Raw genomic sequence first — 55,712 nt, forward strand, 5'->3', positions numbered from 1 at the left:
CACGGGTCCAGGCCATTAGACTTCCTCCCCTGCCGCTGCGGGCACCGCGGCTTCCGGGCGCTTGCGGGTGGTTCTCTGCTCGATGTGTTTCACCGGGTTCGGCACGTGCACGATACGCTGCACGAAGATGCCGGGCGTATGAATGCAGTCGGGATCGATCTCTCCCGCCTCGACCATATGCTCGACTTCCGCAATGGTAACCTTCGCGGCCGTCGCCATCATGGGGTTAAAGTTGCGCGCGGTCTTGCGGTAGACGAGGTTGCCTTCTGTGTCGCCCTTCCAGGCATGGACCACGGCGATATCGGCGAAAAGGCCCCGCTCCATCACGTACGTCTCACCGTCGAACTCGCGGACTTCCTTGCCTTCGGCGATCAAGGTGCCCACGCCGGTTTTGGTGAAGAAGGCCGGAATTCCGGCTCCGCCTGCCCGGATACGCTCCGCCAGCGTGCCCTGCGGATTGAATTCCAGCTCCAGCTCGCCCGAAAGGTATTGCTGGGCGAAGAGCTTGTTCTCACCCACATAGGACGAGATCATCTTGCGGATCTGGCGGGTCTCCAGGAGCCGGCCGAGGCCGACGCCATCCACGCCCGCGTTGTTGGAAACGAAGGTCAGATCCTTCGCGCCGGATTCCCGGATCGCCTCGATCAAAGCCTCGGGAATACCGCAAAGGCCGAAGCCTCCGGCCATGATGGTCATGCCGTCCTTGACAAGCTCGGCCATGGCCGAGCGGGCGTCCTTGTAAACTTTATCCATCGAACCCCTCTTTGGGCCTCATTTCACGTCCGCCTCGGGCGGTTGTGCGACACCCTGCAACCTAGCCTCAATTTAGACAATCCCTTCGTATGGATATAAGGATGATCCCAGGCAGCATTTGCGTTGCTGCCGAACTCCTCCCGGCCGCCGAATTTTCCCTGGCCGCGGGATCAAAGGTTCGATTGCATTTTATGTCCCGTCGCGTCGTTTTTCTCATTGCCCTGGCCGTGCTTGTGCTGCTGGGCGCAGCCTCAGCCCCCTGGACCCTTACGCCGGGAGGTCTTTCGGCTGCCGTCACCGAGCACCTGCGCGACCGTTACGGCTTGGAGCTTGCGGTCGGCGGCCGCAGCACTTTCGCGCTGCTGCCGACGCCCCGAGTGAAATTCGAAGGCGTGACGCTCTCCGTTCCGACACAGTCGCTCAAGGCGGACAAGGCCACCTTGCGCGGTGAGCTGCGCATTCTTCCTCTCCTGTTCGGGCGGATCGAACTCGGCGAAGTCGCCTTGAGCGACGCGAGCGTTACGGCATCGGCCAACGCTTTGCGCAGTCTTGACTGGAGCGGCTTCTTCAAGGACCGGGAAAACGAGACCTATGCGCGGCGCCTGGTGATCGCGACCTCGTCGGTCCAATGGTCCGACCTTCCCGAGGCGGAGCTTCGCGACGTCAATATCCTTGTCAATTGGAGCGACGCCGAGGACCCGCTTTATGCCGTCGGATCGGCCGTTTGGCGCGGAGAGAAGGTCATGGTCGACCAAGTCTCCTTCGATCCGCTGCGCCTTGCCTCCAACGAGCTGAGCCCGTTGGCTCTCAGCCTGTCCGCGGGGTTCGGACGGATTGCCTTTCAGGGCGAAGCTCAATTCGGCGCCGACCCTCGGTTCACGGGTCAGAGCCTTATCAGCACGACCTCCTTACGTGACTTCGTGCGGTGGAGCGGCCTGAGCCTTCCGTTCGGTCCGCTCACGCAGGCCATTTCCATCGAGGGCGATCTGTCCATCAACCGGCGCCGCATTTCCTGGCCGTCGGTTGCCGTTACGCTGGGCGCGGACAAGCTGGACGGTACCCTGTCCGTTCGCCTGGACATGGATCGTCCCGTGATCGCCGGGACCCTGGCGGCAGGCGCAATCAACCTTTCGGACTTCGTCCAACCGCTGACCCAGACCCGCGCGGGATCCGGCGCCTGGAGCGATGAGCTCATCAATCTGTCACAAGTCACCGGCAGCGACCTCGATCTGAGACTCTCGGCCAGCAAAGCGCAGCTCGGACGCGTACGTCTCGGCGACATGGCGGCGAGCATCCTTGTCCGTCCCGGACGGATCGAAGCCTCGCTCGGCCGGGCGGACTTTCATGACGGCACCCTCAAGGGCCGGCTGGCGCTGATCGCCCAGGAAAGCAGCATAGACGTCAAAAGCCAGGGCGTCTTCGACGGCGTGAACATCGCGACATTCCTGAGCGATATCGGCCAGCCCCGTTGGATCACGGGCATTGCTCAAGGGCAGTTTGCCTTCGAAGGCTCAGGGGCCACCCCGGCGGAGGTGATGCGCCAATCCCAAGGGCGCTCGTCCGTGACGGTCAAACAGGGCGAGCTGGTCGGCATAGCCCTCAACGATGCTCTGAAACGGGCAGAGAAGCGGCCCCTTTCGGCCTCTCTTTCCTGGAAGGGCGGGCGCACGCCCTTTGATCAGGCCCAGGCCCAGCTGACCGTCAATGACGGTGTGGGTGAGCTTGTGGAGGCCCGCCTCAATGCGCCTTCGGTATCGACCAGCCTCCACGGACGGGTCTCGTTGGCGGAGCGGTCCCTGCAGGTGAAGGCGGAGGTCTCGCCGATGACCCCGAGCCCGAGCCTGGCACCGGCCCTCGTGTTCGACGTCTCGGGCGGCTGGGACGATATCGCCATCACTCCGGAGGCGCGCTCTCTCATCGAGCGATCGGGCGCCGCCCGGCCCCTGTTCAGGCCCGAGGCGCCGCTTGCAACGGCTCAATGAGCGTTACGCTGAGAACGCAAGGTTGAACGTTTGCTGAGAAAGGTCGCGGTCGCGACGCCGACGGCCACGATGCCGATCAGAATGGCGGAGGCCGCATTGACCTCGGGCGACAGACCGAGGCGCACCTGGCTGTAGATCTTGATCGGCAGCGTCGTCGCACCGGGCCCTGCGTTGAAGCTGGCGATCACGAGATCGTCCATCGAAAGCGTGAAGGCGAGCAGGAATCCGGCCACGATGGACGGCGCGATCAGGGGCAGCGTCACCGAGAAGAAGGTACGCAGCGGCGGCGCGCCAAGGTCCATGGCCGCTTCCTCGAGAGACCGATCGAAACTCATGAGCCGCGCCTGAACGACAACCGTCACGAAGCACATGGTCAGGGTCGTGTGCGCAAGCGTGATCGTCCAAAACCCGCGGTCCAGCCCGATCGCCACGAAGAACAGCAGCAGCGATAACCCGGTGATCACTTCCGGCATGACCATCGGCGCATAGACCATCCCGGTGAACAAGGTTCGGCCCGGGAACCGGCCATAGCGGGTCAGGGCAAGGGCCGCGAGCGTGCCGAGAACCGTGGAGAGGGCAGCCGACAGCAAGGCAATCCGCAACGTCACCCACGCGGCTTCCATGAGCGCCTCGTTGCGGAACAGGGCCACGTACCACTGGGTCGAGAACCCGCCCCAGACGGTCACGAGGCGCGATGCGTTGAACGAATAGACGATCAGAAGGAGAATCGGCAGGTACAGGAACGCGAAGCCCAGGACCAGCGACGTGATGTTGAAGAGACTGAGGCGCCGCGTCATGACCGTGTCTCCAGCCTTCTGGCCTCCACGTCCCGATAGATCACGATGGGCACCACGAGAAGGATCAGGAGCAGGATCGCGACGGCCGAAGCCAGCGGCCAATCCCGGTTCGAGAAGAACTCGCTCCACAACTGACGGCCGATCATCAGTGTTTCGGATCCTCCCAGCAGGTCGGGGATCACGAATTCTCCCACGGCTGGAATGAAGCACAGGAGCGAGCCCGCAACCACGCCCGGCATGGCGAGTGGCACCGTGATGGTCCAGAACGCACGCCATGGCGGACAGCCGAGATCGAGCGCCGCCTCGATCAGCGTGTCGTCCATTTTCTCGAGCGTCGCGTAGAGCGGAAGCACCATGAAGGGCAGATAGGCGTAGACGATACCGATATAGACGGCCGCCTCGGTGTTGAGAATCGCCAGCGGCTTGCCGATGAGCCCCATTCCCGTCAGAACCTGCGTCAGCAATCCCTCAGGCTTGAGGATGGCGATCCAGGCGTAGATGCGGATCAGGAAACTCGTCCAGAACGGCAGGATGACGAGCGCGACGAGCAAAGGGCGGCGACGGGCCGGCGCCCGAGCCATCGCGTAGGCAACGGGAAAGCCGACGAGCAGCAGCAGGACGGTGGATATGGCGGCGATCCGTACGGAGGAAAGCGTCGCCCTCAGATAAAGGTCATCGCCGATCAGCGTCTCGAAATTCTCCAGGTCGAGCTGGCTCAGGAAACCCAGAATATCACCCCACTCGAAGACCGGCCTATAAGGCGGCTGAGCCACCGCGGGATCCGACAGGCTGATCTTGAGGACAATGAGAAAAGGCACGAGAAACAGGAGGCCGAGCCATAGATACGGCACCGCCGGGACCAGGGCCGAGGCGAACCTCTTGGAAACGGAACGGGCAAGCATCGCGCCTATTCCGCCAGAATGACCGCCGCATCCGGCGCGAACGTGACGTAGACCTGCTCGTCCCAATCGATGGGGCTCTCGACGAAGCGGGAACGGTTCGCCCGCGTGACGCGAATGATGGCGCCGGAACCGAGCTTGACCCGGTAAACGGTCCAATCGCCCAGATAACCGATGTCCCAGACCTCGCCGGTGAGGACGTTGACGGCGTCGGGTCCGGGCGGATCTCTCTGGATCACCATCTTCTCGGGCCTGACGGCGATCGCCACCGCCTGGTTTTCGTGGAGCACCTCATCGGGATCGTCGATGGTCAGCGGTGTTGCGGCGCCGCTGGACCGAACGCGCCACAATCCTTGTTCCTGGCCGAGAACGTGCCCCTCGAGGATGTTCACGTCGCCGACGAACTCGGCGATGAAGCGGGTCTTGGGCTGCTCGTAGATCTCGCCGGGGGTCGCGACCTGGACGATGCGCCCGTGATCCATGACGGCGATGCGGTCGGCCATGGTCATGGCCTCTTCCTGGTCGTGGGTCACGACGATAAAGGTCATGCCCAGCTCGTGCTGGATATCCATCAGCTCGAACTGCGTTTCTTCCCGCAGCTTCTTGTCGAGGGCGCCGAGCGGCTCGTCGAGAAGCAGCACTTTCGGGCGCTTGGCGAGCGCCCGTGCGAGCGCCACCCGTTGGCGCTGCCCGCCGGAGAGCTGGCTCGGCGAACGCTTGGCGAGCTTTTCCAGCTGCACGAGGCGCAGCATTTCCTCGACGCGCGCCGCGATTTCGCCTTTCGGCAGACGATCCTGCTTCAGGCCGAAGGCAATGTTCCGCTCCACGCTCATATGCGGAAAGAGCGCATAGGATTGGAACATCATGTTCACGGGCCGCCGATAGGGCGGCACGCCGGCCAGGCTCTTTCCGGCAAGCGTGATGCGGCCGGCCGTCGGTTCCTCGAAACCGGCGATCATTCGCATCAACGTGGTCTTGCCGCATCCGGACGGGCCCAGGAGGCAGAAGAATTCCCTCTCGAAGATGTCGACGGACAGGTTGTCGACGGCGACCGAATCGCCAAAGCGCTTGGTGACGTTCTCGGCCCGGATCAGCGGCGTAGCGCTCGGGTCCGACCAGGGTGCGAAGGAGCGGCGCACGGCGCCCACGGAAGCGGACTTGAGAGGAGGAGGCAAGATCGTGGAAAACCCGGCTTAAAACAAAGGAGAACCGAGGGCGCAACCTAGGATGAATGGCGGGGAAGAACAACAGGATAACGCACGGTTCAAAATCCGCTTCCTCAAGGATTTTCGCCCCGAAAGGAATGAGTTATAAGCGAAGCATGAACGATACAGAGTTTCTTATCCGCCTCGGCGGCATCCAGCCTGACCGCATGACCCCGGATGTCCTAAGGGAACATGTGGCTTATCTGCATCGGCTGCATGCGGCCGGACAGCTGTTGTTCTGCGGTCCCTGCGAAGACGGGACCGCCATCATTGGTCTTCGCTGCTCCGGACGGGACGAAGCGCAGCGGATCGCAGACGACGATCCCATCGCCGAGGCGGCCGTCTTTACAGAGCGGACCGTCGTGTCGATCAGGCTGGGAACGCCCGAAAACAACTTCCTCTTGAGACCGTAGGCGCTTCCGCGGATGCGGGCGGAGAAGGGCTTCGCTTCCCCGCCCGGAATATCGGCCCCGCGATCGGCGCGGCATCATCCCGTCAATGCTTGGTCGTGTCCTGATCACCGTTGATGGCGATACGGCGCACCTGCGACGTTGCCTGAGCCGACTTGGGCATGGTCACCGTCAGGAGGCCATTCCGGAACGTGGCGTCCACCTTGTCCGATTCGACGTCCCAGGCGATGGGCAGCCGGCGTTCGAAGCGGCCGTAGTAACGCTCGCTGAACGCCCTCCCCTTGTCCTCGACCTCTGACTTGCGCTCACCCCGGATGACCAGGATGCCGTCGTTCATCAGAACCTCGACGTCCTTTTCCTCAAGCCCGGGAAGTTCGGCCGTTACCCTCACGTCCTTGTCGGTTTCCACCACCTCCATGCTCGGCCAGCTGGCCATGCGTGGCAGTCCCCCGGCCGGACGCGCGTCGAAACCGCGAAAGACATCGTCGAACAGCCGATTCATCTCGCGGTGGAGCGTCATGAAGGGGTCGTCTTCCTCGCGGAAATGGCTTGAGCCGACGTTTTGACGACCCCAAGGAATGAGATCACGCATATTCATGATATCCTCCATTGTCGCTTTCAGAGCGGTTCGACCGGACGCCGCTGCTTCAGCGCCCGGTCCTTCTCCGGCACTCCCTAAGCCGCTTGGCTGTGTTCGATGGTCTTCTGACCGTCGCTGATCGCAATGGGAATTCGGCGGGGCTTCATGGCCTCCGGCACTTCGCGAACGAGGTCGATGGTCAGCAAGCCATTTTCCAGGTTCGCCCCAACGATCTTCACATAATCGGCGAGACTGAAGGTCAGCTTGAAATTGCGGGTCGCGATGCCCCGATACAGGTACTGAATGTCCCCACCCGGTTCGGGTTTGTGGCCCGATACGGTCAGGGTGTTTTCCTGCTGGACGAGTTCGATCTCGCCAGGAGAGTAACCCGCAACCGCCATGATGATCCGATAGCGGTCATCGCCGCTTTTCTCGACATTGTAGGGTGGCCAGTTCGACGCGGCATCCGGTGTCCGGTCGAGCATGTCGAAAAGGCGGTCGAAGCCTACGGTCGAGCGGTAAAGAGGAGAAAAGTCTAAGTTTCCCATCGCCATATCCTCCTATGAGCAACATGACATGAGAGCGCCGGACACCACCGGCGCCCGATGGCCAGGCGATCAGCCCTGGCAAATCGTTAGATGGGTGAAAATCCAAGGCCGTTCAAGGGGAAGGGATACGACAATGGGCCCGCCTCGCCGGCAGGCCCATGAATTTCGGGACGGACAGAGATTTCAGCAGAACGCGGCTTTGAAAGCCGTCAGTGTCCCCCGCCTCCGCTGGCAGGCGCGGCCCGCGGCTTCTTGATGAAGGGCAGAGCCAGAAGAAGCGCCAGAAACAGGAATGTCAGGAGGTAGAAGATGTCCGCAAAGGACATGACCATCGCCTGCTGACGCACCATCCTCGACATGGTCTTCATGGCCGCCGCACCTGCATCCGAACCGAGGCTCTGATAGCTGTGCGTCATGGCATCCAGCGTCTCCACGGCCGTGGACCGGGCCCAGTTGACGCTGTCGTGCAGCCGCTGGAGATGCAGGTCGAGCCGGTTGTTGAGGATGGTGTTGATCAGCGCAAGTCCGACGGCGCCGCCGAGATTGCGCGTCAGGTTATACAGGCCCGATGCGTTCTTGATGCGGTCCGGCGGCAGGGTCCCGAGCGCGATGTTGTTGATCGGCACCATGCAGATCATCAGGCCGACGCCGCGCAGGATCTGCGGCACGAACAACTCCCAGAAATCCCAGTCTTTCGTCAGTCCGGTGATCAGCCAAGTGCCCAGGGCAAAGGAGCTGAAGCCGATGGCCATCATGATCCGCGGGTCGAGTACCCGGGACATGCGTCCGGCAATCGGCGCCGTCATGAACATGAAGGCTCCGGACACGAACATGGTCTCGCCGATCTGCAGGGACGAGTAACCTCTCACGCGTCCCAGATACAGCGGATAGAGGTATGTCAGCCCATAGAGACCGATGCCCATCACGAAGCTGAAGGACGATCCCGCGAGGAAGTTGCCGTCCTTGAAGGCGCGCAGATCCACGATGGGCTGCTTTGCCGTGAAAGCCCGGTAGAAGAACCCGATGGCCCCGACAGCGCAGACGACCGCCAGAATGGCAACGGCTTCATCCTGGAACCAGTCGTTGTTCGGCCCCTCCTCGAGCACGTATTCCAAGGCTCCGAGAAAGGCGGCCATGAAGCCCAGGCCTGCCCAGTCGAAGGACTTGAGGAGGTCGAAATTCGGCTCGTCGAAATCGACCAGAAGGTAGGTCGAGACCGTCACGAAGATGCCGGGGATGATGTTCACGAGGAACAGCCAGTGCCACGAGAACAGCTCCGTCAGATAGCCGCCGATCGTCGGCCCCACGGTCGGCGCGAGCGTTGCGACGAGGCCGATGATGGGTGAGATGACCGGGCGCTTCTCCGGCGGGAAGATCGTGAAGGCCGATGCGAAGACGGTGGGGATCATGCCGCCGCCGATAAAGCCCTGAAGGGCGCGCCAGATGATCATTTCGTTGATGGACGACGACGTGGCGCACATGAAACTCATGAGCGTGAACCCGCCCGAGGCGATCACGAACATCCAGCGGGTGGAGAGCACGCGGGACAGGGTGCCCGAGAGGGGAATCATGATCACTTCGGCGATCAGATAGCTCGTCTGCACCCAGGATATTTCATCCGAGGACGCGGATAGGCCGGCCTGGATTTCCGCAAGCGACGCCGACACGATCTGGATGTCCAGGATCGCCATGAACATGCCGAAGACCATGCAGAAAAACGCAAAGGTCCGACGCCGGTCGAGCGACGCCGGTTTTGCGGCGGGCATGGGGCCCGAAGGCATAGGGCCCGAAGGCTTGCCGGCGACAGCTGCAGAAGCGGCCATGGAATGTCTCGTTTCGCGGATGAGTTAGCGCTGAGCCGTCTGGCTCGGCGCGTGGTCACGCGTATCGACGTTCACGACGACCGACAGGCCGGGACGCAGCATGCCCTTTCGAGCGGCTTCGTCGCTGACGGTGATGCGCACGGGAACGCGCTGCACGATCTTGGTGAAATTGCCGGTAGCGTTCTCAGGCGGCAAAAGGCTGAAGACGGAGCCGGAAGCCGGCGAGACGCTCTCGACCGTGCCGACGATGTCCGTATCCGGGAACGCGTCGACTTCCACATGCACCTTCTGGCCCGGCTTCAGGTCCGCAAGCTGCGTTTCCTTGAAGTTCGCGTCCACGTGAACGCTGGTCAGGGGCACGAGAGCCGCAAGCCGTGCACCCGGCTGAACGAAGGTGCCGACCTCGACGGCCTTGTTGCCGACAACGCCGTCCACCGGTGAGCGGATCTCCGTGAAGGAAAGGTCCCGCTCCGCCTTCTCGACGGCCGTCTGCTGCTCGGCAACGGCACGCTGCGCCTCCTCCCGCTGAGCGGACAGAACATCCACATTGGCTTGTGCAAGCGCGAGCGCCGCCTCGGCGCTGCGCACGTTCGCAATCGTCCGATCGCGCTCGGCCTTCGCAGTTTCGAACGTGGCCTTGCTGGCGTAATTGGACTGGGCAAGCTGCTGCTGACGGGCAAAGTCGCCCGCGGCGCGCTCGGCATCAGCCTGCGCGGCCGCGACCTGCGCCCTCGCCTGCTCCACCGAGGCCTTTGCCGCTTCGATCTGGCGGCCGATGCGCGAGACCGCACTCTGCTGCGTGGCCAGCTTGTCCTGAGCGGACTGAAGGGCCAGGCGGTAGTCGCCGTCATCGATCTTGGCGATCAGGTCGCCGGCCTTGACGCTCTGGTTGTTCGTGACCGCGACCGACTGGATGTAGCCCGAGATCTTGGCGGACATGATGGTGATATCGGCCTGGACATAGGCGTCATCGGTCGACACCATGAAACGGCCTGTCTTCCACCAGTTGAATCCCTCGTAACCTCCAAAGCCGAGGGCTGCGAGCAGGATCGCCAGAATGATCGGCTTCTTCCCGGGGCCCCGCTTAGCCTTCCCTTTGGTCACCGGCGGGGAAGCGGCGGTATCGCCCTGCGGGGCGGAAGCGGCCGGAGCAGCCTTTTCGACCAGTGGAGACGGTTCCTCACCCTTGGAACGGGTATCCTCGTCACGATATGCCATGATATACCAAACCTTCGGAGAAGAGAGTGGCGGCCCCCTTGCCGCGGCGCTGCGCGCACTGGAAACTCTCTTCAGAGACAACTATATGGATTGACTGAACGGTTCGGTCAATGGCATGGCGGCAATGGGAGGTGACAAAACGCACATGAACAGTCTCGATATCGCGCCGGAGCATCCCGCCCTTGACGATGGGATCGACAGCGCCAAGCGCCGCCAGATCCTGGAAGGGGCCCGTCAGGTATTCCTGGCTGAAGGCTTCGACGGCGCCAGCATGGGAGAAATCGCCAAGGCCGCGGGGGTCTCCAAAGGGACCCTGTACGTGTATTTCAGCAGCAAAGAGGCTCTGTTCGAGGCCCTGACCGTCGAGGAAAAACGGGGACTGGCCGAGGTCATGTTTCGGATCGATGCCGATGACCCGGATGTGCGGAACGTTCTGACCCAGCTTGGCACGAGCTACCTGAGCCATATGGGCAATCCGGAACACATCTCGTCCGTGCGCATGGTGATCGGCGCCGCCAACAAGCTGCCCCAGCTTGGACAGGTGTTCTACGAGGCAGGCCCCTGCCGGGGCATCGCACGCCTCAAAAGCTATTTCGACCACCAAGTCGAGGCAGGACGCCTGGATATCGAAGATACCTCGATCGCCGCGCAGCACTTTCTGGATCTGTGCCAGTCGGGGGTGATGCGCCGCCTGCTTTTCGCGGTCGGCACCCGTCCCACGGAGGAAGAAATCAAGAAGAACGTCGCCAACGCGTTGAGGGTCTTCTTTGCGGCCTATGGTCCGAAGACCGGCGCATCACGAAGCTGACCCTTCGGCCTGGGACGCGAGGCGCTACGCATCCTCCCGCAGGGCTTCGGCGACGCGCGCCTTGAGCACCTCCGGCTGCCGCAGGATCAGAGCACCGCGGGTGCGCTCGATCAGCCCCTCCTGAGACATCATAGTGAATTCCCGGGTCACCTGCTCGCGCCGGCAACCAATGCGGGCGGCCATGATATGGTGGAACGGCGGGGGTGTGATGACCCGCTCCCCGTTGTGGTCGGAGCGCGGAATCGAGAGACGCAGAAGCTCGGAATAAAGCCGGTGCCGAAGGTCGAGAACCGTCTGCTCCACGAACCGGGCGTTGAGCTCGCGGATGCGCGAAGCCATCAGGCAGAACAGCCTTTCCGCAACCTTGACGTTCGAGAAAATCAGCTCCCGGAAAACGGCCGCCGGCATGACGCAGGCTTCACCCTTGGTCAGGGCCGTCACGTTCGCGGAGCGCTTGATGCCGTCCAGGGCGGCCAGCTCCCCGAACAACTCTCCGGGCTTCATCTCATCGAGAATGACTTCCTTGCCGGAGGCCGTCCGCATGAGAACGCGAACCTCGCCGGAAAGCAGGAAGTAAACATCCGTCGAGAGATCGTCGAAATCGACCAGGATTTCTTCGGGGTCGAACCGACGCCAGTTCGCTCGGCTTTCATAGGTCGTCAGATCAAGTCCCAAATCCTTGAAGAGCTGAACGCTAGACAACCGAGCCATGGCCGACCCCCTCTTCGATCGTCCTGCTTTCATAGCAGCAACTTAGCGCCAAGCTAGGGTCAAATAGTGTTATATCAAATAGAAAGGGCCGGGTTTTGAACCCGGCCCTCCATCGAAAGTTGTTCGGCTTCCTATTCCGCGGCAACCTTGCGTTGCTTCACGAGCGCGTCCTTCACGGCGGCGATGATCCGGTCCTGAACGTCCTGTGTCAGGTACGGATGCATCGGGAGGCTCACGACTTCCGCTGCGAGACGCTCGGAAACCGGGAGGCCGTTGCCGGCAACCGGATAGCCCTTGTAGGCGGTCTGCTGGTGGAGCGGCTTCGGATAATAGACGGCGGTCGGAATGCCGGCGGCCTTGAGATCCGCCTGGAACTGCTCGCGGTTGAAGCCGGCCATGCGCAGGGTGTACTGCGCCCAAACAGAAGTATAGCCCTCCGGAACTTCCGGAACGACCGCGACATCGCGCAGATTGTCGTTGTAGTAGGTCGCGACCCGATCACGCGCTTCGATTTCGCTCGGGAAGATCTTGAGCTTCTCGATGAGAACCGCGGCCTGCATGGTGTCGAGACGGCCGTTCACGCCGATCCGCACGTTGTCGTACTTCTCGGTGCCCTGCCCGTGCACGCGGATCGACCGCAGGACGGTGGCGAGTTCATCGTCGTTCGTGAAGATCGCACCGCCGTCGCCGTAGCAGCCGAGAGGCTTGGCCGGGAAGAAGCTGGTGGTGGTGGCATCGCCGATCACGCCGACCTTCCGGCCCCGGTAGGAGGCACCGAAGCTCTGGGCGGCGTCGCACATCAGCCACAGGCCTTCACGCTTGCAGAAGGCCTCGATCGGCTCGTAATCCGCCGGCATGCCGAAAAGATCGACCGGGATCACGCCCACCGGGTTCAGGCCGAGCTTCTTGGCGGTCCTGAGACCGGCTTCGAGGCTGACGATGTCGAGATTGAACGTGTCCTCGAGGACATCCACGAAGATCGGGGTCGCGCCGAGCCAGGCAACGACTTCCGCCGTCGCCGCGAAAGTGAAGCTGGGGCACAGCACCGCGTCACCTGGCTTCACGCCCTTGGCCATCATCACCATGGCGAGGGCATCGGTGCCGTTCGCGCAGGAGATGACGTGCTTGGCGCCGCAGAAGGCCGAAAGTTCGGCCTCAAGCGTCTTGACCTCGGGGCCCATGATGTAGCCGCCGTGGTTGACGACGCGCAGGATGGCTTCGTCCATGGCGGAGCCGATACGGTTGCGCTGAGCAGCCAGGTCGATAAAGGCAATCGGTTCCGACATCACGCAATCTCCTCAAGTGTGTTTGGGCCGGTTTCGCGATAGCGGCGGCCGGTTTCAGGACAGACGAGATCCGGGCCGAGCTTCGCGCCCGCATGGCTCATCCAACCGATGCGCTTGGCCGGAACACCGGCCATCAGCGCGAACGCAGGCACATCCTTCGCCACAACCGCGCCCGCGGCGATGAAGGAATACTCACCGAGGGTATGACCGCAGACAATGGTTGCGTTGGCGCCGATGGAGGCACCGCGCTTGACCAGGGTCGGCCGATACTCGGATTTGCGGGCGATTTCCGAACGGGGATTATTGACGTTCGTGAACACACAGGAGGGACCGCAGAACACCCCGTCCTCCAGGGTTACGCCCTCGTAAACCGAGACGTTGTTCTGGATCTTGACGTTGTCGCCGACCGTCACCTTCGGGCCGATCACGACGTTCTGACCGACATTGACGTTCCGGCCCAGGCTGACATTCCCGAGAATATGGCTGAAATGCCAGATCTTCGAGCCTTCGCCGATCTCGACGCCCGGATCGACATAGGCAGACTCGTGAATCGTGACGCCTGGGTAGTCCTTCGCAACCCGCGGCTTCGATGGAGCAGCGGCCGCTGGAGCGCTGGCGGCGCTGCCGCCGCGAGCCTGGCTCAACGACTCCGCCGCGCGGGACAGAACGCTGAGGACGCGCAGGCCTTCGCGGCCGTCCGTCCGGGGCGTTGCGCCGCTGCGGACGCACTCGATGAAGTGCAGGCATTCCTGCTTCAGGGGTTCGTCCTGAGGCACGCTGACCGGGATGGCGTCCGCCTTCACCGGGACCGGCATGTTGTCCTTCCACTCCACCTTGTGCGGATAAAGAAGGAGCTTGCGCTCCCAGGCTTCGCCATCGTCGAACACGGCCATCGCGTCGGAGCCGACGACGACGAGCTTCTGCTCCTTGAACGGATGCAGCCAGGACACGAACACGTGCGCCCGCTCCCCGCCAGGGAAAGCCAGGTGCGTGGTGGTCACGTCGGCGATCGCATCGTGCAGGTAGTACCCGCCGACCGCTTCGACCTTCTCCGGCTCGCTGCCGATGAGGGAGAGGATCATCGAAAGATCGTGCGGCGCGAAGGACCAGAGGATGTCCTCCTCCCGCCGGATCTTTCCGAGATTCAGGCGGTTCGAATAGACGTACTGCAGACGTCCCAGCTTGCCTTCGCGCACCAGTGTCTTCAGTTCGAGGAAGATCGGGTGGTACTGCAGCAGATGGCCGACCATGAGACGGCGGTCGAGCCGCTCGGCCAGGGCGCAGAGCTCCTTGGCCTCGTTGACCTCGAGTGCCAGGGGCTTTTCGACGAAAACGTGCTTTCCGGCCTCGAGGGCCTGCTTGGCCAGCTTGTAGTGGAGAGCCGCCGGAGCTGCGATCGCTACGGCGTGGATCGCCGGGTCGGCCAGGGCAGCCTCGAAACCGAGGGAGCGCCCGCCATGCTTGGCGATCAGGGCTTCGACGGTGGGCTGATGGGCATCAACCAGAGCTTCCAGCGCTCCGAGTTCAGCAAAGTTGCGGACGAGGTTCTTGCCCCAGTATCCGCAACCGACCACCGCCACCCGAATATCGCTCGCCATCGTCATACGTCTTATCCGTTCTTTGTTTTGTTTGTCGGGATCAGGCCTTGATGACCTTCCCTTCCGGAATTCCGGCGCGGACGCAGGCATTCCGGGTATCGACGACCACTTTTCCGTGCTCGACGACTAGCTTGTAATCGACATTGTCGTGGTCGGTGGCGATGAGGACCGCGTCGTAGCCGGCCAGGGTCTTGGCATCGAGGGCGACCGACTTGCGACCGGCCAGCTCCGCGTGCTCCCGCGTCATCGGAATGACCGGAATGAAGGGATCATAGTAATCCACGTGAGCACCGCGTCCCTCGATCAGCTCGATGAGCTTGAGCGACGGGCTCTCGCGCATGTCGTCGACATTCTTCTTATAGGCGATGCCGAGCATCAGGATCTTGGAGCCCGTGAAGGCCTTGCCGCTGCGGTCCACCGCCTCGGCCAGCTTGTTCACTACGTAATAGGGCATCCGGGTGTTGATCTGGCCAGCAAGCTCGATGAAGCGGGTCGCGATGTCGTATTCCCGCGCCTTCCAGGTGAGATAGAACGGATCGATCGGGATGCAGTGGCCGCCGAGACCGGGACCGGGATAGAAGGGCATGAAGCCGAAGGGCTTGGTCTTGGCGGCGTCGATCACCTCCCAGACGTCGATGCCCATGGCCGCGTAGACCACCTTGAGCTCGTTCACCAGGGCGATGTTGACGGCGCGGAAGATGTTCTCCGTGAGCTTCACGGCTTCGGCCGTGGCAGCCGAGGAGACCGGGACCGTCTTGACGATGAGCTGCCCATAAAGGGCCTCCGCGAGCGCCAGCGCGTCCGGCCCGTCGCCGCCCACCACCTTCGGGATCGTGGAAGTGCCGAAATCCGGGTTGCCCGGATCCTCACGCTCCGGAGAGAAGGCGAGGAAGAAGTCCACGCCGCTCTTCAGGCCGGTCGCCTCGAAGATCGGCTTGATCACCTCGTCGGTCGTTCCCGGATAGGTAGTCGATTCCAGAACCACCAGCTGCCCCTTGCGCAGGCGCGGCGCGATGGAGCGAGCGGTATTCTCCACATAGGAGAGATCGGGCTCGCGATGCCGGGTGAGAGGGGTCGGCACGGCGATCAGGATGGCATCGGGCTCGGCCAGACGATCGAAGTCGGCCGTCGCCTGGAACTTGCCGCTCTCGACGGCCTCGCCGATCATCGCCGCCGGAATGTGCTTGATGAAGCTCTCGCCCCGGTTCAGCTGATCGACGCGCGGAGCATCGATGTCAAACCCGAGCACGTTGAAACCCGCCTTGGTCGCCGCCAGGGCCAGAGGGATACCGACATAGCCGAGGCCGACGATGCCGATTCGCGCCTTGCGAGCCTTGAAGCTCGCAAGCAGCTCAGCAACGTTCACGGGCGCCGCATCGGTCTCCACCGCGCGATTTGCATGCATTTTCAGGCTCCTGACTAACCCCTTCGCAGCCTCGAGCCCGCAAATCCAACATTCCGCCTCCAAAGCGGTACGGGCGAAGACAGCGTGATTATTTTGGGCGTGTCTGTGATGGCATTACCCGGCAAAGTCAAGCGAAAGCCATGGTCCAGCTATGAGGTCCCGTGGGCAATTCACGAATTCCGGCTCGAACTCTCGCCTTGCCTTGAAAGCGCCTCCGAGCCAAAAGGCCCCATGCTTCACGTCAACGACCTGACCTATCGCATCGGCGACCGCATCATCCTCGACCACGCCTCCTTTGCCCTGCCGACCGGCAGCAAAGTCGGCCTCGTGGGACGCAATGGCGCAGGCAAGACGACCCTCTTCAGGATCGTCCAAGGAGAGATCGCGCCTGAAAGCGGAGAGATCTCCCTCCCCCGGGGCGTGCGGATCGGCGCCGTGTCCCAGGAGGCCCCGGGAGGCCCCGAAAGCCTGATCGAAGTGGTGCTGGCCGCCGACAAGGAGCGCACGTCTCTCCTGAAGGAGGCCGAGACGGCCGATGGGATCCGCAGGGCCGAGATCGAAACCAGGCTCATGGATATCGACGGCTATTCCGCGCCGGCGCGGGCCGCTGCGATCCTTCACGGCCTCGGTTTCGACGCGGAGGCGCAGAACCGGCCCTGCTCGTCGTTCTCCGGCGGCTGGCGCATGCGCGTTGCCCTTGCGGCTGTCCTGTTCGCCGCCCCCGATCTGCTCCTGCTGGATGAGCCCACCAACTACCTGGACCTGGAAGGCACGCTCTGGCTCTACGATTATCTCGGACGGTATCCGCATACGGTTCTGGTGATCAGCCACGATCGGGAACTGCTCGACACGTCGGTGAACCACATCCTTCACCTCGACCGGGGCAAGCTGTCCATCTATCGCGGCGGCTATACGTCCTTCGCCAAGCAGCTGGCGGAGAAACGCGAGCTGACGGCGAAGATGAAGGCGAAGCAGGACGCCGAGCGCAAGCACCTGCAATCCTTCATCGATCGCTTCAAGGCCAAGGCCTCCAAAGCCCGCCAGGCTCAGTCTCGGGTCAAGCGGCTCGCCAAGCTGGAGCCCGTTACGACCATCGTGGAGGACGAGGTCCTTCCCTTCGACCTGCCCGGGCCGGAGCGACCGATCGCCCCGCCCCTGATCGCAGTGGAAAGCGTCGCCGTGGGCTATGGGGAGAGAACGATCCTCGATCGGCTCAATCTCACGATTCAGCCGGACGACAGGATCGCCCTCCTGGGCGCCAACGGCAACGGCAAGTCGACCTTCTGCAAGCTCGTCGGCGGGCGCCTGCCGCCCCTCAAGGGCGATATCCGCTGGCCCGCCAAGATGGAGGTCGCCTACTTCGCCCAGCACCAGGTGGACGAGCTCAACCCTTCCGCGACCGCCTATGAGCATGTGGCGGCCCTGATGCCCGACGTGCCGGTGGCGAAAGCCCGGGCGCGTGCGGCCCGGTTCGGCTTCCCCGGGGCCAAGGCGGACACGCCGGTTTCCGCCCTCTCAGGAGGCGAGAAGGCCCGGCTTCTTATGGGGCTTGCGGCCTTTCACGGCCCACATCTGCTGATCCTCGACGAGCCCACGAACCATCTCGACATCGACAGCCGCACGGCGCTCATGGAGGCGATCAACGATTATACGGGGGCCGTGATCCTGGTCAGCCACGACCGCTTCCTGATCGAGGCCTGTGCCGACCGCCTGTGGATCGTCGGCAACGGCTCCGTGAAGCCCTTCGATGGGGATATGGACGATTACCGGCAGCTCGTCCTGTCCGGCGATCTCGAGGCCGATCGCCGGGGCGACAGGGATCAGGCCGCCTCACCGTCTCGGACGGATGAACGGCGCGCAGCCGCGGAGAGGCGGGTTGCCCTCGCGCCCATGCGCAAGAAGCTCGATGCCCTCGAAGCAAGGATGGCCAAGCTCACCGATGTGATCGGCAAGGTCGACGCCGCCCTTGCCGACGGCACCGCCTTCCAGAAGGACGCCGCCAAGGCCACCGAGCTGTCGAAGATGCGGGCCGAGGCCGCCGAGACCCTGGCGGCCGTCGAAGAAGAGTGGCTGTCGCTCAGCAGCGAAATCGAGTCGGCTTCGTAGCCTTATGTCCTGGGCGTCTCGGCCCTGTGGCAGCCCCGGCCCTACTTCACCACCCGGTCCAGCCGGTTGTTCACGAAGAAGTAGAGTTCGCGGCCGCCGGGCTCGGAATAGAGCACCTGGACCTCGCGCTGCCCCTTTCCGCTTTCGCCCACGAGAACGTCGGTCGGCGACTTGCCTTTGAGACGCACGAGATCGCACTCGCCAATTCCCGGCTCGATGGCGCTCGCCGTACTTGCTGTCGCGCCCTGGCACTGCCCTTCGGGGCTGAGAACCGGGCCCGAATAGGCAGGCGCGGCAGACGCCATCGGTGCAGTCGCCGGAGGCATTGCCGCAACCGCGGGGGCCTCCGTTCGGCCGCCGGTGCAGGCGGCAAGGCCGGTGGCCGTGACGGCGAGTGCCATGACAAACATGATACGCATTTGTGGTTCAGTCCTTTTTGGCAGCGGCCCGCGCCTGCAGCGCCTTTTCGAAGAGCGTCTGCACGTCAGTCCGAAATGCCTGACGTGAGCCATTGCGCGAATAGAACATGTGACCGCCGTCGTAAACCGAGAGCGACAGGCGTCGTTCGGGTCCGAGATCCGGGATCTGGTTCATTTGAAGCTGACTTGCGTAATAGGGCGTGATGAGATCCGTGAAACCGTGGGCAACCAGCACCCGCATGGATCCGTCGAGAGCCAAGGCGCTTTTCAGCTCGTCCGTGTTTTCCGGCGCCTCCCGGCCGCCACCCCACCGCCAGCCGCGGATGACACCCTCGCTCAGAAGGTTGTAGCGGCCATCAGGCCTATAGTTGAGCGTGCGCGTGAGGTGGTCGATCATCGCGCTCGTCAAAGGTGCCGTCATGGCGGACAGGACCGGGTCCTCGAACCGCGTGACGTCGGAATGAGGCTCGGGATCGGCCGTGTACACATTCGCATCATAGGCGCTGACCACCTCGCCCGACTGTCGCCGCAGCTCGCGCTGGAACGTCCGGGGCTCGATACGTCCCGCAAGGCGCCGGGTCAGGTCGGGGTTCAATCCGGTCAGCTCGGCGACGCGCCGGCTGATACGGTCCACCGCCTCCTTGTCCTGGAGACCCCGCATCAGATCGACCAGATACTCGCCCGAGGCGTAACGCTCGACGTCCTGCATGGCCTCGCGGGTGACGGGGCCACGCTGGGCACGCATGGCGGCCGCATAGGAAGGAAGCAGGGCAGCCTCTGCCCAGGGCGCGCCGGAACGCTGATTGAGCCAGTCGAAATCAAAAACCGGAGACACAAGAACGAGACCGCTGAAGCCAATTCCCTGATCGCTCTGCAATTTCTGAGCCAGGAGAGGACCGCGGAATCCGCCATAACTCTCCCCGACGAAGAACTTCGGCGATTGAAGCCGGTTCTTTTCCTTCAGCCATCGCATCACGAAGGCCGCGAGCCCGTCGATGTCGCCCTGCACGGAATAGAACCGCTCGCGCACCTGATCGCCCCCGAGGACGCGGCTATAGCCCGTGCCGGGCGGATCGATGAAAACCAGATCCGTGAAATCGAGCCATGTTTCCGCGTTCGGCACCAGGGCGGGCGGAGCCGAGGGCCGGATGGTCGGCCCGTCGAGAGGAAGGCGCCATGGCCCGATCGCCAGAAGGTTCAGGTAGGCCGATGATGCTCCCGGCCCCCCGTTGACCGCGAAAGTCACGGGCCGCGACGCCGGGTCCGTGTCGTCACGCAGATAGGCGACAAAGGCGATCTCCGCCTGCGGGGCCCCTTGCTGATCGGTCAACGTCAGGCTGCCGGCGGTCGCCGTCAGGCGGATCGTGCGGCCTGGAAGCTCGATCGTGTGGCGCGTGGTCGATTCCGGCGGGAGGCGCTGCGCGTCGGCCCCGGACCGCGGCCGGGTTTCCTGCTGCGCCGGCTCGCGCCCTTCCTGACCGGCCCGCTCCTGCCCCGCCCTCTCCTGGGCGCGAGTCAGGTGAGGCGCGGCGAGCATCAGGCACAATGCCATCAAGAAGGGAAGGCGCGGGATTCTGGTCATCATGATCTTTCCTTGGCCGTGGTTCAAACGGAGGAGTGTATGCTCCGTTCCGGCCGTTCAAGCCTTCCTCTGCCAACGTCCCCGGTCATCCTGCTGCCAGTAGGTCGCGTCGTGGCCTGCTTCCTTTACGGCACGCCAGTGGTCGCGCGCCAGGGCCAGGGCCTGCACGTCATTGCCGTCGAACAGGATGGCGATCCGCTCATAGGACGGGAGGTCCTCCGGCAGGGCCGCTCCCTCGACAAGAAAGCGGACCTGCGAGCCGTTCGGATTTCCCCCGCTTAAGGTGATCAGCACCGGCTGGTCGGCTGCATGCGCCTCCCGGTCCGTCCCATGCGGCAGGAAGCTCTCGTCGGTGAAGGTCCACAGGTGGTCGTCGAGCGCGGACTGGCGCTCCTCCGTGGTCGCCTGGACCACGGCACGCCATCCGCGCTCCAACGTCTTCTGAAGCAGCGTCGGAAGCACGGCTTCGAGGGATTGTTGCTGAAGGTGATAGAAAAGAACCTCCGTCATGCGCGCTCGCATCGCTCGGGAGAGAAGGGGCGAAGGTTCCTGTCCATCGGCAGCATCAGCGTTCGTAATGGTCCCGCACGAGGCGGTCGAGCAGGCGGACGCCCCAGCCGGAGCTCCAGCCCTTGTTGATCTCCGTCTGCGGCGAGCCCATGGCCGTCCCTGCGATATCCAGGTGGGCCCATGGAACATCGTTGACGAACTTCTGAAGCAGGGCCGCCGCCGTGCTCGATCCGCCCTGACGGCCGCCGGAATTCTTCATGTCGGCGAATTTCGATTCGATCATCTTGTCGAATTCAGGTCCCAGCGGCATGCGCCAGACACGTTCGCCGGTCGCCTGACCGGCGGCCGCGAGACGCTGTGCGAGTTCGTCGTCGTTCGAAAACAGGCCTGCATATTCCTGCGCGAGCGCGACCAGGATCGCACCTGTCAGGGTCGCGAGATCGATCATGAATTTCGGCTTGAAGCGATCCTGCACATACCAAAGCACATCCGCGAGAACGAGACGTCCTTCCGCATCCGTGTTGATGATCTCGATGGTCTGGCCCGACATGGTGGTGACGATGTCGCCGGGCCGCTGGGCGCTTCCGTCCGGCATGTTCTCGACGAGGCCGATGGCTCCGATGACGTTCGCCTTGGCCTTGCGGCTCGCCAGGGCATGCATGAGGCCGACCACGCAGGCGGCGCCCGCCATGTCGCCTTTCATATCCTCCATGCCGCCGCCGGGCTTGATGGAGATGCCGCCTGAATCGAACACCACCCCTTTGCCGATGAAGGCGATGGGCTGGTCTCCCGCCTTGCCGCCGTTCCAGCGCATGATCGCGACGCGGCTTCCCCGGGTCGAACCCTGCCCGACCCCGAGCAGCGCCCGCATGCCGAGCTTCTGCATCGCCTTCTCGTCGAGGATCTCCACCTCGACCCCAAGCTTGGTCAGCGCTTGTGCGCGCGCTGCGAATTCCTCGGGACCCAGGACATTCGGAGGCTCGTTGACCAGGTCACGCGCGAGGGTGACGCCGGTCGCCAGGCCATCGGCGACCTTGACGGCTTTCTTCGCGGCGGCAGGGTCGGACACCGCAAAGACGAAGCGGCTCGGGCCCTCGGCCTTTCCGTCGTCCTTCTTCGTCTTGTAGCGATCGAACGCGTAACGCCGCAGGCGGATGCCGAGTGCCATGTCGGCGATATTCTCCGGGCTCGGTGAAAGGCCCGGAAACTCCGCCACGATGGTCGTGGCCTTGCCCGACACCTTGCCGGCCACCAGACCACCCAGCTGCGCCCAATCGAGACCGGCCCGATCCTTCTCTCCCCCGAGACCGACGACGATCAGCCGGTCCGCCGCGGGCGCCGTCGGCGCCGCGATGACAAGGGCCGATTTGGCCTTGCCCTTGAAGTTCTCGATGGAAGCGACCTTCGCGACCAGATCGACGGCCTTTTGTCCCAGCTGCTTTGCGACGGCGGGAGCGGGCTTGAGGGTCTCATCGACGAACACGACGATATCTCCCCCGTCGACCGCACCGGGAGCGTGGAAGTCGATCTTGATGGTGTCGGCCATGAAATCCTCTTGAAATCTTCCGTTGCGGAAGCCGAGCCGGCGGATCCGGCTGCGACCTATGGTGACATATAGCACTTCGCCCGCAGGTTCACGCAGCTTTGCCGCGAAAGCGGCGCAATCTCAAGCTGTTGGAGAGCACGCCAGTCTTGCCTTTTGGATCTGTGACAGAGTACCCAGGACAAAGGCGCCTGCCGCGATGGGCTTCATGACACTTCTAGAACGTTATATTCTCAAGATCACCTTCTCGGCCTTTGCCGCCTGCCTCATTGCGCTGACAGGCGTGATCTGGATCACGCAGGCGCTGCGCGAGCTCGACCTTCTGACCGGTAAAGGTCAGACCTTGTTCATCTTTTTCACGGTGACGGGACTGTCGCTTCCGGCCCTGATCAACGTGATCTCGCCGGTCGCCCTGTTTCTGGCGACGCTTTACGCCCTCAACAAGCTCAACGGCGATTCGGAACTGATCGTGATGAGCGCCGCCGGGATGCCGCCCAGGCGCCTCCTGCGGCCGTTCTTCGTGCTGGCCACCTTCGTGTGCTTCATCGTCGGCATCATCACGATCTACATCATGCCCGCGAGCTTCCAGGAGCTCCGCAACCTCGTGACCAAGATTCGCGCCGACTTCGTGGCCACGATGGCCAAGGAGGGGCAGTTCATCACCCTCGATAACGGCATCACCTTCCATTACCGCGAACGATCGGGCGACGCTTTGCTCGGCATCTTCATGCAGGATCAGCGGGTGAAGGACAAAGCGGTCGTCTACCTTGCGGAACGCGGACAAACGATCGAATCGAACGGCCAAGCCTATCTGGTTCTCGAGAAGGGCAGCGTTCAGCGCAAGGAGCCCAACAGCCGGGATTCCTCGATCGTGGCGTTCGAGCGTTACGCCGTCGACCTTGCGGCGTTCAACGAGGAAAACGGGGATATCGTCTACAAGCCCCGCGAGCGGAGTACGACCCAGCTCCTGTTCCCCGACAAGAAAGAGTTTCTCTATCAGTATCAGGAGGGGCGCTTCAGGGCCGAGCTCCATGACCGGCTGTCCGCCTGGCTTTATCCTCTCGCCATGATGACGATCGCCTTCGCGGCTCTGGGCGAGGCGCGCACCACCCGGCAGGGGCGCGGTCTGGCCATGGCGTCCGCCGTCCTGGCCGTTGTCGCCCTGCGGATCGCGGGCTTTGCGGCTTCGAGCGCGGTTGTCCGAACGCCGACAGCCGTGATCGGTGTCTATGGTGCCCCCCTGTTGGCCATCGCCTTTTCCCTGCTGATCATTCTCCAGGGTTCGGCCCTTCATGCCGTGCGGTCCCGAGGAGCGGCGCTCATCCGCGCGATGATCCCGTCGCGGACCAGCAAATACCAGAAAGCTTGAGCATGCTGATCGGTGCCACGCTCGGGAGCTATTTCTCCCGGCAGTTCCTGAAGATGATCTTCCTCGTCTTCGCGACAGTGTTCGCCCTCGCCTACACCCTGGACTTCGTGGAGCTCATGCGCCGCGCGGGCGAGGCGGAGGGAGCAACCCCTGCCCTGATGGCCCAGCTGGCCCTTTTCCGGACCCCTGCCATCGCCGAGCAGATCATGCCGTTCGCGATCCTGTTCGGCAGCATGGCGAGCCTTCTTCAGCTCAGCCGGAAGCTTGAGCTCGTGGTGGCCCGGGCCGCCGGGGTTTCGGCATGGCAGTTTCTGCAGCCCGGCCTCCTCGTGGCCCTCCTGATCGGGATCGTATCGGTCACCATCTACAATCCCATTTCGGCGGCCTTGAAGCAGCGGGCCACCAACATCGAAGCCAAGGTGTTCGCCAAAGCCTTCCAGCCCAATGGAAAAGCCCTGTGGCTTCGTCAGAAGAGCATCGACGGCCAGGCCATCTTCCGGGCCGAAGGCTCCCTCGCCGATTCGGCCACCCTGACCGGGGTGACCGTCTATACCTTCGACAATTCCGGGTCCTTCAGCCAGCGAATCGAAGCGGGCGAGGCGATTCTTCATGAAGGTTACTGGGAGCTGAAAGACGCGCGGGTCCTCTCGGCCGTGGAGGAACCTCACGTTTATGACCGCTACATGATCGCCTCGAATCTGCAGCCTTCGCAGGTTCGTCAGAGCTTCACCGATCCGGATGCCGTTCCCTTCTGGAAGCTCAAGGAAACGATCGATCGCCTGGAAAAGGCCGACCTCAACACGACCTCCTACAAACTGCACTACGACGTGCTTCTGGCCCGCCCTCTGCTTTTCATCGCCATGGTTTTCGTAGCGGCATCCGTTTCGTTAAGATTCTTTCGATTTGGTGGTGTGGCGATGATGGTTCTGGGTGGCGTTGCTGCCGGCTTCGTGCTTTATGTCGCGACGGAGCTTATGGCGGAGCTTGGGGCCTCTGGAATCATCAGTACGGTGGTTGCCGCGTGGCTTCCTGCAGTTGTAGGCAGTTTGTTGGGGACTCTCGCTTTATTGTACCAAGAGGACGGTTGATGTCCTCATGGGAAAGGCCTTGTAAGGAGTGATGATGGTCCGGGTTAAGACAACGATCGCAATGTCTGCGGTCGCGATGGCGCTTCTTTGTGCCGTCGGGTCGACGCCTGTCTTGGCCCAGACCCTGAACGAGCGCCTCGGCAGCCAGGCCCAGTCCGGATCCGGCAACGACCGCCTCCTCGTCGACGCCAAGGAAATCATCTACAACAACGACAAGAACACGATCTCGGCCTCCGGCGACGTCCAGCTCAACTATCAGGGCCGGACCCTCCAGGCCGACCGGGTGACCTACGACCGCAATACCGGGCGCGTCTATGCCGAAGGCAATGCCAAGCTGACGGACGAGAACGGTGGCGTCACCACCGGTTCCCGATTCGAACTGACCGACGACTTCAAGAGCGGCTTCATCGATTCGCTGCGCGTCGTTCAGAAGACCGTGGAGAACGGGGTCCCCGTGACGACCCGCTTCTCCTCTCCCCGCGCGGAGCGCGCCGAGGGCGAAACCACCGTCTTCGAGCGGGGAACCTATACGGCCTGCGAACCCTGTAAGGAAAATCCCGAGAAGCCTCCGCTCTGGCAGGTGAAGGCCGCCAAGATCATTCACAACAACAGCGAGCAGACCATCTACTACGAAGATGCGACGCTCGAGATCTATGGCATTCCGGTCGCCTACCTGCCCTATTTCTGGACGCCGGATCCGACGGTGAAGCGCAAGACCGGCTTCCTGTCGCCGCGCTACGTTTATTCGAGCTCCCTCGGCTACGGCGCCTCGATCCCGTTCTTCTGGAACCTCGCGCCGAACTACGACCTGACATTCACGCCGACCTATCTGAGCCGCCAGGGCCTCCTGGCCCAGGTGGAATGGCGGCATCGGCTTGAAAACGGCACCTACAACATCCGCGCCTCGGGAATCTCGCAGCTGGATCCGGATGCGTTTCTCGTGTCTCCCTACGGCCCCGGCGATCGGACGGAACGAGGCTCGCTCGAATCCACCGGCTTGTTCTATATCAACGAGCGCTGGAAATGGGGCTGGGACGTCGCTCTCTTGTCCGACAAGTGGTTCCTGCAGAACTACCGCATCCGCAGCGAGAGCCTGAATACCGTCTATGTCAAGGAATCGATCTCGACCCTGTACCTGCAGGGCGTGGGCGATCGCTCCTTCTTCGATATGCGCGGCTACTACTTCCAGGGCCTGTCCAGCACGGACTGGCAGAAGCAGCAGCCGGTCGTCGCTCCGGTCGTGGACTACAACAAGCGCATCACCCCCGCCGGCATCGGCGGAGAACTGACGATCGACGCCAACGTCACCAGCCTGTCCCGCGAAGCCGCGCAGTATCAGCAGGTTCCGAAGCAGCTGACGTACCTGTTCGGCCTCTATGAGACCTGCGCCGTTTTCGAAAAGGGCTCGTGCTTGGTGCGCGGCGTCAGCGGCACGACGACTCGGGCTTCGCTGAACCTGTCCTGGCGGCGCGAGTTCATCGATCCGGTCGGCCAGTCCTGGACGCCCTTCGCCTATGTCCGTGGCGATGCCTTCAAGTTCTCCCCCGACGTGAGCGGCTATCAGAACAACGAACTGCCGAACTTCATCAGCGGCGACGACGACTTCTCGTTCCGCGGCATGCCGGCGGTCGGCCTGGAATACCGCTTCCCCTTCGTCGCCAGTCTCGGCACCTCCGGCAAGCAGGTCATCGAGCCGATTGCGCAGATCATCGCCCGCCCGAGCGAGACCCGGATCGGCAAGCTGCCGAACGAGGATGCGCAAAGCCTCGTGTTCGAGGACACCTCCCTGTTCGATTGGGACAAGTTCTCGGGCTATGACCGGGCCGAGGGCGGCACCCGCGCCAATGTGGGCATCCAGTACACGGTGACGGGCGCCAACGACTTCTATGCGAATGTCCTGTTCGGCCAATCCTACCAACTGGCCGGTACGAACTCCTTCGCCAAGCCGGATCTCGTGAATACGGGCCTGGCATCCGGACTTGATACCCGCGTCTCCGACTATGTCGGTCGCTTCCAGGTTTCGCCCAACAAGAACTTCACCTTCGTGGCGCGCGGCCGGTTCGATAAGGACAATCTGGACGTCAACCGGATCGAGACCGGCGTTACGGCGAATTTCAATCCTTACATTCCCTTCTCGGCCAGTCTGACCTATGCGCGCTATGCGGCGCAGCCTGAGATTGGCTTCGATCATCGTCGTGAAGGAATCCTGACCTCGGGAACCTGGAATCTCACGCCGAACTGGTATGTGACGGGTTCGCTGCTGCTCGATCTCGATCGCTACCTGCTGGCACGGGATAATTACGCAACCGCCTACGCCATCAACCCGGCGACTGCGGTCTATAACCGGCAGAACGCGGCTTACGTGAGCTCCATGTCTCTGGGCATCGGCTACGTGGATGAATGCACGACCTTCTCGGTCAGCTACTCGGTCTCGCCGCGAGACGTGTCGGTCACATCGGGCGAGAAGGACCGCAACCACACCGTCCTGCTCCGCCTCGAACTGCGGACTCTCGGCGAAGTCTCCTTCAATCAGAACCTCAGCGGAAGCGACTCGTCCCAAGACGGTGTTGCGGCCCAGTGACCGCGTCGGCACTGCGCCCGCTGCTCCTGACGCAGGGTGACCCGGCCGGGATCGGACCTGAACTGACCTTGAGGGCCTGGCTGGAGCGCAAAGCGGCCGGCCTCCCACCTTTCGCGGTCCTCTGCGATCCCCTTCACCTCGCCTCGGTAGCGCGGTCTTTCGGATGGGATGTGCCGATCCAGGCGGTTGAACCGGAGGAGGTCATAGGGGTCTTCCCGAAGGCCCTCCCCGTTCTCCCGCTCGCAGGACGCGTTTTCGCCGTGCCCGGCAAGCCCGATACGGCCAATGCGCCATCGGTTGTCGAATCGATCGAAAAGGCTTTCGCGCTGGTTCGGAGCGAGGTCGGAGCGGCCATCGTCACCAATCCGATTGCCAAGCACGTTCTCTATGAAACAGGCTTTGCGCATCCGGGACATACGGAATTTCTCGCAACCCTTGCGTCACGGGACGGGGATGCCCCCCATCCCGTCATGATGCTATGGAGCGAGACGCTTGCCGTGGTGCCTGTCACGGTCCATATCGCGCTGGCGGCGGTGCCGGGGACGTTGACCACGGACCTGATCGTCCGCACGGGACGCATCGTGGCACGGGATCTGCGCCGTCGCTTCGGCCTCACCCATCCGAGGCTCGCGGTTGCCGGCCTCAACCCGCATGCCGGCGAGAACGGCACGATGGGCCATGAAGACGAGGCCATCGTCGCCCCGGCGGTCAGGATCCTGCAATCCGAGGGAATTGACGCAACAGGTCCCATTCCGGCGGATACCATGTTCCATGCCAGGGCCCGCAGCCGTTATGATGCGGCTCTTGCCATGTATCACGATCAGGCCCTGATCCCCATCAAGACGATCGCCTTCGACGAGGCGGTGAACGTGACGTTGGGGTTGCCCTTCATTCGCACCTCTCCCGATCACGGAACGGCGTTCGACATTGCCGGAAAAGGGATGGCGCGGCCCGACAGCCTCAAAGCCGCCATACGCCTCGCGTCACGCCTTGCCGACAAAGAGAGGCGGCCATGAGCCAGATCGACGATCTTCCTCCTCTGCGCGAGGTCGTTCACGCCCATGGTTTGATGGCCAAGAAATCCCTCGGCCAGAACTTCCTGTTCGATCTCAATCTGACGAGCCGGATCGCCCGCTCGGCCGGCCCTCTGGAAGGCGCCACCGTCATTGAGGTCGGTCCGGGCCCGGGCGGTCTGACACGGGCCATCCTGGCGGCTGGGGCGGGCAAGGTGATCGCCATCGAGCGGGATGCCCGTTGTCTTCCGGCGCTCGCGGAAATCGCCGCCCGCTATCCCGGTCGACTGGAGGTCATCGAGGCCGACGCCCTCACCTTCGATCCCAAGCCGTTGATCGGCAGCGAGACCGTCCGGATCATCTCCAACCTGCCCTACAACGTGGGCACCGCTCTCCTGACCGGCTGGCTCGCCGGCGAGTCCTGGCCCCCCTGGTGGCATTCGCTGACGCTCATGTTCCAGCGGGAGGTGGCGGAACGGATCGTCGCCGACGAGCGGGACCCCAAGGATTACGGACGCCTTGGGGTTCTCTGCGGCTGGCGGACGGAGGCGCGCATCCTGTTCGACGTTCCGCCCTCCGCCTTCGTACCGCCCCCCAAGATCACCTCCAGTATCGTGCATCTCACGCCGCGCCTATCGCCGTTGCCCTGCCGGGTCCGCAGCCTTGAAGCCGTGACACGGGCGGCCTTCGGACAGCGGCGAAAGATGCTCCGCCAGAGCTTGAAGTCTCTGGCTTCCGATCCATCCGCGATCATCGCCGCCGCCGGATTGGATGAAACGGCCAGGGCAGAAAACGTGCCGGTCGCGGGATATGTCGCGCTGGCGAATGCCCTGGATGACCAGCGCGGCGCATCCGCGCCGTCGTCGCAATCCTGAGAGTTCCACACTGCCGGAAATGGCCGCCGGGCAGGCGGCCATTCCTGTTATCTAGCGAGCGAGCGGCACCGTGTAGGCCTCGCTCAAAACCGCCAGGCAGGCGGCGGCCGCCTCCCGCCCTTTCACCTCGAAGTGGCTCAGGAAGAATGCCTGATGCACCTCGTGTTCATGGAAATGATGCGGTGTGAGAACCGCCGACAGAACCGGGACGTCGCAATCCAACTGGACACGCATCAAGCCGGAAATAACGGCCTCGGCGACGAAATCGTGCCGATAGATTCCACCGTTCACGACGAAGCCGGCCGCCACGAACGCATCGTAGCGCCCGTGCGCGGCAAGCTTTCTGATGAGAAGCGGGATTTCGAAGGCGCCCGGCACCTCGTAGAGATCGACGGCATCCGGATCCCACTCCGCTTCGGCGAGGGCCGCCAGGAAGGAGTCGCGGCAGCGATCGACGATGTCCCTGTGCCAAGTGGATTGGACGAAGGCGACCCGCCTCCGGTGCGGAGCCTGCCCCTTGGAGGATATGGCGGAGTTCTGCGATGGAGAGGATAGGATAGGCTGATTCATGGTGGCTTCCTTTCATGCCTGAACACATGAATCAGGGCATGCGGAAGCAGCGGCCGGGCCGCCTCTCGGACAGCCTGCCGCGACAACCGATCTCTTTCATCCGGACTGTAACCGTCGGCTTCGGAATCGCACCGAATCTGCTGACCTCCCGCCGAAGGCAAGGAGCGCTCGCGGGCTTACGGGCCAAGGGCTCGCTTACCGCCGGTGGGGACTTTCACCCCGCCCTGAGATCATCACTCGCCTGAACTGCGAGCCTTCCGAATAGACGATACGGCAGCGCTTTTAGCAACACTCCTCACGCCGCAAAATGCTGTTGCAAAGACCGAAGGCGATCACCCTCGGGATCCGACAGCCATCAGCGATGAACGTTGCCGCACCGGCCGATCGAGGCCTGACGGAAGCCTTCGCCGATCAGTCCATCTTCTCCGACAACAGGCCTTCAACGAATTCCTGCAGGCCCACGAGGCGGTCGCGCTTGAGGCGCTCCGCCGCCTGGATGGCCTTGAGGCTTTGGAAGGAGCGGCCGAGGTCCTCGTTGACGATGACGTAATCGTACTCGACCCAGCGCTCCATCTCGACCCGGGCATTGGCGAGGCGCTTGGCGATGACGTCGGGCGCATCTTCGGCGCGGCGTTCGAGGCGCGCCTTCAGTTCCTTGAAGCTCGGAGGAAGGACAAACACGGTGACCACATCCTCAGGCAGCTTTTGCCGCACCTGGCGGGTGCCCTGGTAGTCGATGTCGAAGACCATGTCCTGCCCCGCCGCGAGCGTCCGCTCCACCGGCTTGCGCGGCGTGCCATAGAAGTTGCCATGCACCTCGGCCCATTCGAGGAGTTCGTCGCGCTCGCGCATCGCCATGAACTCTTCAACATCGATGAAGTGATAGTGCTTCCCTTCGATCTCGGACGGGCGCTTGGGGCGGGTCGTAACGGAGACGGAGAGAACGCCGGCCCGCTCCTCCACGAGGCTGCGGGTGAGAGTGGTTTTTCCCGCGCCAGAGGGCGAGGACAGGATGAGGATGAGGCCGCGACGCTCGACCAACGCTTTCGAATCTTCGCTCACCGCATCACTCCACATTCTGAACCTGCTCACGGAATTGCTCGATAACGGCCTTCAGCTCAAGCCCGATCCGAGACAGGGTGACGTCGTTGGCTTTCGCGCAGAGGGTATTGGCCTCGCGGCCGAATTCCTGGGCCAGAAAATCGAGCCGCCGACCCACGGCGCCGCCTTCGGCGATCAGGCTGCGCGCGGCATCCACATGGGCGCGAAGACGATCGAGCTCTTCGCGGATGTCGGCGCGAGCCGCAATCAGCACGGCCTCCTGGTGCAGCCGCGCCGGATCAAGAGCGGCGCCGGCTTCCAGGATTTGAGCGATCTGCGCCTCCAGCCGGGCGCGGATCGCATCGGGTTGCCGCGCGGGCGCCGCTTCCGCCTGATCCACGAGGCTTGAAATGAGATCAAGCTGCTGACGCAGAATACCCGCCAGGGATTGCCCCTCCTGTAGGCGGGCCGCCTTCAACGCTTCGATGAGGCTTGCGATGGCACTTCTCAGGGCCGGTAGAAGAACATCGTCCTGCCCCGGCTCCGCACTGCCTTCATCCACTTCGACGACACCGCGCACCGCCAGCAACCCGTCGAGGGAGGCCGGCTTGACGCTCTCCGGAAGAGGCAGGTCGCCGATGGCGGCCAGAAGCGATTGCAGCGCCTCCTGATTGACCCGCAGCTTTGGAGCCGTCGAGGCACGTGAGAGACTGAGATTCAACTGTCCCTGGCCGCGGGTCAGAGCCTTGAGGATGTGGTTTCGCGCCTCCTCGCCGACGGCATCGAGCCCGGCCGGAGTCCTTACCCGCACTTCAAGACCTCGACCGTTCACGGTCTTGATTTCCCAGGCCCATTGATAAGGGCCGGTGATGCCGGCTTCGCGGGCGAAGCCGGTCATGCTTGCGATGGACATGCGGTGAACCTCAGGCGCGTCTTCAAAAGTCGGCGCGACCATAGTCGGCGCCACGCCGCTCCACAAGCTGCGAGGTTCCTACGGCTGCGTCAGGGTCGGAACCGTCTTGGCGCTGTTCAAATCGAAGGTCTTGTTCTTGAGCGGGTCCTTATCGGTACCTTCGCTCGCATCGAACGCCTTGCTGCGCTTCCCGTCCGGAGCCCCGGCTCCGGGCGGCGTGATCGAACCGCGCATATCCGCGTCGGGATCGACCCGATCCACGTCAGGCTCGACGGCACGGGCTTTTTCGAGCTGTCGCCAGCGCGTCACGTTGCGTTGGTGCTGATCGTAGCTCTCGGCGAAAGCATGGCCGCCCGAGCCGTCCGCCACGAAATAGAGATCCTTGGTGCGCGACGGATTGGCCACGGCCTCGAGCGCGGCGCGGCCGGGATTGGCGATCGGGCCGGGGGGCAGGCCTTCGACGACGTATGTGTTGTAGGGGGTTGCGGTGTCGATCTCGGACTTCATGATCCCGCGCCCGAGGGTGCCCTTCCCGCCGACCAGTCCGTACACGATGGTCGGATCGGACTGCAGCTTCATGCGCTTCATCAGTCGGTTGATGAACACGCCGGCAACCCGGGGACGCTCATCCGCCCGTCCGGTTTCCTTCTCCACGATGGAGGCCAGGATCACCAGCTCCTGGGGCGTCTTGACCGGAAGATCCGAAGAGCGCCGCTGCCAGATCTGGGTCAAAGCCTGACGGTGTGCCGCCTGCATGGAATTGATGATCTGCTGACGGGTCGTCCCGCGCTCGAACTTGTAGGTATCGGGAAGCAGGGTGCCCTCCCGGGGCGTTTCGAGCACATCGCCGCTCAGAATATCGTTGTCGTAGAGGCGGGTCACGATCTGCTGGCTCGTGAGGCCCTCCGGGATCGTCACCGAATGAAGAATCGCCTTGCCCTGGACGAGGGTATCGATGGTGTCTTCAATGCTGATCCCCGCCTTGAACAGGAATTCACCGGCCTTGAGCTGGCCGCGCTGCCGGTTGAACAGGGCATAGATCTCGAAAAGCAGCGGCTGGTTGATGACGCCTTCCTGCTTCAGGATGTCCGCAATCTCGTTCGTTCCCGTGTTTTTCGGGATCACAACCACCTTGTCGCTTTGCAGCGGCCCCTTGGCCGTAACCTCACGCTCGAGGGTCCCGAACCCGACAATCGCCGCGATGGCGACCGCGATGAAGAGAGTCAGAAGACCGCTGAACACGGACAGCATGCCGCCACGCCGGCGGCGGGTCCGCGGTGGGGGTGGCGGAGCCGCCATGGGCTTGATGGCCTCGCTTGGGGAACGCGGCGCGACGCGGGGCTGCTGTGCGTCGTGAGACGCTGCGTCAGCCGGAGGAGGAGTTTGCTTCTTTCTGCCGAACATCGCGTCGCTTTTCTGGTGCCCGCCGGTACGATCCCGGCTCGCAGAACACCCTAGTGGGGATTATGGCGAAAAGCCGTAGCGCCGTCGCGCGGCTCAAGCCGCGCGACGGAAGACCAGGGAAGCGTTGGTGCCGCCAAATCCGAAGGAATTCGAAAGAGCCACGTTGATCTCTTTCTTCTTCGGTGTGTGGGGGACCAGATCGATGGCGGTCTCGACGGAGGGATTGTCGAGATTGAGCGTCGGCGGCACGACCCCGTCCCGCATCGCCAGGATCGAGAAGATGGCCTCGACGGCTCCGGCGGCCCCCAGGAGGTGGCCGATGGCCGACTTGGTAGACGACATGGCGAGCTTGCCGGCGGCATTGCCGACGATCCGCTCCACCGCCTTCAGCTCCAGCTCGTCCCCCAGCGGCGTCGAGGTGCCGTGAGCGTTGATATAATCGATTTCGGAAGCCGAGATGCCCGCGCGCTTGATCGCTGCGCTCATGCAGCGATAGGCGCCATCGCCATCCTCGGACGGCGAGGTGATGTGATAGGCGTCGCCCGAGAGACCATAACCGATCACCTCGGCATAGATCTTGGCGCCGCGGGCTTTCGCGTGCTCGTATTCTTCGACCACCACGACGCCTGCGCCCTCGCCCATCACGAAACCGTCCCGGTCCTTGTCATAGGGACGCGAGGCGCGTGTCGGGTCGTCGTTGAAATTGGTGGACAGAGCCCGGCAGGCCGCGAAGCCGGCGATCGACAGGCGGTTGATGGGCGATTCCGTGCCCCCCGCCACCATCACGTCCGCGTCGCCGAGCGCGATGAGGCGTGCCGCGTCCCCGATGGCGTGGGAGCCGGTGGAGCAGGCGGTCACGACCGCGTTGTTGGGGCCCTTCAGCCCATGGGCGATGGACACATAGCCGCCGGCCAGGTTGATGAGGCGGCCGGGGATGAAGAAGGGGGAAATCCGGCGAGGGCCGCGCTCGATAAGCGTCACGGAAGCCTCGTAGATGCCGCCGATCCCGCCGATGCCCGAGCCGATCAGAACGCCGGTGGCGCATTGATCCTCGTAGGTGGTCGGTTTCCAGCCGGCATCGTTGAGGGCCTGGGTCGCGGCGGCCATGGCGTAAACGATGAAGGGATCGACCTTGCGCTGCTCCTTCGGCTCCATCCACTGATCGGCATTGAAAGTGCCGTCGGTTCCGTCGCCGGTGGGAATCTGGCAGGCGATCTGGCAGGCGAGATCGTTGATCTCGAAACCCTCGATGCGGTTGGCGCCGCTCTCGCTCTTCAGGATCCGCGCCCACGTGGTTTCGACACCGCACCCAAGCGGCGTGACCATGCCAAGTCCCGTGATGACAACGCGCCTCATGCCGTTTCCTGCCCTTTAAACAAAAATTGGGCGTCGGATGGAATCGTCCGACGCCCGAAAGCTTTCTTAGGCCGCATTCTTCTCAAGGAAGCGGATCGCGTCGCCCACCGTCACGATGGTCTCGGCCGCGTCGTCGGGGATCTCGACATTGAACTCTTCCTCGAAGGCCATGACGAGCTCGACGGTATCGAGGCTGTCGGCGCCCAGGTCGTCGATGAAGTTGGCATTGTCGGTCACCTTCTCGGCGTCGACGCCCAGGTGCTCGACAACGATCTTCTTCACGCGATCAGCGACGTCACTCATCGTTTTTTCCTCAGTGGCTGCCGCCTCAGGAACTGGGCGGATTGAAATTGAAACTCAGATCAGCTGCTCAGCTGCTAACGCCGAAACGACTGCCTTATGTCGTGGAAAGCCGCATTTTTCAGCGCCGGTCAACCCCTGCGACCCGAACGAATTCATGATTAACACAAGCTTATCGCCCCTGGCGAGGGGGTGGCAGAGACTCGCAAACAGATTCTGTTATCGGCCCTAAGGGCCTCTAGAACATGGCCATTCCGCCGTTTACGTGCAAGGTATGCCCCGTCACGTAGCCGGCCTCGGACGACGCGAGATACACAACAGAAGATGCGATTTCATCGCCCTGGCCGAGGCGACCCATCGGAATCGTCCCCAGGATCGACTCTTTCTGCTTGTCGTTCAAGGCGTCCGTCATCGGAGATTCGATGAAGCCCGGCGCCACGCAGTTGACAGTGATGTTGCGGCTCGCAACCTCGGCGGCCAGGGCCTTCGTCATGCCGATCAGGCCCGCCTTCGAGGCGGCATAGTTGCCCTGCCCGGGATTGCCGGCGGAACCGACCACGGAGCCGATATTGACGATGCGGCCGTAGCGACGACGCATCATGCCCTTCACGGCGGCGCGGGACAGGCGGAAAGACGCCGTGAGATTGACGGCGATCACCGTCTCCCATTCCTCGTCCTTCATCCGCAGAAACAGATTGTCCCGGGTCACGCCGGCGTTGTTGACCAGGATGTCGAGGCCGTCCATCGCCGATTCCGCTGCGGGAACAAGGGCTTCGACGGAATCCTTATCGGACAGGTTCGCCTCGACCACGTGAACCCGGCTCCCCAGGGCGGTGGCGAGTTCGTCGAGGGCGGCGCGCCTCGTGCCAGACAGGGCGACGGTCGCCCCCTGTGCGTGGAGGGCCCTGGCGATGGCGCCGCCGATACCGCCGGTGGCGCCGGTCACGAGAGCCTTGCGGCCAGTCAGATCGAACATGGGGCTCTCCTTATCCTTGCAGAGATGCTTTGAAGGCGGCGACGTCGTCCGGCGTGCCGATGGCGGTTCCGGTCGCCCCGGGGGCGATACGCTTCACGAGACCGGTCAGGACCTTGCCGGATCCGATTTCCAGGAAGGCATCGACCCCTTCGGCCGCCATGAAGGCCACGCTTTCCCGCCAGCGGACGGTTCCCGTCACCTGACGGACCAGCCCCTCGCGAATGGCGGCCGGATCCGTGACGGGCGCTGCCGCCACATTGGCCACCAGGGGCACGGCGGGCGGATTGACGGTGACCTGCGCCAGTGCCTCCCGCATCGCCTCGGCCGCCGGGGCCATGAGGGCGCTGTGGAAGGGCGCGGAGACGTTGAGCATGACGGCCCGCTTGGCGCCCTTGCCCTGGGCGATGGCGACCGCGCGCTCCACGGCGGCCTTGTGACCCGAGACGACCACCTGGGCGCCCCCGTTGTCGTTGGCGGCATCGCAGACCTCGCCCTGGGCGGCCTCACGGGCAACCTCGAGGGCCGCGTCGTATTCCAAGCCGAGAAGCGCCGCCATGGCGCCCTGACCGACCGGGACAGCGCTCTGCATGGCATTGCCGCGGATCCGCAGGAGACGGGCCGTATCGGCGACTGAAAGGCTCCCGGCCGCCGCGAGGGCCGAATACTCGCCAAGGGAATGACCGGCCACGAAAGCCGCATGGCTCTTCAGGTCGAGGCCGGCCTCGGCCTCCAGAACCCGGATCGCCGCCAGGCTCACGGCCATCAGGGCGGGCTGGGTGTTCGCCGTCAGCGTCAGCTCGTCGGCCGGCCCATCCCACATGAGAGCGGAGAGCTTCTGCGAAAGCGCATCGTCCACCTCATCGAAGATTGCTCTTGCCTGGGGAAAGGCTTCCGCCAGGGCCTTGCCCATTCCGACCGATTGGCTTCCCTGTCCCGGAAAGATGAATGCGCGTTTCATGCGGAACCGCCCTTGATCCAAAGAAATCCGGGCGGGACTCGCACTCGAATGCAGCCAAGTCAAGGTGCAGAGCGGGAGCCTTCGCACTTGCGCTGTTCATAGCTCCACCGCCCCCCATCGTCCAAGCAGACCGCGATCTGGCCGGATTCGGTGAAAGTGGCCCATGTCCACAGAAGGGCGCCGAGAAGCAGGAATGTCAGAATAACGAAACCAACCGGCTGTATCATGTGCATCACCCCTTTTGAGATGACGTAGCGTAACATTTAGAGAGCATGATGAGGTGCGTTCACACACCGGGGCGGTTCTGGATCTTCTTAAAATAGCTGCTCTCTCGAAGATCCGAGAGAGCGTGCAAACTTTTGTCTTAGAGACAAGCAACGGAGAAGCTCGATTGAAGAGCTTCTCCGTTGCCGCAACCCTTTTTTAGATGATTTTGAAGTCGTCGGCGGTCATCTTGAGCTTTCTGGAAAGCGTGGCGACTTCCATCGCCTTGCCGGCGCCCGAACCATCGGCATCATAGAAGAGCACGCCCTTCTTATCGTCATAGAACAGGGTGTTCTTGGCCGTCTTGGCATGATCGCCGATGCTGAAGAACGCCTTGTTGAGCTTGCCGGGGCTGGCTTCGCTGCCCTTGCCGAGCTTCTTGAAGATGGCATTGTCGAGCCAGAGCGTGTCGTCCTTCACGTTGAAGTCCGTGATCTTGTCCAGGTTGGTCTTCTTGTTCAGCTTGGTGTTGAACACGAAGATATCCTTGCCCGTCCCGCCAGAAAGCTTGTCGTTGCCAAGTCCGCCGAAGATCTTGTCGTTGCCGGCACCGGACTTGATCACGTCCTTACCCGACTTGCCGACGATGATGTCGCTGCCGCTCCCTGTCGTGACAACGCCTCCTTTGTTCGAGGCCACGGACGTCTCGACAACGTCCTTGACCCGAATAGACAGGTCGCTGTTGATCACGGTCCCGGACACGCCATCGGTCGCCTTGATGGTGACGGTGTGCCATTCCTTGTTCTCGAAATCGAGCTTGGCCCCCTCGCGTACCATGAGCTTCCCGTCCTAGATCGCGAACATGCCATCGGCATCGCCGGCTAGCTGATACGTGAAAGGACCAGCCGAACCGATCGCGCTGAGACTTCCGATCACCGTGCCGCCCTGGCTATTCTCGTCGACATCACCCCCGCCCACGAGATTGATCGTTTCGACGACGTCCTTGACTCTCACGGACAGCTCTTCCTCGATCACCGCTCCGGAAACAGTATCGGTCGCCTTGATCTTGAACGTGTGCCATTCGTTCGTCTCGAAGTCGAGATTAGCCCAGTCCGCGACCACCAGCTTGCCGTCATCGATGGTGAACTGATTGCCTGGATCGTCGACGATCTCGTAGGTGAACGGACCTTCGGAACCGACGGCACTGAGGCTTCCGATCACTGTTCCGGCATGGGCATTCTCGTCGACTGCACCTTCACCCGAGAGATTGATGGTTTCCGTTAGGTCTTTAACGATAATGGTAAAGGTGGCGGAAACTTCCTCATTGGAAGTCGTCTCGACAGCCTTGATCGAAACGTCATGCGACTCCTTGGTCTCGAAATCGAGCTTGGCGCCGGCACGAACCACGAGCTTGCCATCGACGATATCGAACATCCCGTCGTCGTCTCCCGTGATCGTATACGTGAACGCACCGGTTCCCGCGCTCAACGTACCGATAACCGTGCCCGAGTGGCTATTTTCGTTGACTTTTCCCTCGCCGGAGAGGGTTAAGGTGCTTGTCAGGAGATCGTGGATCGTCATTGCTGCCCCGAAAGTTAAAGAGAACGTCTTGTTAGAGCACAGTTCTATATATGTTATAACACAACACTATAGCTCTTCGTTCAGAAAGCAACGGATCAACGGGTGCGCTCCCGCACCAGCCTCGATTGCATTTCTGCATCCCCCGATTCCCGCCTAGGAAGCTATGGCCTCCTAAACAGCCAATCGGCGTCCGAGCCTTGTTTTCCGGCGGGATCCGGTGTAACGGCTTCTCCTTCCATCATTTTCGCACCATGAGAAGGAGCCTCTTCATGGCTCGTGTGACCGTCGAAGATTGTATCGACAAGGTCGACAACCGGTTTGAGCTCGTGCTGCTGGCCAGCCATCGCGCCCGCCTGATTTCCTCGGGCTCGCCGCTCACGATCGACCGTGACCGCGATAAAAATCCTGTCGTGGCTCTCCGCGAAATCGCGGACGAGACCATCGCTCCCGACGACCTGAAGGAGCAGCTGATCCACTCGATGCAGAAGTATGTCGAGGTGGACGAGCCGGAGGCCGAGGCCGTTCCGCTGCTCGGCAATACGGCCGCCGCCGCAACGGCGACTGCCCGCAGCGACAACGATACCGATGTCCAGTTCGACCGCATGAGCGAGGAAGACCTGCTGCGCGGCCTGGAGGGCCTCGTTCCTCCGAGCAGCAGCGCGGACGACGACGACCGCGAGTAAAAACAGGTTTCGCCCGATCTTCGAAAGCCCGGCTCGTCAGCCGGGCTTTTTTATGTGCGGCACATTGGGCTTCAAGGAAGCCTTGCGGTTTCCTACCCTTCCACAATATCCTTTTAACTTCAGCCAGCTACACGGATACGAAAAGGAGATGGCCGCCGGATGATGCGCCAATATGAACTTGTCGAGCGGGTCAAGCGCTACAACCCCTCGGCCGATGAGGCGCTTCTCAACCGCGCTTATGTGTATGCCATGATGGCCCATGGCAACCAAAAGCGGGCTTCGGGCGATCTGTTTTTTGGCCATCCCCTTGAAGTTGCTGCCATTCTGACGGACCTCAAGCTCGATGACGCCACCATCGCGGCGGCGGTGCTCCACGACACCGTGGAGGATACCCAGGCGACCCTGGAGGAAATCAATAAGGCTTTCGGCCCCCAGATCGGCGCCCTGGTCGACGGACTGACCAAGATCAAGCGTCTCGACCTGGTATCGAAGCAGGCCGCCCAGGGCGAGAACTTCCGAAAGCTGCTCCTCGCCATCGCGGACGATGTCCGGGTGCTCCTGGTCAAGCTCGCGGACCGGCTGCACAACATGCGCACGCTCCAGTTCATGCCGCCGGAGAAGCGCAAGCGCATCGCCGAGGAGACCCTCGACATCTATGCGCCCCTCGCCGGCCGCATGGGCATCCAGGAAATGCGCGAGGAGCTGGAGGATCTGGCTTTCCAGAACCTTGATGCGGAAGCCTATGAGGCGATCAGCCGGCATCTGCGCGAAGTGACGACCAAGAGCGAGAAGCTCGTGGACGAGATCGAGCGCGACCTGACCGCCAAACTCCAGGCTCAGGGGATCCAGGCGATCGTTACGGGACGCCAGAAGCGGCCCTACTCGATCTGGCGCAAGATGGAGCGCAAGTCTGTCGCCTTCGAGCAGCTCTCCGACATCTTCGGCTTCCGGGTGGTCGTGGGAACGGTCGACGAGTGCTACCGGGCGCTCGGCGTGGTCCACACCAGCTGGCCGATGGTTCCTGGCCGTTACAAGGACTACATCTCGACTCCCAAGCAGAACGATTATCGCTCGATCCACACGACGGTGATCGGTCCCGGCAGCCAGCGCGTCGAACTTCAGATCCGGACCACGGAGATGGATGAGGTCGCGGAGTTCGGCATCGCGGCCCATGCCCTTTACAAGGAAGGCGTCAACGACAACTCGCGCCTCGCCACGGAAAGCCGCGCCTATCAGTGGCTGCGCAGAACCATTGACCTTCTGGCCGAAGGCGATACGCCCGAGGAATTTCTCGAGCACACGAAGCTCGAACTCTTCCACGATCAGGTTTTCTGCTTCACTCCCAAGGGCCGCCTGATCGCCCTTCCCCGGGGCGCGACACCGATCGACTTCGCCTACGCGGTGCATACGGATGTCGGCAACACCGCCGTGGGGTGCAAGATCAACGGGCGGATGGCTCCCCTTCTGACCGAGCTTCAGAACGGCGACGAGGTTGAGATCGTCCGCGCGGCGGGCCAGACCCCGCCCGCCGCCTGGGAATCCCTCGTGGTCACCGGCAAGGCTCGCGCGTCGATCCGACGGGCAACCCGCGCGGCGGTGCGCCAGCAATATACCGGCCTCGGCCGTCAGATCCTGGAACGGGCCTTCGAGAGAGCTCATCGGACCTTTTCGGACGAGAAGCTCAAGGGCGCCCTGCCCCGCCTCGCGCGGGTGTCCATCGAGGACGTTTTGGCGGCCGTCGGCCGAGGGGAGATGTTCTCCGGCGACGTGGTTCGCGCCGTCTATCCCGACTACAAGGAAGAGCGCCGGGCCGGAAGCGCGGACGGAGCAGCCTCCTCGCGGGAAAGGAAGCCGAACGGCGCTTCCAAGGACGCCGGCGAGCAGGGTCCGAGCGCCATACCGATCCGCGGCCTCAACGTGGATGCGCCGGTCCAGTTCGCGCCCGAGGGTGGCGCGGTGCCCGGAGACCGGATCGTCGGCATTCTGACGCCCGGCGAAGGCGTGACGATCTATCCGATTCAGTCACCCTCGCTCGCAGCCTTCGACAACGAGCCCGATCGTTGGATCGACGTGCGCTGGGATGTGGATCCCGACGATCCGCAACGCTTCCCGGCGCGCATCAAGCTGCAATCGATCAACGAACCGGGCTCCCTCGCACAGATCACCCAGGTGATCGCCGATCACGACGGCAATATCGACAACGTGGCCATGAAACGCCGGACGCAGGATTTCACGGACATCACCATCGATCTGGCCGTGTGGGACTTGAAACACCTCAACGCCATTATCGCGGAACTGCGCACCAAACCGGTGGTCAGCCGCGTCGACAGAGTCAACGGGTAAGCGCAATCATGACATCTCGGCCTCGTATCGCCATCATCCTCGGCGAAAACACCAGCGCGGGCGGAACCCGCTACGACATGACGAAGGGCTACTTCAACGCCGTGACCCGCGCGGGCGGCCTTCCCTTCGGCATTCCCTACGTGGCCGAGCTGGTGTCTCTCGTGGCGGACGAGTTCGACGGCTTCATCAGCGTCGGCGGCCGCATCAACTTCCCGCAGAGCTGGTATGTGGATGGCGACGCCTCGCAATTTCCGTTTTCCAATCGCCTCGCCGTCGATCAGGCGCTGATGGAGGGCTTCCTCGAGCGGGACAAGCCTGTTCTCGGCATCTGCAACGGCATGCAGATGCTGGCCTGCCTGCACGGTTGCCGGATGGTCTCCGACATTCGCGGAACGGGCGCCGAGATTCTTCAGCACGACGGCGACGGCGTTCTTCATGCCGCGCACATCGCCCCCGACACGATGCTGTCGCGCATGACCGGCGTCGACAGCTTCAAGGTGAACACCTTTCACCGGGAAGCGGTGGTCGAGCTCTCGGACAAGGTCGTCGCCAGCGCCCGTGCACCGGATGGCGTGATCGAGGCTGTCGAGGTCCCGGCCTATCGTTTCGCCATCGGCCTGCAATGGCACCCGGAAGCCATGCCCGCTCCCGACCATCCGGGCCATCGGGTGTTCGAGGCGTTTGTCGCGGCCGCACGCGAACGATCCCGCGAGACCGCAGCTCTCGAACGATCTGTCAGAGTAGCGTAATGGCCGGCTTGGAAAACGTTCGATCCCAACCACAGGGAATCAGGACATTTCCGTGAAGACAAAGGGACCGTGAAATTTATCCCGCACGGTCTTTGTAAACCGCGTGTTGAACGCACGACAGGGATGCTTCGAACGCGATTGCCTTCTGCAAAGGAAAGGTGCTAAGAGGACGCCATTCGACAGGGGTGCTCCGTATTGCCGGGGCTGAGATGGCGGCGCTAAGCCGACGGACCCTTCAGCTGATCTGGATAATACCAGCGGAGCGAGGCGAGCATGTTTTCTGGCGCGCAAATTTCCCTTTATCCCATGACGGACGACTTCGTCCGTGTGATCCTCGACGCCATCGGCGCGCTGGATCCTTACCGTCCGGCTTTCAGGATAGAGACCGACGACATCTCCACTCTGCTAGTCGGTCCGCCCGAACAGCTTTTTCCGGCCATGTGCGACCTCTTCGTCGCTGCGGCGAGCCGGAAGGTTCATTGCGTTCTGGCAGCGACCGTTTCACGGGGGTGCCCGGGTGAGCCGGACGATCCGATCTGCACGCCCATCGCCGGAAGCACCCATCAACCACCGCTTCAGGAGAGAATCGCAGCCGCCGTCGCGCATGTCGCTTCCGCGCCGAAGACCGGACAGATCGTGGCGGCCCAGTTCTCGCTCTATCCGCTCGGCAGCGGCCATCACATGGACGAGATCTACGGCTGCATCGACTTTCTCAAGCAGTCCGGCGTCTTCGACAGATCGAAGAACTTCTGCACCAAGTTGAGGGGCGACGCAGGTCAGGTCTTCGCGACGTTAAGCGAAGCCTTCCTGCGCTTCGGTGCGCCTGAAGGCCATGTGGCGCTCGACGTCAAGGTTTCGGCGAACAGCCCGACCGCTGCCTAAGCAGAACCAATTCCACCTTCTCTTACAATCCGGAGCCATGCGCATGTCTCAACGTCGAGGCTGGACTCTCAAGGAAACTCTCATCGTCACGGTTCTGGGCGCCGTGTTCGCAGTGCTTTACCTCGCCTGGGTCCAGGTCTGGCTGATCGCTCAGGCCGTGTTCGGATCGCTCACCATGGATGTGGTGATGGGCTTCTGGTTCATCGTATCGATCATCGCGGCGGCGGTCGTGAGGAAACCCGGCGTCGCGCTCGCGTCGGAGGTTCTGGCGGCAGGCGTCGAAATTCTTCTCGGCAGTCCGGGCGGATTGCTGCTGGTGCTCTCCGGCGCCATCCAAGGAGCCGGTGCCGAGGTCGTCTTCGCTGCCACGCGCTGGCGCAACTATTCCCTGCCCGTTCTCATGGCCGCGGGCGTCGGCGCTGCCGTCTTTTCCTTTGCGTATACGTGGGTTCGCTTCAATTACGGCGCTCTCCAACCCGGCATTCTCATGGCGATGTTCGCCTTGCGCTGCGCCAGCGGAGCCATCCTGGGAGGTTGGCTCGGGCATGTGATTGTCGAGGGACTTTATCGAACAGGCGCCCTCACGGGTTTGGCCATCGATCATGACAAACGCACCGTGCTTGCCTGAGGCTGCATCGGCGGCGGGGTGGGATGCGGTCTGCGTTCGCTATCCCTTCGAGCGGCAGGACTCCGTCGGCCCCGTCACGCTGGATATTCGTGTGGGTGAGCGGCTCCTGCTTCTCGGGCCGTCCGGTTCCGGCAAATCGACTTTGCTCCTGACCCTGACAGGATTGATCCCGCGCAGCATTCCCGCCGATCTCGGCGGGAATGTCAGGCTGCATGGATCCGATACGTCGGCGCGCGAGCCCTGGGGCTGGGCTACGGATGTCGCTCAGTATTTCCAGGATGCGGACCAAACCTTGTGCGGCATGTGCGTGGAGGACGAGATCGCCTTCGCGCTTGAAAACCGAAACGTGCCGGCGCCGCAGATCGTGGATGCGGTTGCGTCGGTCATGACGCAGGTCGGCATTCCGGATGGATGGCGAAGGCGGCGCACCTCGACCTTGTCGGGAGGAGAGCGTCAGCTCGTGGCGCTCGCGGCGACGCTTATTCAGGACGCCTCTCTCTTCATCGCCGATGAACCCACGGCTCATCTGGCTCCGCAAGCCGCGGACAGATTGCACGATCTGCTTCTCGCCAAAAAAGACCATCAGACGATCCTGATCGTCGATCACCGGCTCGATGGCCTGGTCGGCTCCATCGATCGCGTGGCGGTACTGGGCCCGGATGGCACGATCATCGCCGATGGGGATCCCCGCACGGTCTTCCGCGAGAAGCGGGAGCTGCTTGCGTCCTGTGGCATCTGGTGCCCCGTTTCCAGCACACTCGACAAGGCGCTCGGCGAAGCGGGAATGGCTTCTGCCCGCGCGCCGCTCTCGATCGCGGAAGCGCTTGCGCATCTTGATCCGTCGGTCGCATCGCCCTCGGAGATCGCGCGCGCGAAACCCGTCGTGGACGCTTTTGTGGCGTCATGCCGAGGAGCCTCCGAAAGACCGTCCATGGACACCGCGCCCATCGCCGAATTGGTGGGTGCGGACTGCGCGCCGTTTCTCGGTCCCGTGGTGTTGCGCGGCATCAACCTCGCTGTCCACGAGGGTGAAGTCCTTGGCATTCTGGGCCCCAATGGCGCGGGCAAATCGACCCTGGGCGTATCCCTCGCGGGTCTCCTGCTCCCGAAGAAGGGCACACGAAAAGGCGCAATCGGCGGCTTTGCTTTTCAACGTCCGGAAAACCAGTTCCTGACCGGAAGCGTCAAGGATGAGATTGACAGCGCACTGCCCAAGGACATGGACGTCGAGGAGAAACAGCGGCAAACGCAGAGTGCCCTTGAAGCGTGGAAGCTGACCGGGCTCGCGCACCGTCACCCGTTCACTCTTTCCCAGGGACAGAAAAGACGTCTGGCCCTGGCGACCCTGACCGTCTCGGAGCGCTGGCCTCTTCTCGTTCTGGATGAGCCGACCGCCGGGCTGGACGCTCATGGCGTTTCCGTTCTGGCCGACGAGATCAGGGGTCTGCGCCGAGCGAACCGGGCCCTTGCCATCATCACCCATGACATGGATTTCGCGCTGAGAATCTGCACGCGCTGCGTCATTGTCGGCGAAGGCCGGATCCTCGCGGATGGTTCTCCCGACGAGCTCCTTTTCGACCAGGTTCTTCTGAAACGGGCTAGGCTCGCAGAGCCTTCCTGCGGGCCGGCAAGACGTTGGCTCGAGCGGGTGTCCTCATGCTGAGCGCCATCAACCCGATCACGAAACTCGCCGCCTGCCTCCTGTGGATGGGTGAGTCCATTCTGATTTTCGACACGCGTTTCCAGGTGGCCTGCATTCTTGTTCCGGCGATCGCACTTGTCGTCTTCAATCGCACCTCGCCTCTCGTGCTCCTCGGGTTGATGATCCCGTTCGGCCTGTTCGGTTTCGGGTTTCTCACCACCACCCTGTTCTTTCAGAAGGAAAGCGAATTCGCCCTTCAGGTCGTCGGAGAATCCGTTTTCGCCTCCTCCGCCTTCTCGGCCGGCATCACGCTGTTCCTGAGAGCGATCGCCTGCGGAATGATCTCGGCCTTTTTCGCCCTCACGACCGATCCGAACATGGCGATCCGGTCACTGATGATCTCCCTGAGGCTGCCGGCGCGCATCGGCTATTCCCTGTTCGCGGCCATGCAGCTGGTTCCCGATCTCGCCGCCGAGGCCCAGCAGATGCGGCTCGCCCGTGCCATGAGGTTCGGGCGGCGCCCCCGGCGCATTCCAGGTCCCCTCGAAGTCTTCGGCCTCCTGATCCCTCTCCTGGCCTTCGCCATCCGGCGGGCCGGCCGCACGGCCATCGCCATGGAGGCGCGAGGCCTCGCGCCCGCCGGCCCGCGCACCGTCATGAACGCGCCGACGTTCGCTTGGTGCGACTCCATCTTTGCCGCCATGGCCGCGGCGATTCTGGGTTTGTGCGCGCTGCTCGCCGTCACGGTGTGAACGTGCGTTCGCGGCTCGTAAATGGCCTTACGTAAGATGCCGCCGGAGCAAGGCTCCGGTTGCCTCTTGCCTCGGGCCCGCCCGCCTGTCAAAGAGCGCGTGTACAGGAGATCCGGTCATGACCCCCGAAGCTGTTCTTGATGAATTCCGCTCCGCCGGAGCGCTTCTGGAAGGCCACTTCATTCTCTCCTCGGGCCTGCATAGCCCGGTCTTCCTTCAGAAGATGTTCGTCTTCCAGGATCCGGCGCGGACGGAGCGTGTCTGCCGCGCCCTCGCGCACCGGATCAGGGAAACCTACGGCCCGGTCGATTACGTGGTCTCACCCGCCATCGGCGGCATCGTTCCGGGCTATGAGACGGCGCGTCATCTCGGATGCAAGGCCATCTTCGTCGAGCGGGAAAATGGGATGTTCGCCCTGCGCCGCGGTTTTGTGATCCCGGAAGGTGCGCGAGTGGTGATGGTGGAAGACATCGTCACGACGGGCCTTTCCTCACGGGAATGCCTCGCTGCCTTGCGCGAGCATCCGGGCGATATCCTGGGTGCTGCCTGTTTGATCGACCGCTCCGGCGGCAAAGCCGATCTCGGCGTTCCGCTGGTCTCGCTGATCCAACTCGACATCCCCGCCTACCCGGCGGATGCGCTCCCGCCTGAGCTTGCGGCTTTGCCTGCGATCAAGCCGGGAAGCCGAAATATCACAACATAGCAAGCTTGGCTTTCCCACTGGGAAATAAGGCTTTTTTGGAGCGTAAACTTGACACGAAGAAGCCGCAGAGTTTTATTACGCTCGATTAAGATTTTACTCGTCTGATGGGTTTTTTAAAACAGCCTGTTTCCAGGCAAGTCGCCAATTAAATCGCGTGATTATATTTGAAACGCGCAAGTTAGATGTCGCTTTGCTGAGCAAGTTGTTTTGATGGGCCCAGCCGATCAAACAAGAGATTAGGAATGGCAGGCCAGCAACGGATCGCGCTCTTTATCGACGGAGCCAATCTTTACGCTACGACAAAAACGCTTGGCTTCGACATCGATTATAAGCGTCTTCTTAAAGAATTTCAGAGCCGCGGCATTCTTTTGCGCGCATTTTATTATACAGCCCTCGTGGAAGATCAGGAGTATTCTTCTATTCGTCCGCTGATCGACTGGCTGGACTACAATGGTTACCGCGTGGTGACGAAGCCGACCAAGGAATTCGTCGACTCCACGGGCCGCCGGAAGGTCAAGGGCAACATGGATATCGAGCTCGCCATCGATGCGCTCGAGCTTGCTCCCTACATCGATCACATGGTGCTTTTCTCCGGCGACGGCGACTTCCGCTCGTTGGTCGAGGCCATGCAGCGGCGCGGCGTGCGGGTTTCGGTTGCTTCCACCGTCACGACGCAGCCCCCCATGGTGGCCGACGAGCTTCGTCGTCAGGCGGACGAGTTCCTGGATCTTGCCCAGCTCGCCTCGAAGATCGGTCGTGACCCAACGGAGCGCCCGCAACGCGCCTTGGGTGAAAACGGGGAGCGCCCGGAGCGCGCACCCCGCAATCCGCCGCAGAATGGTGGGCTCGAGCGTCGCTACGGCATTCGTCAGCCACAGGACGACGACTTCGAAATCTGACCGGCCAAAGGTGGATTGCCTGACGTGGGCAAGCCTTCCGGCTTGCCCGTTTCCGTACCTTGAGCCGCCTCCCGACCCTGCCTTACGGCCTTCATCGGCCATGAAAGGTGGGCGGGCGTCTTTCGATCCAGGCCCCTAAACCCTCCGCGAGGTCGGCCGTGGGGACGAGGCTTGCGAATTGCTCGCCTTCCACCTGAAGCCCCTCCCCGATCCCCATGTTCAGGCCGCGCGTCACGGCGGTCACGACACTGCGGATGGCGAGGGGCGATTGGCGCATCAGTCGCTCCGCCATGGCTTGAGCGGCTGGAAGAAGAGCGTCATGCGGCGCGATGCTGTTGATCAAGCCTAACTCCAGGGCGCGATCCGCCGAAAACGGCTCTCCTGTCAGAAGAAGCTCCAGAGCCCTCTTTCTTCCGGCAAGTCGTGGCAGACGCTGCGTGCCGCCGAAGGTCGGTGGCATGCCGAGCAAAATCTCCGGCTTGGCGAACACCGCCCGGTCGCTGGCAATCGCCAGATGCACGGCTTCGACGATTTCGCAGCCTCCCCCGTAAGCAAGACCATTGACGGCGGCGATCACCGGCTTCGGAAATGCTTCCAGCCGGGCCGTCAGCGTCTGTCCGCGCCGCACGAAGTCACGCAACGCGGTCGACGCCCCACGGCTGACGCTTCCGGCAAATTCCGGAATGTCCCCGCCGGCCGAGAAAGCGCGCCCGGAACCGGTGAGGACGACAACCCGCACATCGGCCGCGACTTCGATCGTGTCGAGAAGGCTCAGGAAGCGGTCGATGGTCTCATAGCTGAGAGCGTTCAACTTCCGAGGGCGGTTCAAGGTCAGCCATGCGACCTGATCTTTGACTTCCAAGAGGACGGCGTCGGACATCTTCGTTTCTCCCGATGAGGTGGGGAGACTATGAAGAATGCGTCAGGCCTGTATACTCACTAGTCGGTATACATGGAGCGCCGGAATGCCCGACATTTCGACCCGCGAGAAGATCGTCTCGGCGGCCGTCAAGCTCTTCTACAGCGAGGGAATTCGGAGCGTGAGCGTCGACGCCGTCGCCGAGAGGGCCGGCGTCACCAAGCGCACCCTTTATTATCATTTCGAGAGCAAGGATGACCTCGTCGCCGCCTATCTCGAAGCCCGCGACCAACCGAACCTGGCGCTCTTCAGGCGCTGGTTCTCGGATACGGAAGGCGGCCTCGCCGCAAAGGTGCAGGCCATCTTCCACAATCTGGCCCGCTCCGCTCGGCACCCGAAATGGAAGGGGTGCGGGTTCTTGAGGACCTCGGCGGAACTCGCCAACATGCCGGGTCACCCGGCCATGAAGATCGGCGCGGCGCACAAGAAGAAGTTCGAGGACTGGCTCAAATCCGTCTTCGAGACGGAAGGAATTCAGGATCCGATGCGGCTCGCCCGGCAGGTGGTCCTCCTGCTGGACGGCTCCTTCGCGGTCGTCCTGCTGCACCGCGACCCATCCTATATGGAAACGGCGGGGGAAGCCGCCGCATCTCTCATCGAGGGAGCGCCAAGAACCGGCGGGACCGTCAGCCCTTCTCCCGCATGAGCCGCGACTTCTCGCGGTTCCAGGTGCGTTCCTTCTCCGCCTCGCGCTTGTCGTGCAGCTTCTTGCCGCGTCCGAGCCCGAGTTCCACTTTCGCCCTGCCCCGGTCGTTGAAATAGACCTTGAGCGGGATCACCGTAAAACCTTCCCGCTGCGTGGCGCCGATCAGCTTGTCGATCTGCCGCTTGTGAAGCAGCAGCCGCCGCGGCCGACGCGTCTCGTGATTGAAACGGTTCGCCTGAAGGTATTCCGGAATATAGGCGTTGAAGAGAAAGAACTCTTCGCCGGAAGGGCCCGCATAGGCCTCCCCGATGGTCGCCTTGCCCTGACGCAAGGACTTCACCTCCGTACCGGTCAGGGCGATGCCGGCCTCATAGGTATCAACGATCTCATAGTTGAACCGCGCCTTGCGATTGTCGGCGACGATGCGATGCGCGGATTTCGGGTCGCTTTTCATTATCTCACGCGTTGATCAGGCCTGCATGAACCATGGCGGCGCGCACACGCTTCTTGGTGGCGTCGGACACGGGCAACATGGGCAGGCGCACGTCGTCCTGCATGAGGCCGAGCACGGATGCTGCGTACTTCACGGGCGACGGGTTGGTTTCGACAAACAGCGATTCATGCAACGGCATCAACCGGTCCTGAACCGTCAGGGCGGAGGAATAATCACCGCTGAGGCAAGCCGTCTGCAATTCGGCGCACAGCCGCGGCGCCACGTTCGAGGTGACGGAGATGCAGCCATGCCCGCCATGGGCCATGAAGCCCAGAGCGGTCGCATCCTCGCCCGAGAGCTGGATGAAGTCGGGTCCCATCGCGAGCCGTTGCTGGCTGACACGGGCCATGCTCGCGGTGGCGTCCTTCACGCCGACGATATTCTTGAGCTCGAAGAGCCGCGCCATCGTATCCACGGACATGTCGATCACCGACCGGCCGGGGATATTATAGATGAAGATCGGAATCCCGATGGCGTCGTTGATCGCCTTGAAGTGGTAATAAAGCCCTTCCTGCGTCGGCTTGTTGTAATAAGGGGTGACGATCAGGACGGCATCGGCGCCCACCTTTTCCGCGTGCTTGGAAAAGCCGATCGCCTCTTCCGTGCTGTTGGAACCGGCTCCGGCGATGACCGGGATCTGCCCCTTCACCTCCTCGACGCAGATCTGAATGACCCGGTCATGCTCCTTGTGGCTGAGGGTCGGGCTCTCACCGGTCGTGCCGACGGGCACGAGACCATGCGTGCCATTCTCGATCTGCCAATTGATATGGCCCCGGAACGCCGCCTCATCCACGGCCCCGTCCTTGAAGGGAGTCACGAGAGCCGTGATGGAGCCTTTGAATTGCTTCATGTTCTTCCTCGCTCAAAGCAGCGTCGAATGGGGGATCTCAGGGTTGCTGGCTACACATAGGGCCTGCGGCCCATCCGCGCAAACGGCCCCGTCAAGAGTTGTCCTAGCGCGCTACATGGTGTTTCCTCAAGCATAACGTCGCCAAATCAGGGCATGGGGCGACGACAAGGGGATCACGATGAGCCTCAAGACCCGTCTCCAGCGGCGCCTCCTCGCGTCGGTTCTTCTTGTTCCTCTGTCTTACTCCTTCGCCGATGCCGCTGTTCCATCGGACGAGCCGAATTCCCAACCGCCGGCGGTCGCGGGCGGGGTCCTTCAAGATCCGGAAGCCACGGGTTCCGTTGACGGATACGGCTACGTTCCCGCCATCGCTCCCTTGCGGGACCAGGATTATCTGCCGCTGATCCTCAAGGCCTACCGCAATGGCGATTGGACCGAGGCGGTCATTCTCCAGACGAAGCTGACCGAGACCACCTCCACGGCGCTCACCGAATGGTTTGCCGTCCGGAGCGGCATTCCCATGGGCTTCAACCGGCTCATGGCCTTCCGAAAAGCCTATCCGGACTGGCCGCAGACCACCCAGTTCCGGCGACGGGCCGAAGAGGCTCTGGTGGCGGAGCGCCGCCCCGCCGCTCAGGTCCGCGCTTTCTTTGCGGACCAGAAGCCCCTGACTGCCGGCGGCCGGATCGCCCTCGCTTTCGCCTACAAGGCGGAAGGGATGGAGAAGGAGGGCAATGCCCTGATCCGCACGATCTGGCGGGAAGACTCGTTCGGACCTGAATGGGAAAGCAAGATTCTGGATCGCTTCCCGGGCGTCCTCGAAGAGGCGGATCATCGCTTCCGCATGGAGCGCCTCCTGTTCAAGGAGAGCTGGGGCGCAGCGCTCCGGGCCGCCGGGTATGCGGGCAAATCCCATGACACGCTCGTGAAGGCCCGGATGGGCCTTTATCAGGGAAAGAAGAAGGCCGAGAAGGCCTTCGCGGCTGTGCCGGCGGCGCTCCGGAAGGATGCGTCCTATCTGTTTTCCCGCGCCCTCTATCTCCGCCGCAGCAACAAGCTGCCGGAAGCGGCGGCCGTCATGGCGCAGGCGCCCCAGGACCCGGATCTCCTCGTGGATGGCGACGAATGGTGGTCGGAGCGCCGCGCCCTGGCTCGAACCTTCCTCGACAAGGGCGACCCCAAGACCGCCTACCAGCTGACCAGCCAGGCGGCGCCGGAATCTGCCGCTCAGCAGATCGAAGCTGCTTTCCATGCAGGCTGGATCGCCCTGCGCTTCCTGAAGGAGCCTGACGCGGCTGCGACGCACTTCGCCGCGGCCGAGAAGGCGGCCACCACGCCGATTTCCCTGTCGCGGGTCGCCTATTGGCGGGCAAGGGCCGCGGAAGAAGCGGGATCGGCCCAGGACGCAAAGATCTATTACGAGCGCGCGGCCGAGCGCCCGACGACCTATTACGGCCAACTGGCGAAATCCAAGCTCGGTCAGTTCATCACGCTCAGAACCGTCGAACCGCTGTCCCCGGAAGCCCGGCAGACATTCGACAAGCTTGTTCCGGTCCAGGTCCTCGTCACCCTCCAGCATCTGGACGAGCCTGAGCTGACCCTCGGGCTTTATACGGAGCTTGCCCAGTCGTTCGACGATCCGGGGCAGCTCGACGCGCTGGCCTCCCTTGCGGCGGAAAAGAAGAATCCCCGGGCCGTCCTTCTTGTGGGAAAGCTGGCGTCTCAGCGCGGTTTCCCTCTGGACATGCATGCCTATCCCCTCGCCGCCATTCCCGACTTCCAACCGGTCGGCGACGAGGTCGAGCCCGCCATGGTTTATGCCATTGCCCGCCAGGAAAGCGCCTTCAATCCCCGGGCGATGTCCAGCGCGGGTGCCCGTGGGCTGATGCAGCTCATGCCCGCAACCGCCAAGGAGACAGCCCGCCGGTTCGGGCTCGGCTTTGATCTCGACCGCTTGGTGAGCGACCCCGTCTACAACGCGAAGCTCGGCTCGGCGCATCTGGGCGAGCTGATGGGCGACTGGAAGGGCTCTCACATCCTCGCTTTCGCCTCCTATAATGCAGGCGGCGGAAACGTCAGGAAATGGATCAAGGCCTATGGAGATCCTCGGACTCCGGGGGTCGATCCGATCGATTGGGTGGAGCGCATCCCGTTTTCGGAAACCCGAAACTACGTTCAACGGGTCCTGGAAAATCTCAACGTCTACCGCGAGCGCCTGAAGGCGCCCGAGCCGGAACCGTTGAAGCCACCATCCACCGATGTCACCGCCGACGCGACACAGCCGGTCGATTGAGGCAAGGTGCCTCTCAAAGGAAATGGATTTGGAACGGACAATGAGCAGCGCGTATCGGGACCTTTTCGTTTCGGCATCGGATGGCCTTCGCCTCTATGTCCGCGATTATGGTCCTGAGCTGGGAAGCGCCCTGCCCGTCGTCTGCTTGCCGGGGCTTGCCCGCACCTCCGAGGATTTTCATGACCTCGCCATGAGCCTCAGCCAGGACCCGTCCACTCCCCGCCGAGTTCTATCCCTCGATTACCGCGGCCGGGGACGCTCGGACTGGGACAAGGACTGGCGTCAGTACGACGTGAGAATCGAGGCGAACGACGTCCTTCAGGTTCTGACCGTCACGGGAATTCACAAGGCCGTCTTCGTGGGAACGTCGCGGGGCGGCCTCATCACCATGGCCCTGGGCGCCATCCATCCCACGGTCCTGGCCGCCGCGGTGCTCAACGATGTCGGTCCCGTCATCGAGGGTAAGGGGTTGATGCGCATCCGGGGCTATGTGGGCAAGCTCCCCGTTCCGCGGACCCTGGCCGAGGGAGCGGATCTTCTCAAGCGCATGTCCGATTCGCATTTCCCGCGCCTTACCGACGAGCAATGGCTCAAGCAGGCGAATGGCACCTGGCGGGAGGACAGCGGACGGCTGGTCCTCCGCTATGACCCTGAGCTGATGAAGACCCTGGAGGCTCTCGACCTCGAAATGCCTCTGCCGGATCTCTGGCCGCTGTTCGAAAGCCTGAAGTCGATCCCCGTCCTGGCGATTCGAGGGGCGAATTCGGACCTCCTCAGCGCCAAGACCCTTGAGGCCATGCGGACGAGCCACCCCGACCTGAAGGCGATCACCGTCCCGGATCAGGGGCATGCGCCCGCCTTGGAAGGCGATCTGATCGCCGCGATCAGGCAGTTGATCGCGGAAACCGAGAATCGCCTGAGCGCCGCTGCATAGCGCGCCACCGCGCAACCAGCCCTTTCAAAAACAGACCGGAACGGCTCCGGGCCTCGAGCTCGGCGGCTTCCTGCGCCCTTTTGAGTTTGCCGTGCATGCCCTTCCGGCACCGGCGCCGTGAACCCTCGCCTGATCGCCGTCGCCGGGCAGCCTGCCCACGTCCCGTTTCGCCAAGTTTCGCCAAAAGAAAAACCCCGGTGTTTCCACCGGGGTTTTCCTCACCAATCGGGTTGAGCCGATTAGAAGTCGCGCTGAACGCGGAAGCGGCCTTCCCAGCCATTGGAGTTGCGGAAGCCGATGCCCGTTGCCGGGTTGATGCCACGCAGATCCGTGTTGGCGTAGATCACTTCCACACCGAGGTCGAGGCCCGACACCGGCTGCCAGAAGACGTTGGCGCCGAGGCGGTACTCACGGAAGTCAGCCGGGGTGTTGAAGGCCTGGCGGCTGTCCGAGCTCAGGTACGAACCGAAGAAGTTCGAACGGATGGTCGGGGTCCAGTAGTGACGCAGACCACCGGCGATGGCCCAAGCGCGGGTCTTCTTCAGATCGCCCGTGACCGGGTCGATGCTGCCGTCGACAAGCGTCGGGGTGCCGTTCTCGAATGCAGCGAACGGGGTGATGACCGTTCCGGAGTTGCCGCCGTCGAGGTAAGCCGGAGCGCCGTCAGCGAAGGTCGCGGCCAACCACAGAGCATCGCCAGGAGCGAGCTGCGGCAGGTTCACGCCAACGTAACCGGCGATGGCGAAGCCATACTCGGTGTCCGGATAGTCAGACACGCTGCCGATGCCCGGGTACGTGAAGGTCAGCAGGTTGTTGCTGCGGATCTGGTGGATCGCGCCAGAGAGCTGAGCGGTACCCCAGGTGCCGGTGTACTTGATGTTACCGACGAGGTCCGGAGCGCGCTGGCCGGCGTACTGAGCAGCAGCCCAGGTGTCGCCGAAGCGGAGACCTTCACGACGCTCGATACCGTCTTCCAACGAGATCGTGGCCGAGAAGCCGTTGCCGAACGTGAAGGTGTAAGCCAACAGGTCGACGTCGGGAGCGTCGTCGAAGCGCAGCGTACCCATGTGACCGGTGGGCAGATCGCCGTTCGAGAAGAACGAAACCACGCGACCGGCGGTCAGACCACCGAACTGCACGAAGGCTTCAGCAACGTTCGGAGACGTGCTGATCGTGCCCGTGTTGCCGAGGCCGAAAGGCGTGCCGGACGAACGGGTGATCTCGAAGCGGACGAACGTGCGGAGCAGGCCGTAAGCGGTCGCCGTACGAGCGTCGAGCTGGATGCGGCCACGAGCGCGGAAGCCGACAGCATCCTGACCGCGGGTCAGGGGCTCACCGTACAGGTAGTCCGCACGAACGCGGCCACCAACGCGCAGGCAGGTTTCCGTGCCCGGGATGTAGAAGAAGCCTGCACCGTAGGTGGAGCAGACGCGAACGTATTCAACAGGAGCAGCCTTCTTCGCGGGAAGATCGGCAGCTTGAGCGCCGGCAACGGCGGCGAGACCCGCGACCGATCCGAGCAGAAGGCTCTTAACGAGCTTCATTGGTTGACCTCCAAAGTTTCGAGACCCTTGGGGGGCCGGGTTTTGTGCCTCGACTGCTTCTACGAAGCGTAAAACACGTCCCTTGTCCCCTAGAGACCTGACGACCCCACCTTCGTGGTTGGAACCGGCAAATCACGACTGGGGTGCCCCCGTCGTTGTGGTCACATTACCGAGACCGGCTCGCCAAGCAACCAAATGAAGGCCCAAAAGCGGCCGGAAAGGGGGGTTTTCATAGGTATGTTGCACAAAGGCAACGATAACTCAGGGGGGGTGTTTACCCTTCGTAAAGATTTGGGGCCAGTTTCCTAACAACCTCTTAATAAAAAAGGGAAATCCCGAC

53 protein-coding genes and 2 riboswitches (1 of these 55 cut by a window edge) are annotated in these 55,712 nt (G+C 62.8%); of the genes, 21 read left to right on the forward strand and 32 right to left on the reverse strand.

Annotated elements, in window-relative coordinates; genetic code table 11:
- Positions 1-16: the beginning of a 3-oxoacid CoA-transferase subunit B gene (locus tag LJD17_RS04550; protein WP_227382978.1), read on the reverse strand. Its footprint begins 665 nt before the window's first position; the window shows 16 of its 681 coding nt (coding positions 1-16); the start codon lies at positions 14-16; its stop codon lies off the left edge, out of view.
- Positions 16-753, reverse strand: a complete 738-nt coding sequence (locus tag LJD17_RS04555) for a CoA transferase subunit A (protein ID WP_227382979.1) — start codon at positions 751-753, stop codon at positions 16-18. Before LJD17_RS04555 ends, LJD17_RS04550 begins: the two co-directional genes overlap by 1 nt.
- 191 nt (positions 754-944) lie before the next feature.
- Between LJD17_RS04555 and LJD17_RS04560 the strand changes: the two genes are divergently transcribed.
- On the forward strand, positions 945-2,735 hold the full coding sequence (locus LJD17_RS04560; RefSeq protein ID WP_227382980.1) for an AsmA family protein: 1,791 nt from the start codon (positions 945-947) through the stop codon (positions 2,733-2,735).
- On the opposite strand, the gene LJD17_RS04565 is transcribed toward LJD17_RS04560, so the two are convergent.
- Genes LJD17_RS04565 through LJD17_RS04575 form a run of 3 tightly spaced genes read right to left on the reverse strand, consistent with a single transcriptional unit; the run spans position 2,729 to position 5,606 of the window.
- Positions 2,729-3,532: an ABC transporter permease gene (locus LJD17_RS04565; RefSeq protein ID WP_227382981.1), complete on the reverse strand. Its 804-nt coding sequence runs from the start codon at positions 3,530-3,532 to the stop codon at positions 2,729-2,731. The two genes, LJD17_RS04560 and LJD17_RS04565, sit on opposite strands and share 7 nt — an antisense overlap.
- Positions 3,529-4,434 (reverse strand): ABC transporter permease subunit, encoded by a 906-nt coding sequence (locus LJD17_RS04570; protein WP_227382982.1) that lies wholly within the window; start codon positions 4,432-4,434, stop codon positions 3,529-3,531. The genes LJD17_RS04565 and LJD17_RS04570 overlap by 4 nt, the downstream gene beginning before the upstream one ends.
- A 5-nt stretch (positions 4,435-4,439) precedes the next feature.
- Complete coding sequence (locus LJD17_RS04575) at positions 4,440-5,606, reverse strand: ABC transporter ATP-binding protein (RefSeq protein ID WP_264478272.1); 1,167 nt, start codon at positions 5,604-5,606, stop codon at positions 4,440-4,442.
- Between the two features lie 146 nt (positions 5,607-5,752).
- On the opposite strand from LJD17_RS04575, the gene LJD17_RS04580 reads away from it, so the two are divergent.
- Positions 5,753-6,049, forward strand: a complete 297-nt coding sequence (locus LJD17_RS04580) for a YciI family protein (RefSeq protein WP_227382983.1) — start codon at positions 5,753-5,755, stop codon at positions 6,047-6,049.
- Between the two features lie 82 nt (positions 6,050-6,131).
- Here the strand turns inward: LJD17_RS04580 and LJD17_RS04585 are convergent, their stop codons facing one another.
- From LJD17_RS04585 to LJD17_RS04600, 4 genes are all read right to left on the reverse strand, one after another.
- Complete coding sequence (locus LJD17_RS04585) at positions 6,132-6,644, reverse strand: Hsp20/alpha crystallin family protein (RefSeq protein WP_227382984.1); 513 nt, start codon at positions 6,642-6,644, stop codon at positions 6,132-6,134.
- A gap of 77 nt (positions 6,645-6,721) precedes the next feature.
- Positions 6,722-7,174 (reverse strand): Hsp20 family protein, encoded by a 453-nt coding sequence (locus tag LJD17_RS04590; RefSeq protein WP_227382985.1) that lies wholly within the window; start codon positions 7,172-7,174, stop codon positions 6,722-6,724.
- Between the two features lie 209 nt (positions 7,175-7,383).
- On the reverse strand, positions 7,384-8,997 hold the full coding sequence (locus tag LJD17_RS04595; protein ID WP_227382986.1) for a DHA2 family efflux MFS transporter permease subunit: 1,614 nt from the start codon (positions 8,995-8,997) through the stop codon (positions 7,384-7,386).
- A gap of 24 nt (positions 8,998-9,021) precedes the next feature.
- Complete coding sequence (locus LJD17_RS04600; protein ID WP_227382987.1) at positions 9,022-10,215, reverse strand: HlyD family secretion protein; 1,194 nt, start codon at positions 10,213-10,215, stop codon at positions 9,022-9,024.
- A gap of 145 nt (positions 10,216-10,360) precedes the next feature.
- Between LJD17_RS04600 and LJD17_RS04605 the strand changes: the two genes are divergently transcribed.
- Positions 10,361-11,023, forward strand: coding sequence for a TetR/AcrR family transcriptional regulator (locus LJD17_RS04605; RefSeq protein ID WP_227382988.1), 663 nt, complete (start codon positions 10,361-10,363; stop codon positions 11,021-11,023).
- 24 nt (positions 11,024-11,047) lie between these two features.
- Here the strand turns inward: LJD17_RS04605 and LJD17_RS04610 are convergent, their stop codons facing one another.
- The 4 genes from LJD17_RS04610 to LJD17_RS04630 all read right to left on the reverse strand — a co-directional run bounded on the left by LJD17_RS04610 (position 11,048) and on the right by LJD17_RS04630 (position 16,023).
- Entirely contained in the window at positions 11,048-11,734 is a 687-nt protein-coding gene (locus tag LJD17_RS04610) for a Crp/Fnr family transcriptional regulator (protein WP_227382989.1), read from the reverse strand.
- 131 nt (positions 11,735-11,865) lie between these two features.
- Positions 11,866-13,020, reverse strand: a complete 1,155-nt coding sequence (locus LJD17_RS04615) for a DegT/DnrJ/EryC1/StrS family aminotransferase (RefSeq protein WP_227382990.1) — start codon at positions 13,018-13,020, stop codon at positions 11,866-11,868.
- Positions 13,020-14,624: a Gfo/Idh/MocA family oxidoreductase gene (locus tag LJD17_RS24215; RefSeq protein WP_319799676.1), complete on the reverse strand. Its 1,605-nt coding sequence runs from the start codon at positions 14,622-14,624 to the stop codon at positions 13,020-13,022. The genes LJD17_RS04615 and LJD17_RS24215 overlap by 1 nt, the downstream gene beginning before the upstream one ends.
- A gap of 34 nt (positions 14,625-14,658) precedes the next feature.
- On the reverse strand, positions 14,659-16,023 hold the full coding sequence (locus LJD17_RS04630) for a nucleotide sugar dehydrogenase (protein WP_227382991.1): 1,365 nt from the start codon (positions 16,021-16,023) through the stop codon (positions 14,659-14,661).
- A gap of 231 nt (positions 16,024-16,254) precedes the next feature.
- Here LJD17_RS04630 and LJD17_RS04635 point away from each other — a divergent pair, with 231 nt between their 5' ends.
- Positions 16,255-18,129 (forward strand): ABC-F family ATP-binding cassette domain-containing protein, encoded by a 1,875-nt coding sequence (locus tag LJD17_RS04635; RefSeq protein ID WP_227382992.1) that lies wholly within the window; start codon positions 16,255-16,257, stop codon positions 18,127-18,129.
- A 41-nt stretch (positions 18,130-18,170) separates the two neighbouring features.
- Here LJD17_RS04635 and LJD17_RS04640 read toward each other — a convergent pair whose 3' ends face one another.
- From LJD17_RS04640 to LJD17_RS04655, 4 genes are read right to left on the reverse strand one after another with little or no spacing between them, the layout of a single operon-like run.
- A complete protein-coding gene (locus LJD17_RS04640; protein ID WP_227382993.1) occupies positions 18,171-18,548 on the reverse strand; it encodes a hypothetical protein in 378 nt (125 codons plus the stop codon).
- Between the two features lie 7 nt (positions 18,549-18,555).
- Positions 18,556-20,133, reverse strand: a complete 1,578-nt coding sequence (locus LJD17_RS04645) for a S10 family peptidase (RefSeq protein WP_227382994.1) — start codon at positions 20,131-20,133, stop codon at positions 18,556-18,558.
- A gap of 54 nt (positions 20,134-20,187) precedes the next feature.
- Positions 20,188-20,640, reverse strand: coding sequence for a DNA polymerase III subunit chi (locus tag LJD17_RS04650; protein ID WP_227382995.1), 453 nt, complete (start codon positions 20,638-20,640; stop codon positions 20,188-20,190).
- Between the two features lie 55 nt (positions 20,641-20,695).
- The gene (locus LJD17_RS04655; protein ID WP_227382996.1) at positions 20,696-22,186 is read right to left on the reverse strand and encodes a leucyl aminopeptidase; all 1,491 of its coding nucleotides are present in this window, start codon (positions 22,184-22,186) and stop codon (positions 20,696-20,698) included.
- Positions 22,187-22,391: 205 nt separating this feature from the next.
- On the opposite strand from LJD17_RS04655, the gene lptF reads away from it, so the two are divergent.
- From lptF to rsmA, 5 genes are read left to right on the forward strand one after another with little or no spacing between them, the layout of a single operon-like run.
- Complete coding sequence (lptF, locus tag LJD17_RS04660) at positions 22,392-23,552, forward strand: LPS export ABC transporter permease LptF (RefSeq protein ID WP_227382997.1); 1,161 nt, start codon at positions 22,392-22,394, stop codon at positions 23,550-23,552.
- Between the two features lie 2 nt (positions 23,553-23,554).
- Complete coding sequence (gene lptG / locus LJD17_RS04665) at positions 23,555-24,640, forward strand: LPS export ABC transporter permease LptG (RefSeq protein WP_227382998.1); 1,086 nt, start codon at positions 23,555-23,557, stop codon at positions 24,638-24,640.
- 31 nt (positions 24,641-24,671) lie between these two features.
- Positions 24,672-27,221, forward strand: coding sequence for an LPS-assembly protein LptD (locus LJD17_RS04670; RefSeq protein WP_227382999.1), 2,550 nt, complete (start codon positions 24,672-24,674; stop codon positions 27,219-27,221).
- A complete protein-coding gene (gene pdxA / locus LJD17_RS04675) occupies positions 27,218-28,237 on the forward strand; it encodes a 4-hydroxythreonine-4-phosphate dehydrogenase PdxA (RefSeq protein WP_227383000.1) in 1,020 nt (339 codons plus the stop codon). Before LJD17_RS04670 ends, pdxA begins: the two co-directional genes overlap by 4 nt.
- The gene (rsmA, locus tag LJD17_RS04680; protein WP_227383001.1) at positions 28,234-29,109 is read left to right on the forward strand and encodes a 16S rRNA (adenine(1518)-N(6)/adenine(1519)-N(6))-dimethyltransferase RsmA; all 876 of its coding nucleotides are present in this window, start codon (positions 28,234-28,236) and stop codon (positions 29,107-29,109) included. Before pdxA ends, rsmA begins: the two co-directional genes overlap by 4 nt.
- Positions 29,110-29,160: 51 nt before the next feature.
- Here the strand turns inward: rsmA and LJD17_RS04685 are convergent, their stop codons facing one another.
- From LJD17_RS04685 to LJD17_RS04735, 11 genes are all read right to left on the reverse strand, one after another.
- Entirely contained in the window at positions 29,161-29,679 is a 519-nt protein-coding gene (locus tag LJD17_RS04685; RefSeq protein WP_227383002.1) for a 6,7-dimethyl-8-ribityllumazine synthase, read from the reverse strand.
- Positions 29,680-29,763: 84 nt separating this feature from the next.
- A riboswitch (FMN riboswitch) is annotated at positions 29,764-29,915 on the reverse strand.
- Between the two features lie 175 nt (positions 29,916-30,090).
- Positions 30,091-30,756 carry a guanylate kinase gene (gene gmk / locus LJD17_RS04690; RefSeq protein ID WP_227383646.1) on the reverse strand — a complete coding sequence of 222 codons (666 nt, stop codon included), beginning with the start codon at positions 30,754-30,756 and terminating at the stop codon, positions 30,091-30,093.
- The gene (locus tag LJD17_RS04695; protein WP_227383003.1) at positions 30,746-31,633 is read right to left on the reverse strand and encodes a YicC/YloC family endoribonuclease; all 888 of its coding nucleotides are present in this window, start codon (positions 31,631-31,633) and stop codon (positions 30,746-30,748) included. Before LJD17_RS04695 ends, gmk begins: the two co-directional genes overlap by 11 nt.
- Before the next feature lie 78 nt (positions 31,634-31,711).
- The gene (gene mltG, locus LJD17_RS04700) at positions 31,712-33,037 is read right to left on the reverse strand and encodes an endolytic transglycosylase MltG (protein WP_227383004.1); all 1,326 of its coding nucleotides are present in this window, start codon (positions 33,035-33,037) and stop codon (positions 31,712-31,714) included.
- 93 nt (positions 33,038-33,130) lie between these two features.
- Positions 33,131-34,393: a beta-ketoacyl-ACP synthase II gene (gene fabF, locus LJD17_RS04705; protein ID WP_227383005.1), complete on the reverse strand. Its 1,263-nt coding sequence runs from the start codon at positions 34,391-34,393 to the stop codon at positions 33,131-33,133.
- Positions 34,394-34,459: 66 nt separating this feature from the next.
- Positions 34,460-34,696 (reverse strand): acyl carrier protein, encoded by a 237-nt coding sequence (locus LJD17_RS04710; RefSeq protein WP_109597860.1) that lies wholly within the window; start codon positions 34,694-34,696, stop codon positions 34,460-34,462.
- Between the two features lie 235 nt (positions 34,697-34,931).
- On the reverse strand, positions 34,932-35,669 hold the full coding sequence (gene fabG / locus LJD17_RS04715) for a 3-oxoacyl-[acyl-carrier-protein] reductase (RefSeq protein WP_227383006.1): 738 nt from the start codon (positions 35,667-35,669) through the stop codon (positions 34,932-34,934).
- Positions 35,670-35,679: 10 nt separating this feature from the next.
- Positions 35,680-36,627: an ACP S-malonyltransferase gene (gene fabD / locus LJD17_RS04720; protein ID WP_227383007.1), complete on the reverse strand. Its 948-nt coding sequence runs from the start codon at positions 36,625-36,627 to the stop codon at positions 35,680-35,682.
- 59 nt (positions 36,628-36,686) lie between these two features.
- The gene (locus LJD17_RS04725; RefSeq protein ID WP_227383008.1) at positions 36,687-36,854 is read right to left on the reverse strand and encodes a hypothetical protein; all 168 of its coding nucleotides are present in this window, start codon (positions 36,852-36,854) and stop codon (positions 36,687-36,689) included.
- 196 nt (positions 36,855-37,050) lie between these two features.
- Positions 37,051-37,668 carry a hypothetical protein gene (locus LJD17_RS04730; protein ID WP_227383009.1) on the reverse strand — a complete coding sequence of 206 codons (618 nt, stop codon included), beginning with the start codon at positions 37,666-37,668 and terminating at the stop codon, positions 37,051-37,053.
- Positions 37,669-37,680: 12 nt separating this feature from the next.
- Positions 37,681-38,412 (reverse strand): cadherin repeat domain-containing protein, encoded by a 732-nt coding sequence (locus LJD17_RS04735; protein ID WP_227383010.1) that lies wholly within the window; start codon positions 38,410-38,412, stop codon positions 37,681-37,683.
- A gap of 269 nt (positions 38,413-38,681) precedes the next feature.
- Between LJD17_RS04735 and rpoZ the strand changes: the two genes are divergently transcribed.
- The 9 genes from rpoZ to LJD17_RS04780 all read left to right on the forward strand — a co-directional run bounded on the left by rpoZ (position 38,682) and on the right by LJD17_RS04780 (position 47,693).
- Positions 38,682-39,095 carry a DNA-directed RNA polymerase subunit omega gene (rpoZ, locus tag LJD17_RS04740; RefSeq protein WP_227383011.1) on the forward strand — a complete coding sequence of 138 codons (414 nt, stop codon included), beginning with the start codon at positions 38,682-38,684 and terminating at the stop codon, positions 39,093-39,095.
- A 159-nt stretch (positions 39,096-39,254) separates the two neighbouring features.
- On the forward strand, positions 39,255-41,438 hold the full coding sequence (locus LJD17_RS04745; RefSeq protein WP_227383012.1) for a RelA/SpoT family protein: 2,184 nt from the start codon (positions 39,255-39,257) through the stop codon (positions 41,436-41,438).
- A gap of 8 nt (positions 41,439-41,446) precedes the next feature.
- Positions 41,447-42,187, forward strand: a complete 741-nt coding sequence (locus LJD17_RS04750) for a gamma-glutamyl-gamma-aminobutyrate hydrolase family protein (RefSeq protein WP_227383013.1) — start codon at positions 41,447-41,449, stop codon at positions 42,185-42,187.
- A 171-nt stretch (positions 42,188-42,358) separates the two neighbouring features.
- Positions 42,359-42,470: riboswitch (TPP riboswitch) on the forward strand.
- Positions 42,461-43,069 carry a Ykof family thiamine-binding protein gene (locus LJD17_RS04755; protein ID WP_227383014.1) on the forward strand — a complete coding sequence of 203 codons (609 nt, stop codon included), beginning with the start codon at positions 42,461-42,463 and terminating at the stop codon, positions 43,067-43,069. Its footprint overlaps the riboswitch before it by 10 nt.
- A gap of 43 nt (positions 43,070-43,112) precedes the next feature.
- Complete coding sequence (locus tag LJD17_RS04760) at positions 43,113-43,697, forward strand: ECF transporter S component (protein ID WP_227383015.1); 585 nt, start codon at positions 43,113-43,115, stop codon at positions 43,695-43,697.
- Positions 43,672-45,360: an ABC transporter ATP-binding protein gene (locus LJD17_RS04765; RefSeq protein ID WP_227383016.1), complete on the forward strand. Its 1,689-nt coding sequence runs from the start codon at positions 43,672-43,674 to the stop codon at positions 45,358-45,360. Before LJD17_RS04760 ends, LJD17_RS04765 begins: the two co-directional genes overlap by 26 nt.
- Complete coding sequence (locus LJD17_RS04770) at positions 45,354-46,091, forward strand: energy-coupling factor transporter transmembrane component T family protein (RefSeq protein ID WP_227383017.1); 738 nt, start codon at positions 45,354-45,356, stop codon at positions 46,089-46,091. Before LJD17_RS04765 ends, LJD17_RS04770 begins: the two co-directional genes overlap by 7 nt.
- A gap of 118 nt (positions 46,092-46,209) precedes the next feature.
- The gene (gene pyrE, locus LJD17_RS04775; RefSeq protein ID WP_227383018.1) at positions 46,210-46,794 is read left to right on the forward strand and encodes an orotate phosphoribosyltransferase; all 585 of its coding nucleotides are present in this window, start codon (positions 46,210-46,212) and stop codon (positions 46,792-46,794) included.
- 242 nt (positions 46,795-47,036) lie between these two features.
- The gene (locus LJD17_RS04780; protein WP_227383019.1) at positions 47,037-47,693 is read left to right on the forward strand and encodes a LabA-like NYN domain-containing protein; all 657 of its coding nucleotides are present in this window, start codon (positions 47,037-47,039) and stop codon (positions 47,691-47,693) included.
- A 91-nt stretch (positions 47,694-47,784) separates the two neighbouring features.
- Here the strand turns inward: LJD17_RS04780 and LJD17_RS04785 are convergent, their stop codons facing one another.
- Complete coding sequence (locus LJD17_RS04785; RefSeq protein ID WP_227383020.1) at positions 47,785-48,573, reverse strand: crotonase/enoyl-CoA hydratase family protein; 789 nt, start codon at positions 48,571-48,573, stop codon at positions 47,785-47,787.
- Positions 48,574-48,658: 85 nt separating this feature from the next.
- On the opposite strand from LJD17_RS04785, the gene LJD17_RS04790 reads away from it, so the two are divergent.
- Positions 48,659-49,258, forward strand: coding sequence for a TetR/AcrR family transcriptional regulator (locus LJD17_RS04790; protein WP_227383021.1), 600 nt, complete (start codon positions 48,659-48,661; stop codon positions 49,256-49,258).
- Here the strand turns inward: LJD17_RS04790 and smpB are convergent.
- Together smpB and dapA are read right to left on the reverse strand one after the other, a co-directional pair.
- Entirely contained in the window at positions 49,239-49,712 is a 474-nt protein-coding gene (gene smpB / locus LJD17_RS04795) for an SsrA-binding protein SmpB (protein ID WP_227383022.1), read from the reverse strand. The two genes, LJD17_RS04790 and smpB, sit on opposite strands and share 20 nt — an antisense overlap.
- Before the next feature lie 4 nt (positions 49,713-49,716).
- The gene (gene dapA / locus LJD17_RS04800; RefSeq protein WP_227383023.1) at positions 49,717-50,601 is read right to left on the reverse strand and encodes a 4-hydroxy-tetrahydrodipicolinate synthase; all 885 of its coding nucleotides are present in this window, start codon (positions 50,599-50,601) and stop codon (positions 49,717-49,719) included.
- A gap of 178 nt (positions 50,602-50,779) precedes the next feature.
- Here dapA and LJD17_RS04805 point away from each other — a divergent pair, with 178 nt between their 5' ends.
- Entirely contained in the window at positions 50,780-52,894 is a 2,115-nt protein-coding gene (locus LJD17_RS04805; protein WP_227383024.1) for a lytic transglycosylase domain-containing protein, read from the forward strand.
- A 40-nt stretch (positions 52,895-52,934) separates the two neighbouring features.
- The gene (locus LJD17_RS04810) at positions 52,935-53,828 is read left to right on the forward strand and encodes an alpha/beta fold hydrolase (protein ID WP_227383025.1); all 894 of its coding nucleotides are present in this window, start codon (positions 52,935-52,937) and stop codon (positions 53,826-53,828) included.
- A 239-nt stretch (positions 53,829-54,067) separates the two neighbouring features.
- Here the strand turns inward: LJD17_RS04810 and LJD17_RS04815 are convergent, their stop codons facing one another.
- The gene (locus LJD17_RS04815; protein ID WP_227383026.1) at positions 54,068-55,372 is read right to left on the reverse strand and encodes a porin; all 1,305 of its coding nucleotides are present in this window, start codon (positions 55,370-55,372) and stop codon (positions 54,068-54,070) included.
- Positions 55,373-55,712: the final 340 nt, after the last annotated feature.

It is taken from the genome of Microvirga rosea, from assembly GCF_020595095.1.
In the GTDB taxonomy this organism is placed as follows: domain Bacteria; phylum Pseudomonadota; class Alphaproteobacteria; order Rhizobiales; family Beijerinckiaceae; genus Microvirga; species Microvirga rosea.

What these genes read in the sequence shown, in the direction of transcription:
- LJD17_RS04555 (WP_227382979.1), bottom strand. Translation starts at nt 753, where the DNA reads ATGGATAAAGTTTACAAGGACGCCCGCTCGGCCATGGCCGAGCTTGTC.
- LJD17_RS04560 (WP_227382980.1), top strand. Translation starts at nt 945, where the DNA reads ATGTCCCGTCGCGTCGTTTTTCTCATTGCCCTGGCCGTGCTTGTGCTG.
- LJD17_RS04565 (WP_227382981.1), bottom strand. Translation starts at nt 3,532, where the DNA reads ATGACGCGGCGCCTCAGTCTCTTCAACATCACGTCGCTGGTCCTGGGC.
- LJD17_RS04570 (WP_227382982.1), bottom strand. Translation starts at nt 4,434, where the DNA reads ATGCTTGCCCGTTCCGTTTCCAAGAGGTTCGCCTCGGCCCTGGTCCCG.
- LJD17_RS04580 (WP_227382983.1), top strand. Translation starts at nt 5,753, where the DNA reads ATGAACGATACAGAGTTTCTTATCCGCCTCGGCGGCATCCAGCCTGAC.
- LJD17_RS04585 (WP_227382984.1), bottom strand. Translation starts at nt 6,644, where the DNA reads ATGAATATGCGTGATCTCATTCCTTGGGGTCGTCAAAACGTCGGCTCA.
- LJD17_RS04590 (WP_227382985.1), bottom strand. Translation starts at nt 7,174, where the DNA reads ATGGGAAACTTAGACTTTTCTCCTCTTTACCGCTCGACCGTAGGCTTC.
- LJD17_RS04595 (WP_227382986.1), bottom strand. Translation starts at nt 8,997, where the DNA reads ATGGCCGCTTCTGCAGCTGTCGCCGGCAAGCCTTCGGGCCCTATGCCT.
- LJD17_RS04600 (WP_227382987.1), bottom strand. Translation starts at nt 10,215, where the DNA reads ATGGCATATCGTGACGAGGATACCCGTTCCAAGGGTGAGGAACCGTCT.
- LJD17_RS04605 (WP_227382988.1), top strand. Translation starts at nt 10,361, where the DNA reads ATGAACAGTCTCGATATCGCGCCGGAGCATCCCGCCCTTGACGATGGG.
- LJD17_RS04610 (WP_227382989.1), bottom strand. Translation starts at nt 11,734, where the DNA reads ATGGCTCGGTTGTCTAGCGTTCAGCTCTTCAAGGATTTGGGACTTGAT.
- LJD17_RS04615 (WP_227382990.1), bottom strand. Translation starts at nt 13,020, where the DNA reads ATGTCGGAACCGATTGCCTTTATCGACCTGGCTGCTCAGCGCAACCGT.
- LJD17_RS24215 (WP_319799676.1), bottom strand. Translation starts at nt 14,624, where the DNA reads ATGACGATGGCGAGCGATATTCGGGTGGCGGTGGTCGGTTGCGGATAC.
- LJD17_RS04630 (WP_227382991.1), bottom strand. Translation starts at nt 16,023, where the DNA reads ATGCATGCAAATCGCGCGGTGGAGACCGATGCGGCGCCCGTGAACGTT.
- LJD17_RS04635 (WP_227382992.1), top strand. Translation starts at nt 16,255, where the DNA reads ATGCTTCACGTCAACGACCTGACCTATCGCATCGGCGACCGCATCATC.
- LJD17_RS04640 (WP_227382993.1), bottom strand. Translation starts at nt 18,548, where the DNA reads ATGCGTATCATGTTTGTCATGGCACTCGCCGTCACGGCCACCGGCCTT.
- LJD17_RS04645 (WP_227382994.1), bottom strand. Translation starts at nt 20,133, where the DNA reads ATGATGACCAGAATCCCGCGCCTTCCCTTCTTGATGGCATTGTGCCTG.
- LJD17_RS04650 (WP_227382995.1), bottom strand. Translation starts at nt 20,640, where the DNA reads ATGACGGAGGTTCTTTTCTATCACCTTCAGCAACAATCCCTCGAAGCC.
- LJD17_RS04655 (WP_227382996.1), bottom strand. Translation starts at nt 22,186, where the DNA reads ATGGCCGACACCATCAAGATCGACTTCCACGCTCCCGGTGCGGTCGAC.
- lptF (WP_227382997.1), top strand. Translation starts at nt 22,392, where the DNA reads ATGACACTTCTAGAACGTTATATTCTCAAGATCACCTTCTCGGCCTTT.
- lptG (WP_227382998.1), top strand. Translation starts at nt 23,555, where the DNA reads ATGCTGATCGGTGCCACGCTCGGGAGCTATTTCTCCCGGCAGTTCCTG.
- LJD17_RS04670 (WP_227382999.1), top strand. Translation starts at nt 24,672, where the DNA reads ATGATGGTCCGGGTTAAGACAACGATCGCAATGTCTGCGGTCGCGATG.
- rsmA (WP_227383001.1), top strand. Translation starts at nt 28,234, where the DNA reads ATGAGCCAGATCGACGATCTTCCTCCTCTGCGCGAGGTCGTTCACGCC.
- LJD17_RS04685 (WP_227383002.1), bottom strand. Translation starts at nt 29,679, where the DNA reads ATGAATCAGCCTATCCTATCCTCTCCATCGCAGAACTCCGCCATATCC.
- gmk (WP_227383646.1), bottom strand. Translation starts at nt 30,756, where the DNA reads ATGTGGAGTGATGCGGTGAGCGAAGATTCGAAAGCGTTGGTCGAGCGT.
- LJD17_RS04695 (WP_227383003.1), bottom strand. Translation starts at nt 31,633, where the DNA reads ATGTCCATCGCAAGCATGACCGGCTTCGCCCGCGAAGCCGGCATCACC.
- mltG (WP_227383004.1), bottom strand. Translation starts at nt 33,037, where the DNA reads ATGTTCGGCAGAAAGAAGCAAACTCCTCCTCCGGCTGACGCAGCGTCT.
- fabF (WP_227383005.1), bottom strand. Translation starts at nt 34,393, where the DNA reads ATGAGGCGCGTTGTCATCACGGGACTTGGCATGGTCACGCCGCTTGGG.
- LJD17_RS04710 (WP_109597860.1), bottom strand. Translation starts at nt 34,696, where the DNA reads ATGAGTGACGTCGCTGATCGCGTGAAGAAGATCGTTGTCGAGCACCTG.
- fabG (WP_227383006.1), bottom strand. Translation starts at nt 35,669, where the DNA reads ATGTTCGATCTGACTGGCCGCAAGGCTCTCGTGACCGGCGCCACCGGC.
- fabD (WP_227383007.1), bottom strand. Translation starts at nt 36,627, where the DNA reads ATGAAACGCGCATTCATCTTTCCGGGACAGGGAAGCCAATCGGTCGGA.
- LJD17_RS04725 (WP_227383008.1), bottom strand. Translation starts at nt 36,854, where the DNA reads ATGATACAGCCGGTTGGTTTCGTTATTCTGACATTCCTGCTTCTCGGC.
- LJD17_RS04730 (WP_227383009.1), bottom strand. Translation starts at nt 37,668, where the DNA reads ATGGTACGCGAGGGGGCCAAGCTCGATTTCGAGAACAAGGAATGGCAC.
- LJD17_RS04735 (WP_227383010.1), bottom strand. Translation starts at nt 38,412, where the DNA reads ATGACGATCCACGATCTCCTGACAAGCACCTTAACCCTCTCCGGCGAG.
- rpoZ (WP_227383011.1), top strand. Translation starts at nt 38,682, where the DNA reads ATGGCTCGTGTGACCGTCGAAGATTGTATCGACAAGGTCGACAACCGG.
- LJD17_RS04745 (WP_227383012.1), top strand. Translation starts at nt 39,255, where the DNA reads ATGATGCGCCAATATGAACTTGTCGAGCGGGTCAAGCGCTACAACCCC.
- LJD17_RS04750 (WP_227383013.1), top strand. Translation starts at nt 41,447, where the DNA reads ATGACATCTCGGCCTCGTATCGCCATCATCCTCGGCGAAAACACCAGC.
- LJD17_RS04755 (WP_227383014.1), top strand. Translation starts at nt 42,461, where the DNA reads ATGTTTTCTGGCGCGCAAATTTCCCTTTATCCCATGACGGACGACTTC.
- LJD17_RS04760 (WP_227383015.1), top strand. Translation starts at nt 43,113, where the DNA reads ATGTCTCAACGTCGAGGCTGGACTCTCAAGGAAACTCTCATCGTCACG.
- LJD17_RS04765 (WP_227383016.1), top strand. Translation starts at nt 43,672, where the DNA reads ATGACAAACGCACCGTGCTTGCCTGAGGCTGCATCGGCGGCGGGGTGG.
- LJD17_RS04770 (WP_227383017.1), top strand. Translation starts at nt 45,354, where the DNA reads ATGCTGAGCGCCATCAACCCGATCACGAAACTCGCCGCCTGCCTCCTG.
- pyrE (WP_227383018.1), top strand. Translation starts at nt 46,210, where the DNA reads ATGACCCCCGAAGCTGTTCTTGATGAATTCCGCTCCGCCGGAGCGCTT.
- LJD17_RS04780 (WP_227383019.1), top strand. Translation starts at nt 47,037, where the DNA reads ATGGCAGGCCAGCAACGGATCGCGCTCTTTATCGACGGAGCCAATCTT.
- LJD17_RS04785 (WP_227383020.1), bottom strand. Translation starts at nt 48,573, where the DNA reads ATGTCCGACGCCGTCCTCTTGGAAGTCAAAGATCAGGTCGCATGGCTG.
- LJD17_RS04790 (WP_227383021.1), top strand. Translation starts at nt 48,659, where the DNA reads ATGCCCGACATTTCGACCCGCGAGAAGATCGTCTCGGCGGCCGTCAAG.
- smpB (WP_227383022.1), bottom strand. Translation starts at nt 49,712, where the DNA reads ATGAAAAGCGACCCGAAATCCGCGCATCGCATCGTCGCCGACAATCGC.
- dapA (WP_227383023.1), bottom strand. Translation starts at nt 50,601, where the DNA reads ATGAAGCAATTCAAAGGCTCCATCACGGCTCTCGTGACTCCCTTCAAG.
- LJD17_RS04805 (WP_227383024.1), top strand. Translation starts at nt 50,780, where the DNA reads ATGAGCCTCAAGACCCGTCTCCAGCGGCGCCTCCTCGCGTCGGTTCTT.
- LJD17_RS04810 (WP_227383025.1), top strand. Translation starts at nt 52,935, where the DNA reads ATGAGCAGCGCGTATCGGGACCTTTTCGTTTCGGCATCGGATGGCCTT.
- LJD17_RS04815 (WP_227383026.1), bottom strand. Translation starts at nt 55,372, where the DNA reads ATGAAGCTCGTTAAGAGCCTTCTGCTCGGATCGGTCGCGGGTCTCGCC.